Source organism: Klenkia terrae (assembly GCF_900491935.1).
GTDB lineage: Bacteria > Actinomycetota > Actinomycetes > Mycobacteriales > Geodermatophilaceae > Klenkia > Klenkia terrae.
Genome location: NZ_UEXK01000004.1, coordinates 3,377,181 through 3,433,058, shown reverse-complemented (window position 1 = coordinate 3,433,058; position 55,878 = coordinate 3,377,181). Strand labels below are relative to the sequence as shown.

General features: G+C 74.5%; 60 protein-coding genes, 1 tRNA gene and 1 pseudogene (2 of these 62 running past the window's edge). 29 read left to right on the top strand and 33 right to left on the bottom strand.

The window, feature by feature from the left end:
* From LFA75_RS17190 to LFA75_RS17150, 9 genes are all read right to left on the bottom strand, one after another.
* Positions 1–335 carry the beginning of a F0F1 ATP synthase subunit gamma gene (locus LFA75_RS17190; RefSeq protein WP_225234817.1) on the bottom strand. It extends 628 nt beyond the left edge of the window, so only the first 335 of its 963 coding nucleotides appear in the window; its start codon is at positions 333–335; its stop codon lies beyond the left edge, outside the window.
* A gap of 3 nt (positions 336–338) precedes the next feature.
* The gene (gene atpA, locus LFA75_RS17185; RefSeq protein WP_225234816.1) at positions 339–1,976 is read right to left on the bottom strand and encodes a F0F1 ATP synthase subunit alpha; all 1,638 of its coding nucleotides are present in this window, start codon (positions 1,974–1,976) and stop codon (positions 339–341) included.
* Positions 1,977–2,057: 81 nt separating this feature from the next.
* Complete coding sequence (locus tag LFA75_RS17180) at positions 2,058–2,891, bottom strand: F0F1 ATP synthase subunit delta (RefSeq protein ID WP_225234815.1); 834 nt, start codon at positions 2,889–2,891, stop codon at positions 2,058–2,060.
* Complete coding sequence (locus LFA75_RS17175) at positions 2,891–3,475, bottom strand: F0F1 ATP synthase subunit B (protein ID WP_225234814.1); 585 nt, start codon at positions 3,473–3,475, stop codon at positions 2,891–2,893. The genes LFA75_RS17180 and LFA75_RS17175 overlap by 1 nt, the downstream gene beginning before the upstream one ends.
* A 46-nt stretch (positions 3,476–3,521) precedes the next feature.
* Positions 3,522–3,749, bottom strand: coding sequence for an ATP synthase F0 subunit C (atpE, locus tag LFA75_RS17170; protein ID WP_055765746.1), 228 nt, complete (start codon positions 3,747–3,749; stop codon positions 3,522–3,524).
* Positions 3,750–3,831: 82 nt separating this feature from the next.
* The gene (gene atpB / locus LFA75_RS17165; protein WP_225234813.1) at positions 3,832–4,635 is read right to left on the bottom strand and encodes a F0F1 ATP synthase subunit A; all 804 of its coding nucleotides are present in this window, start codon (positions 4,633–4,635) and stop codon (positions 3,832–3,834) included.
* 26 nt (positions 4,636–4,661) lie between these two features.
* Entirely contained in the window at positions 4,662–5,045 is a 384-nt protein-coding gene (locus tag LFA75_RS17160; protein ID WP_225234812.1) for an AtpZ/AtpI family protein, read from the bottom strand.
* A gap of 14 nt (positions 5,046–5,059) precedes the next feature.
* A complete protein-coding gene (locus LFA75_RS17155) occupies positions 5,060–5,572 on the bottom strand; it encodes a hypothetical protein (protein ID WP_225234811.1) in 513 nt (170 codons plus the stop codon).
* Positions 5,569–6,051 (bottom strand): hypothetical protein, encoded by a 483-nt coding sequence (locus LFA75_RS17150; protein WP_225236128.1) that lies wholly within the window; start codon positions 6,049–6,051, stop codon positions 5,569–5,571. The genes LFA75_RS17155 and LFA75_RS17150 overlap by 4 nt, the downstream gene beginning before the upstream one ends.
* A 9-nt stretch (positions 6,052–6,060) precedes the next feature.
* Between LFA75_RS17150 and LFA75_RS24330 the strand changes: the two are divergent.
* Positions 6,061–6,366: pseudogene (locus tag LFA75_RS24330) on the top strand (IS982 family transposase); the annotation flags it as partial.
* A 19-nt stretch (positions 6,367–6,385) separates the two neighbouring features.
* Here the strand turns inward: LFA75_RS24330 and LFA75_RS17140 are convergent.
* Complete coding sequence (locus LFA75_RS17140; RefSeq protein ID WP_225234810.1) at positions 6,386–7,027, bottom strand: L-threonylcarbamoyladenylate synthase; 642 nt, start codon at positions 7,025–7,027, stop codon at positions 6,386–6,388.
* A 33-nt stretch (positions 7,028–7,060) separates the two neighbouring features.
* Between LFA75_RS17140 and LFA75_RS17135 the strand changes: the two genes are divergently transcribed.
* Complete coding sequence (locus LFA75_RS17135) at positions 7,061–7,834, top strand: endo alpha-1,4 polygalactosaminidase (protein ID WP_225234809.1); 774 nt, start codon at positions 7,061–7,063, stop codon at positions 7,832–7,834.
* Here the strand turns inward: LFA75_RS17135 and prmC are convergent.
* From prmC to argS, 10 genes are all read right to left on the bottom strand, one after another.
* Positions 7,810–8,652: a peptide chain release factor N(5)-glutamine methyltransferase gene (gene prmC / locus LFA75_RS17130; protein WP_225236082.1), complete on the bottom strand. Its 843-nt coding sequence runs from the start codon at positions 8,650–8,652 to the stop codon at positions 7,810–7,812. The genes LFA75_RS17135 and prmC overlap by 25 nt on opposite strands.
* A gap of 14 nt (positions 8,653–8,666) precedes the next feature.
* On the bottom strand, positions 8,667–9,737 hold the full coding sequence (gene prfA / locus LFA75_RS17125) for a peptide chain release factor 1 (RefSeq protein ID WP_225234808.1): 1,071 nt from the start codon (positions 9,735–9,737) through the stop codon (positions 8,667–8,669).
* An 87-nt stretch (positions 9,738–9,824) separates the two neighbouring features.
* Positions 9,825–10,049, bottom strand: a complete 225-nt coding sequence (gene rpmE, locus LFA75_RS17120; protein WP_225234807.1) for a 50S ribosomal protein L31 — start codon at positions 10,047–10,049, stop codon at positions 9,825–9,827.
* 149 nt (positions 10,050–10,198) lie between these two features.
* Positions 10,199–12,124: a transcription termination factor Rho gene (gene rho / locus LFA75_RS17115; protein WP_225234806.1), complete on the bottom strand. Its 1,926-nt coding sequence runs from the start codon at positions 12,122–12,124 to the stop codon at positions 10,199–10,201.
* Positions 12,121–12,273, bottom strand: coding sequence for a hypothetical protein (locus tag LFA75_RS17110; RefSeq protein ID WP_225234805.1), 153 nt, complete (start codon positions 12,271–12,273; stop codon positions 12,121–12,123). The genes rho and LFA75_RS17110 overlap by 4 nt, the downstream gene beginning before the upstream one ends.
* A 367-nt stretch (positions 12,274–12,640) precedes the next feature.
* On the bottom strand, positions 12,641–13,561 hold the full coding sequence (gene thrB / locus LFA75_RS17105) for a homoserine kinase (RefSeq protein WP_225234804.1): 921 nt from the start codon (positions 13,559–13,561) through the stop codon (positions 12,641–12,643).
* The gene (gene thrC, locus LFA75_RS17100) at positions 13,558–14,631 is read right to left on the bottom strand and encodes a threonine synthase (RefSeq protein ID WP_225234803.1); all 1,074 of its coding nucleotides are present in this window, start codon (positions 14,629–14,631) and stop codon (positions 13,558–13,560) included. The genes thrB and thrC overlap by 4 nt, the downstream gene beginning before the upstream one ends.
* Positions 14,628–15,944, bottom strand: coding sequence for a homoserine dehydrogenase (locus tag LFA75_RS17095; RefSeq protein ID WP_225234802.1), 1,317 nt, complete (start codon positions 15,942–15,944; stop codon positions 14,628–14,630). The genes thrC and LFA75_RS17095 overlap by 4 nt, the downstream gene beginning before the upstream one ends.
* A complete protein-coding gene (gene lysA, locus LFA75_RS17090) occupies positions 15,941–17,422 on the bottom strand; it encodes a diaminopimelate decarboxylase (RefSeq protein WP_225234801.1) in 1,482 nt (493 codons plus the stop codon). The genes LFA75_RS17095 and lysA overlap by 4 nt, the downstream gene beginning before the upstream one ends.
* On the bottom strand, positions 17,419–19,092 hold the full coding sequence (gene argS, locus LFA75_RS17085; protein WP_225234800.1) for an arginine--tRNA ligase: 1,674 nt from the start codon (positions 19,090–19,092) through the stop codon (positions 17,419–17,421). Before argS ends, lysA begins: the two co-directional genes overlap by 4 nt.
* Positions 19,093–19,274: 182 nt before the next feature.
* Between argS and LFA75_RS17080 the strand changes: the two genes are divergently transcribed.
* The 6 genes from LFA75_RS17080 (at position 19,275) to LFA75_RS17055 (ending at position 23,615) form a co-directional block, all read left to right on the top strand.
* The gene (locus LFA75_RS17080) at positions 19,275–20,147 is read left to right on the top strand and encodes a DUF3105 domain-containing protein (RefSeq protein WP_225234799.1); all 873 of its coding nucleotides are present in this window, start codon (positions 19,275–19,277) and stop codon (positions 20,145–20,147) included.
* A 58-nt stretch (positions 20,148–20,205) separates the two neighbouring features.
* Entirely contained in the window at positions 20,206–20,859 is a 654-nt protein-coding gene (locus tag LFA75_RS17075; RefSeq protein ID WP_225234798.1) for a DUF305 domain-containing protein, read from the top strand.
* Positions 20,860–20,901: 42 nt separating this feature from the next.
* Positions 20,902–20,976, top strand: a tRNA-Arg gene (locus LFA75_RS17070).
* 64 nt (positions 20,977–21,040) lie between these two features.
* On the top strand, positions 21,041–21,556 hold the full coding sequence (locus LFA75_RS17065) for an SRPBCC family protein (protein ID WP_225234797.1): 516 nt from the start codon (positions 21,041–21,043) through the stop codon (positions 21,554–21,556).
* Positions 21,553–22,749, top strand: a complete 1,197-nt coding sequence (locus tag LFA75_RS17060) for an MFS transporter (protein ID WP_225234796.1) — start codon at positions 21,553–21,555, stop codon at positions 22,747–22,749. Before LFA75_RS17065 ends, LFA75_RS17060 begins: the two co-directional genes overlap by 4 nt.
* A 77-nt stretch (positions 22,750–22,826) precedes the next feature.
* Positions 22,827–23,615, top strand: a complete 789-nt coding sequence (locus LFA75_RS17055; RefSeq protein ID WP_225234795.1) for a lysophospholipid acyltransferase family protein — start codon at positions 22,827–22,829, stop codon at positions 23,613–23,615.
* Here the strand turns inward: LFA75_RS17055 and LFA75_RS17050 are convergent.
* From LFA75_RS17050 to LFA75_RS17040, 3 genes are all read right to left on the bottom strand, one after another.
* Positions 23,587–25,227 (bottom strand): ABC-F family ATP-binding cassette domain-containing protein, encoded by a 1,641-nt coding sequence (locus tag LFA75_RS17050; RefSeq protein ID WP_225234794.1) that lies wholly within the window; start codon positions 25,225–25,227, stop codon positions 23,587–23,589. The two genes, LFA75_RS17055 and LFA75_RS17050, sit on opposite strands and share 29 nt — an antisense overlap.
* 150 nt (positions 25,228–25,377) lie before the next feature.
* A complete protein-coding gene (locus LFA75_RS17045) occupies positions 25,378–26,424 on the bottom strand; it encodes an adenylate/guanylate cyclase domain-containing protein (protein ID WP_225234793.1) in 1,047 nt (348 codons plus the stop codon).
* A gap of 57 nt (positions 26,425–26,481) precedes the next feature.
* A complete protein-coding gene (locus tag LFA75_RS17040) occupies positions 26,482–26,940 on the bottom strand; it encodes a universal stress protein (protein ID WP_225234792.1) in 459 nt (152 codons plus the stop codon).
* Positions 26,941–27,025: 85 nt separating this feature from the next.
* Between LFA75_RS17040 and LFA75_RS17035 the strand changes: the two genes are divergently transcribed.
* The 9 genes from LFA75_RS17035 (at position 27,026) to LFA75_RS16995 (ending at position 38,571) form a co-directional block, all read left to right on the top strand.
* The gene (locus LFA75_RS17035) at positions 27,026–28,039 is read left to right on the top strand and encodes an ABC transporter ATP-binding protein (RefSeq protein ID WP_225234791.1); all 1,014 of its coding nucleotides are present in this window, start codon (positions 27,026–27,028) and stop codon (positions 28,037–28,039) included.
* Entirely contained in the window at positions 28,036–28,785 is a 750-nt protein-coding gene (locus tag LFA75_RS17030; RefSeq protein ID WP_225234790.1) for an ABC transporter permease, read from the top strand. Before LFA75_RS17035 ends, LFA75_RS17030 begins: the two co-directional genes overlap by 4 nt.
* 63 nt (positions 28,786–28,848) lie before the next feature.
* Entirely contained in the window at positions 28,849–29,700 is an 852-nt protein-coding gene (locus LFA75_RS17025; RefSeq protein ID WP_225234789.1) for an ankyrin repeat domain-containing protein, read from the top strand.
* A 130-nt stretch (positions 29,701–29,830) separates the two neighbouring features.
* Entirely contained in the window at positions 29,831–33,652 is a 3,822-nt protein-coding gene (locus tag LFA75_RS17020; RefSeq protein WP_404820948.1) for a multifunctional oxoglutarate decarboxylase/oxoglutarate dehydrogenase thiamine pyrophosphate-binding subunit/dihydrolipoyllysine-residue succinyltransferase subunit, read from the top strand.
* 5 nt (positions 33,653–33,657) lie between these two features.
* On the top strand, positions 33,658–33,843 hold the full coding sequence (locus LFA75_RS17015; protein WP_225234787.1) for a DUF6104 family protein: 186 nt from the start codon (positions 33,658–33,660) through the stop codon (positions 33,841–33,843).
* 22 nt (positions 33,844–33,865) lie between these two features.
* Complete coding sequence (locus tag LFA75_RS17010; protein WP_225234786.1) at positions 33,866–35,041, top strand: multidrug effflux MFS transporter; 1,176 nt, start codon at positions 33,866–33,868, stop codon at positions 35,039–35,041.
* A gap of 11 nt (positions 35,042–35,052) precedes the next feature.
* Positions 35,053–36,384 (top strand): MFS transporter, encoded by a 1,332-nt coding sequence (locus tag LFA75_RS17005; protein WP_225234785.1) that lies wholly within the window; start codon positions 35,053–35,055, stop codon positions 36,382–36,384.
* The gene (locus LFA75_RS17000; RefSeq protein ID WP_225234784.1) at positions 36,381–37,820 is read left to right on the top strand and encodes a pyridoxal phosphate-dependent decarboxylase family protein; all 1,440 of its coding nucleotides are present in this window, start codon (positions 36,381–36,383) and stop codon (positions 37,818–37,820) included. The genes LFA75_RS17005 and LFA75_RS17000 overlap by 4 nt, the downstream gene beginning before the upstream one ends.
* A 46-nt stretch (positions 37,821–37,866) precedes the next feature.
* Complete coding sequence (locus tag LFA75_RS16995; RefSeq protein ID WP_225234783.1) at positions 37,867–38,571, top strand: metal-dependent hydrolase; 705 nt, start codon at positions 37,867–37,869, stop codon at positions 38,569–38,571.
* A 1-nt stretch (position 38,572) separates the two neighbouring features.
* On the opposite strand, the gene LFA75_RS16990 is transcribed toward LFA75_RS16995, so the two are convergent.
* Positions 38,573–39,748, bottom strand: a complete 1,176-nt coding sequence (locus tag LFA75_RS16990) for an NAD(P)-dependent malic enzyme (RefSeq protein ID WP_225234782.1) — start codon at positions 39,746–39,748, stop codon at positions 38,573–38,575.
* A 62-nt stretch (positions 39,749–39,810) separates the two neighbouring features.
* Positions 39,811–40,143, bottom strand: a complete 333-nt coding sequence (locus tag LFA75_RS16985) for a S26 family signal peptidase (protein ID WP_225234781.1) — start codon at positions 40,141–40,143, stop codon at positions 39,811–39,813.
* A gap of 86 nt (positions 40,144–40,229) precedes the next feature.
* On the opposite strand from LFA75_RS16985, the gene sodN reads away from it, so the two are divergent.
* The 6 genes from sodN (at position 40,230) to LFA75_RS16955 (ending at position 44,743) form a co-directional block, all read left to right on the top strand.
* Complete coding sequence (gene sodN / locus LFA75_RS16980; RefSeq protein WP_091242375.1) at positions 40,230–40,634, top strand: superoxide dismutase, Ni; 405 nt, start codon at positions 40,230–40,232, stop codon at positions 40,632–40,634.
* Between the two features lie 78 nt (positions 40,635–40,712).
* A complete protein-coding gene (locus tag LFA75_RS16975; RefSeq protein WP_225234780.1) occupies positions 40,713–41,945 on the top strand; it encodes a PP2C family protein-serine/threonine phosphatase in 1,233 nt (410 codons plus the stop codon).
* Between the two features lie 41 nt (positions 41,946–41,986).
* Entirely contained in the window at positions 41,987–42,679 is a 693-nt protein-coding gene (locus tag LFA75_RS16970; protein WP_225234779.1) for a phosphatidylserine decarboxylase, read from the top strand.
* Positions 42,676–43,482, top strand: coding sequence for a CDP-diacylglycerol--serine O-phosphatidyltransferase (gene pssA / locus LFA75_RS16965; RefSeq protein ID WP_225234778.1), 807 nt, complete (start codon positions 42,676–42,678; stop codon positions 43,480–43,482). Before LFA75_RS16970 ends, pssA begins: the two co-directional genes overlap by 4 nt.
* Entirely contained in the window at positions 43,479–43,967 is a 489-nt protein-coding gene (locus LFA75_RS16960; RefSeq protein WP_225234777.1) for a GNAT family N-acetyltransferase, read from the top strand. Before pssA ends, LFA75_RS16960 begins: the two co-directional genes overlap by 4 nt.
* Entirely contained in the window at positions 43,964–44,743 is a 780-nt protein-coding gene (locus LFA75_RS16955) for an HAD-IIA family hydrolase (RefSeq protein ID WP_225234776.1), read from the top strand. The genes LFA75_RS16960 and LFA75_RS16955 overlap by 4 nt, the downstream gene beginning before the upstream one ends.
* A 10-nt stretch (positions 44,744–44,753) precedes the next feature.
* On the opposite strand, the gene LFA75_RS16950 is transcribed toward LFA75_RS16955, so the two are convergent.
* A complete protein-coding gene (locus LFA75_RS16950) occupies positions 44,754–45,233 on the bottom strand; it encodes a hypothetical protein (protein ID WP_225234775.1) in 480 nt (159 codons plus the stop codon).
* Positions 45,234–45,282: 49 nt separating this feature from the next.
* On the opposite strand from LFA75_RS16950, the gene LFA75_RS16945 reads away from it, so the two are divergent.
* Both LFA75_RS16945 and LFA75_RS16940 read left to right on the top strand, forming a co-directional pair.
* Positions 45,283–46,257 carry a diacylglycerol/lipid kinase family protein gene (locus tag LFA75_RS16945; protein ID WP_225234774.1) on the top strand — a complete coding sequence of 325 codons (975 nt, stop codon included), beginning with the start codon at positions 45,283–45,285 and terminating at the stop codon, positions 46,255–46,257.
* Between the two features lie 196 nt (positions 46,258–46,453).
* Complete coding sequence (locus LFA75_RS16940; RefSeq protein ID WP_455428463.1) at positions 46,454–46,804, top strand: WhiB family transcriptional regulator; 351 nt, start codon at positions 46,454–46,456, stop codon at positions 46,802–46,804.
* A gap of 110 nt (positions 46,805–46,914) precedes the next feature.
* On the opposite strand, the gene LFA75_RS16935 is transcribed toward LFA75_RS16940, so the two are convergent.
* Genes LFA75_RS16935 through LFA75_RS16925 form a run of 3 tightly spaced genes read right to left on the bottom strand, consistent with a single transcriptional unit; the run spans position 46,915 to position 49,725 of the window.
* The gene (locus tag LFA75_RS16935) at positions 46,915–48,405 is read right to left on the bottom strand and encodes a sensor histidine kinase (protein WP_225234773.1); all 1,491 of its coding nucleotides are present in this window, start codon (positions 48,403–48,405) and stop codon (positions 46,915–46,917) included.
* A gap of 14 nt (positions 48,406–48,419) precedes the next feature.
* On the bottom strand, positions 48,420–48,641 hold the full coding sequence (locus LFA75_RS16930; protein WP_091242349.1) for a biotin/lipoyl-binding carrier protein: 222 nt from the start codon (positions 48,639–48,641) through the stop codon (positions 48,420–48,422).
* A 52-nt stretch (positions 48,642–48,693) separates the two neighbouring features.
* Complete coding sequence (locus LFA75_RS16925) at positions 48,694–49,725, bottom strand: biotin carboxylase N-terminal domain-containing protein (protein ID WP_225234772.1); 1,032 nt, start codon at positions 49,723–49,725, stop codon at positions 48,694–48,696.
* Positions 49,726–49,940: 215 nt separating this feature from the next.
* On the opposite strand from LFA75_RS16925, the gene LFA75_RS24160 reads away from it, so the two are divergent.
* Positions 49,941–50,015 carry a 50S ribosomal protein bL37 gene (locus LFA75_RS24160; protein ID WP_014742531.1) on the top strand — a complete coding sequence of 25 codons (75 nt, stop codon included), beginning with the start codon at positions 49,941–49,943 and terminating at the stop codon, positions 50,013–50,015.
* A 68-nt stretch (positions 50,016–50,083) separates the two neighbouring features.
* Here LFA75_RS24160 and rsrA read toward each other — a convergent pair whose 3' ends face one another.
* Positions 50,084–50,392: a mycothiol system anti-sigma-R factor gene (gene rsrA / locus LFA75_RS16920; RefSeq protein ID WP_225234771.1), complete on the bottom strand. Its 309-nt coding sequence runs from the start codon at positions 50,390–50,392 to the stop codon at positions 50,084–50,086.
* Positions 50,389–51,087, bottom strand: coding sequence for a sigma-70 family RNA polymerase sigma factor (locus LFA75_RS16915; RefSeq protein WP_318250019.1), 699 nt, complete (start codon positions 51,085–51,087; stop codon positions 50,389–50,391). Before LFA75_RS16915 ends, rsrA begins: the two co-directional genes overlap by 4 nt.
* A 209-nt stretch (positions 51,088–51,296) precedes the next feature.
* On the opposite strand from LFA75_RS16915, the gene ybaK reads away from it, so the two are divergent.
* The gene (ybaK, locus tag LFA75_RS16910) at positions 51,297–51,773 is read left to right on the top strand and encodes a Cys-tRNA(Pro) deacylase (protein ID WP_225234770.1); all 477 of its coding nucleotides are present in this window, start codon (positions 51,297–51,299) and stop codon (positions 51,771–51,773) included.
* A gap of 19 nt (positions 51,774–51,792) precedes the next feature.
* On the opposite strand, the gene LFA75_RS16905 is transcribed toward ybaK, so the two are convergent.
* Positions 51,793–53,331, bottom strand: coding sequence for a fused MFS/spermidine synthase (locus tag LFA75_RS16905; protein ID WP_225234769.1), 1,539 nt, complete (start codon positions 53,329–53,331; stop codon positions 51,793–51,795).
* A 1-nt stretch (position 53,332) separates the two neighbouring features.
* A complete protein-coding gene (locus LFA75_RS16900; RefSeq protein WP_225234768.1) occupies positions 53,333–54,079 on the bottom strand; it encodes an SOS response-associated peptidase in 747 nt (248 codons plus the stop codon).
* Between the two features lie 173 nt (positions 54,080–54,252).
* Between LFA75_RS16900 and LFA75_RS16895 the strand changes: the two genes are divergently transcribed.
* Together LFA75_RS16895 and aroA are read left to right on the top strand one after the other, a co-directional pair.
* Positions 54,253–55,707 (top strand): NAD-dependent succinate-semialdehyde dehydrogenase, encoded by a 1,455-nt coding sequence (locus LFA75_RS16895; protein WP_225234767.1) that lies wholly within the window; start codon positions 54,253–54,255, stop codon positions 55,705–55,707.
* A gap of 61 nt (positions 55,708–55,768) precedes the next feature.
* Positions 55,769–55,878: the 5' portion of a 3-phosphoshikimate 1-carboxyvinyltransferase gene (gene aroA / locus LFA75_RS16890; protein WP_225234766.1), read on the top strand. It continues 1,168 nt past the right edge of the window; the window shows 110 of its 1,278 coding nt (coding positions 1–110); the start codon lies at positions 55,769–55,771; its stop codon lies beyond the right edge, outside the window.

The window sequence follows — 55,878 nt, the reverse complement described above, 5'->3', positions numbered from 1 at the left end:
TTGCCCTCGCTGCGCAGCAGGCCGAGCAGCTCCTCGGTACGGCGCAGCACGTTGACGTTGTAGGAGCCGGCGAAGCCGCGGTCGGAGGTGATGACCAGCACCGCCACCCGACCCGGCTTCTCCCGCTCGGTGAGCAGCGGGTGGTCCAGGCTCGCCGAGGACGCCAACGCCGAGAGCACCTTGGTGATCTCCCGGGCGTAGGGCTTGGAGGCCTCGACCCGGTTCTGGGCGCGCACGATGCGGGCACCGGCGATCAGCTCCTGGGCCGAGAAGATCTTCTTCGTCGACCGGGTGGAGCGGATGCGGCGCCGCAGCGCGCGGAGGGAGGCAGCCACGGGTCAGGCCTTCTTCTTGACCTGGACGCGCTCCTGGCCGCGCTGCGACGCGTCCATCGCCTCGACCTCGGGCTCGTTCACCTGCAGCGACTCGCCGTCGCTGGTCGTGAACTGGCCGTAGAAGGCCTCCACCGCGGACTCGAGGTTCCCGACGGTGTCGTCCTCGAGCTTCTTGGAGTTGGCGATCGCGTCGAGCACCCCGGAGTCACCGCGGGACAGGAACTCGAGGAACTCGCCCTCGAAGCGGCGCACGTCGGGCACCGGGACGACGTCGAGCTTGCCCCGGGTGCCCAGCCACAGCGAGACGACCTCGCGCTCGAGGGAGAACGGCGCGTACTGGCCCTGCTTGAGCAGCTCGACCAGGCGCTGACCGCGGTCCAGGGTGGCGCGGGAGGAGGCGTCCAGGTCCGAGGAGAAGGAGGAGAAGGCCTCCAGCTCGCGGAACTGGGCCAGGTCCAGGCGCAGGCGACCGGCGACGGCCTTCATCGCCTTCGTCTGCGCCGAGCCGCCCACGCGGGACACCGAGATGCCCACGTTGATGGCCGGGCGGACACCGGAGTTGAACAGACCGGTCTCCAGGAAGATCTGGCCGTCGGTGATCGAGATGACGTTGGTCGGGATGTACGCCGAGACGTCGTTGCCCTTGGTCTCGATGATCGGCAGGCCGGTCTGCGACCCGCCGCCGAGCTCCTCCGACAGCTTCGCGCAGCGCTCCAGCAGGCGGGAGTGCAGGTAGAAGACGTCGCCGGGGTAGGCCTCGCGGCCCGGGGGACGACGCAGCAGCAGCGACACCGCGCGGTAGGCCTCGGCCTGCTTGGACAGGTCGTCGAACACGATCAGGGTGTGCTTGCCCTCGTACATCCAGTGCTGGCCGATGGCCGAGCCGGTGTAGGGGGCGATGTACTTGTAGCCGGCCGAGTCCGAGGCGGGCGAGGCGACGATGGTCGTGTACTCCATCGCGCCGGCGTCCTCCAGCGCGGCCTTGACCCCGGCGATGGTGGAGCCCTTCTGGCCCACCGCGACGTAGATGCAGCGGACCTGCTGCTGCGGGTCACCGGTCGCCCAGGCGGCCTTCTGGTTGATGATCGTGTCGATCGCGATCGCGGTCTTGCCGGTCTGGCGGTCGCCGATGATCAGCTGGCGCTGGCCGCGGCCGATCGGGGTCATGGCGTCGATGGCCTTGATCCCGGTGGCGAGGGGCTCGTGCACCGACTGGCGCTGGACCACCGAGGGGGCCTGCAGCTCCAGGGCGCGGCGCTCGGTGCTCTGGATGTCGCCGGCGCCGTCGATCGGCACGCCGAGGGGGTCCACGACGCGGCCGAGGAAGCCGTCGCCGACCGGCACCGAGAGCACCTGGCCGGTCCGGCGGACCGTCTGGCCCTCCTCGATCGCGGCGAAGTCACCCATGACCACGACGCCGACCTCGCGCACGTCGAGGTTCAGGGCCAGGCCACGCACGCCGCCCTCGAACTCCAGGAGCTCGTTGGTCATGACCGAGGGCAGGCCCTCGACACGGGCGATGCCGTCGCCGGCCTCGGTGACGGTGCCGACCTCCTCGCGGGAGACATCGGTGTCGTAGTCGGTGACGTAGTTCTGGATGGCACTGCGGATCTCGTCCGCGGAGATCGTGAGCTCGGCCATGGCCCGGGTGTCCTCTTCCCTGCTCAGGTGCTGTCTGGGGTGGTGCGGTCGGTGGTCGGCCTGCTCGGCCGACCGGGCGGCTCAGCCGGCGAAGCGCCGGCCGGCAGCTTCCAGCCGGTGCGCGATGCTGCCGTCGACGATCTCGTCGCCGACCCGGATGACCAGGCCGCCGATGATCGCCGGTTCGACCTGGACCTGCAGGCCGATGGTGCGCCCGTAGGTCCGCTCGAGGATGGCGGTCAGCCGCTGCTGCTGGGCGGCGTCCAGCTCGACCGCGCTGGTCACGTGCGCGACCGACTGGCCGCGCCGCGCCGAGGCCGCCTCGGAGATCCGCTCGACGGCGTTGGCCGCGTTGTGCACGTGCTGGCTGGTCAGCGCGTTGCGCACCAGCCGCTCGGTGATCGGCGAGACCTTGCCGGCCAGCAGCCGGTCCAGCAGCGCCGTCTTGCCCTGGCGGTCGGCAGCGGGGTCACCGAGCAGGCGGGCCAGTGCGGCGTCGCCGTCGATGATCCGGCCGAACCGGAAGAGCTCGTCCTCGACGGTGTCGAGCTCCCCGCGGGCCTGCGCCGCGTCCAGCGCGACGTCGGTGGCCAGCGTCTCGACCGCCTCGACCAGGTCCAGGGGACGCGACCAGCGCTGGCGGGCCACGGTCTGCACCACGTCCAGCGCGCCGTCGCCGATCTTGCCGCGCAGCAGCCGGTCCGCGAGGCCGGCCCGGTCGTCGGGCCGCACGGACGCATCGGCCAGTGCCCGCCGGAGCGAGACCTGACCGCTGAGCACGTGGGCGACCGAGAACAGGTCGTCGGCCAGCCCGAGCAACGCCTGGCCGTCGGCCCGGCTGCCCTGCTGCGACCCGGTCTGCAGACCCAGGCGCTCGCGCGAGGTGGCGAGCGCCTCCCGGCTGGCCGCCTGCATCAGCGGTTGCCCTCGGGCGTGTAGACCGTGCTGCCGCCGGTGCCGGTGGCCGGGGTGGACGACGACATGGCGTCCAGCTCGTCCATGAACCGGTCCACGGTGCCGCGTCGACGGGCGTCGTCCTCGAGGGACTCCCCCACGACCCGGCCGGCCAGCGTGACCGCCAGCGAGCCGATCTGCCCGCGCAGCTCGTTGACCACCTGCTGGCGGGAGGCAGCGAGCTGCTCCTCGCCGCGGGCGACGATGCGGGCGGACTCCTCCTGGGCCTGGGTGCGCAGCTCCTCGAGGATCTGCTGGCCCTCGGCCCGGGCGGCGTCGCGGATCTGCGCGGCCTCGGTGCGGGCCTCGGCGAGCTGGGCGCGGTACTGCTCCAGCGCGGCCTTGGCCTCGGCCTGGGCGGCCTCCGCCCGCTCGATGCCGCCCTCGATGGCGTTGCGTCGCTCCTGGAACGTCTTCTCGATGATCGGGAAGACGAACTTGATGACGACGAACGCCAGGATCGCGAACGTGATCAGCCCGACGATGATCTCGCCGACGGGCGGCAGCAACGGGTTGGGTTCGCCCTCAGCAGCGAAGAGATTCACCTGACGTCACCTCCAACGGGTCTCGTGGACGATCCCTGGGAAGGGATCAGGAACCGAAGATGAAGGGGACGACCAGGCCGATGAGCGCGAGCGCCTCGGACAGGGCGGCACCGAGGAAGGCGTAGGTACGGGTCAGACCGGCGGACTCGGGCTGGCGCGCGGTCGCCTGGATGTAGGCGGCCCACACGATGCCCACACCGATGCCGGGGCCGATGGCGGCGAGGCCGTAGCCCACCGAACCGATGCTGCCGGTGAGCTCTGCCAGAACGTCCATTGCGGGGTGTTCCTCCTGTGTCGGTCACCCGGGATGGTCCCGGGTGGCTGGCGGGGTGGTGCGTCTGTGGATCGAGCAGGCCTCAGTGGGCCTTCTCGACGGCTCCGTTGAGGTAGGTGGCGGTCAGCACGGTGAAGACGTAGGCCTGCAGCACGATCACCAGCACCTCGAAGAAGGTCATGAACAGTGCCATGAGGAAGCTGAACGGCGCGAAGATGACCGAGTAGTTCTCGTCGAACTTGCCCAGCAGGTAGACCGTGCCGAGCGAGAAGACGACGAGCAGCATGTGTCCGGCGAAGAGGTTCGCGAACAGACGCACGGCGAGCGTGAACGGCCGGATGATGAACATCTGCAGCAGCTCGATCGGGGTCACCAGCAGGAGGAACGGGATCGGCACCCCCGATGGGATCGCCACCTCCTTGAGGTAGCCGCCGAGGCCCTTGTTCTTGATCGAGACGACGTTGTAGAGGATGTAGACCAGGATCGCCAGCACCAACGGGTAGGCGAACTTGCTCATCGGCGAGATCTGGAAGAACGGGATGATGCTCATCGCGTTGTTCGCCAGGATGAAGAAGAACAGCGCACCCAGGAACGGCACGAAGGGCTTGTACCGCGGGCCGATGACGTCGCGACCCAGGTTGTCCCGGACGAGCGAGTAGCCGCTCTCCATCAACCACTGCGCCTTGCGGGGCACGATGGTCGGGTTGCGCGTGGCCAGCACCATGAAGAGCAGGATCGCCGCGGTGGCGATGAACGAGATGATCGTGATGCGGGTGATCGTGAAGTCGATGCCGAGCAGCGAGAACTCCGCCAGCGACGGCGGGTAGAACTCCTCGATGGTCGGCGACACGAAGCCGCCGCCAGAGTCGCTCTCGACTGCGAGCACGCTCGCGAGCGCGTGGGCGCTGGAGGTCACCGGTGTCCCTTCTGCGTCACTTCTTGCGCCCGTGGCCGGCTCCGTCGTCCGCCCGGGGTCCTGCGGTAGCTCGTGTAGCTCTTGGAGCTGATCTTGCTGTAGCTCGTGGTGCTGATCGACACGGGCTGGTCGGTGGCTCCGCCGTACTTCGTGACCACCAGGTAGATGGCCGAGGCGAGCCCGAGCAGCATGCCGATCACGACGAACACGCGGGTGTCCAGCCACCGGTCCAGCAGCCAGCCGGCGCCTCCCCAGACGATCAACCCGGACAGCAGGGTCCCGGTGATCCCCCACCCGATGTCGGCACCGCTGGGGTGCGCGTCGTCGGACGAGGAGGGGTGACGGCCGCGGCCACCGTTCTTCGTGGAGGCGATGTCCATCGATTCGGACACTATCAGCCGCCTGTGCGACCCTGACCGGGGTGTTCTACAGCTCGTGGCAGAACTGCCGGATCGGGTGATGCGGCCGGCGGTGCGGGCGGGGTCGTGTAGTACAGCTGGCGGGTCCACACCCACCGCGCCTGGACCCCGCTCCACACCAGTGCGCCGACCAGCACCGCCCAGGCGGTGGCCACCCGGTCCGGGGTTCCGTCGGCCGGCAGGGCCTGCAGCAGGGTGGCGAACCCGATCACCTTCACCACGAAGGCGCCCAGGGCCGCGGGCAGGGTGAAGGAGTCGTCGATCTTGCCGGCCCAGGCGATGGCGTAGCCGGACAGGCAGAAGAAGGCCGTGGTGATCGCGGCCCCGAGGACGACGCCGAGGGCGGCCGCCCACCCGGCGGTCAGGCCGACGACCGGCACGGCCACCGCCGCGAGACCTCCGGTGACGAGCGCGCCGACCCGCAGGAAGGACAGGTCCCAGGGCCCGGCCGCGCTGCGCGGTCCGCGGCGGACGGCGGGCTGGGTCATCGGGGTGCTCCGGTGGGGTCGGGGGCGCGGGTGGGCGTTCCTGCCCGTGACGGTACGGCGCCCACCTGACCGGACCGGGCGGGCCGCCGTCCCCACCGGCGACCGGCCCGGGCGACCCGGGTCTCCGAGGCGGCCACCGACGCCGCCGTCCGCTCGGCCCGCCGGGCCCGCGGGCTGAGGACGACGACGACCCCCACCACCAGCAGCGCCCCGATCACCACCAACACCTCGACGGTGCCGCCGGAGATGGACAGCGCGATGGCGCCGAAGCTCAGCAGCGCCGCCCAGAAGTACATGATCAGGACCGCACGCCGGTGCGAGTGCCCGATCGACAGCAGCCGGTGGTGCAGGTGCATCTTGTCCGGGCTGAACGGGGACTGGCCCTTGCGGGTGCGCCGCACGACCGCGAGCACCAGGTCGGTGAACGGGATGAAGAGCACCGCCAGCGGGACCAGGAGGGGCAGGGCCAGCGGGAGCACGCTGGCCGNAAGGGCTACATCTCCGCCGAACTGGACGACTACCTGCACGCCCGCGGCGCCGACCTACTGCGCCCCTCCTACCGCAACCGCCCACCACGCCCCGGCCAGCACCTGCTCAAACCGGTCCGACAACTGGTCGAATCGGTCTTCGACACCCTCAAAGGCCAGCTCGACCTGGAACTCCACGGCGGTCGCACCCTCACCGGTGTCACCGCACGCATCGCTCAACGACTGCTGGCCCTGACCGCCGCGATCTGGCACAACCGCGCCACCGGCCAACCAGTCACAAGATCACTGATCGCCTACGACCACTGATCCAATCGGACTTACTCATCTAGTCGGTGAGGGTGGGGACGACCTCGCGGAGCCGGTCGACCTCGACGGCCCCGACCCGCAGCACCCGGGGGTGGTCCCCGGTGCAGTCGACGATGGTGCTCGGTGCCCCCACCTCGCGCGGGCCGTCGTCCAGGACGACCGCGGCGTGCTCGCCGAGCTGGTAGTCCGCCTGCGCGGCCGAGGTGGCCGCGGGCCGGCCCGACCGGTTCGCGCTGGAGACCGCCAGCGGCCCGGTGCGCCGGAGCAGCTCGCGGGTGACGTCGTCGTCGGGCAGCCGGACGGCGACCGTGCCCTGCGACTCCCCCAGGTCCCACGACAGCGTCGGGGTGTGCTCGAGCACCAGGGTGAGCCCGCCGGGCCAGAACTCCCGGGCCAGTGCATGGGCGTCGGGCGGCACGACGGTGACCAGGCCGGCCAGCGTGGAGGCCTCGGCGATCAGCACCGGCACCGGCATGTTCCGGCCCCGGTTCTTGGCCGCCAGCAACCGGGCGACCGCCTCGGGGGTGAAGGCGTCGGCCGCCACCCCGTAGACCGTGTCGGTGGGGAGCAGGACCAGCTCGCCCCGGGAGAGCGCGGCAGCGGCGGCGGTGATGCCCGCGGCGCGCTGCTCGTCGTCGGTGCAGTCGTAGACGTCGGCCACGGCGGCCAGTCTCCCCCACCTAGTGTTCCGGTCGTGCGCGGGCTGCTGATGGTGGGTGTGCTGCTGCTGGCCGCCTGCAGCACGACCGACGGCGCGACCGACGGCGCGGCCACCCCCATGGGTCTGCGGGTGGACTACCAGCTGGGCGGCGCCTATCCCCCGGCCGACGACGTCACCGGGGTGGTCCGGGACCGCACCGATCCGCCGGCGCCTGGGCTGTGGTCGGCCTGCTACGTCAACGCCTTCCAGACCCAGCCCGGCACCGACGACGTCCCCGAGGACCTGCTCCTGCACGACGCGGCCGGAGCCCGGGTCGAGGACCCCGACTGGCCCGGGGAGTTCCTGCTGGACATCGGCAGCGCCGACCAGCGGGCCCGGGTGGCCGACCTGGTCGGCGGGTGGATCGACCGCTGCGCCGACGACGGCTTCGACGCCGTCGAGCCCGACAACCTGGACAGCTGGACCCGCTCGCAGGACCTGCTGGGCGAGGACGACGCCCGGTCCATGGCCGAGCTGCTCGTCGAGCGGGCGCACGACGCCGGGCTGGACATCGCGCAGAAGAACGCCGCCGACCTCGACGGGCGGGCGCTGGGCTTCGACTACGCCGTGACCGAGCAGTGCCAGGTCTACGACGAGTGCGCGGCCTACACGGACGCCTACGGCGACGCCGTCGTCGAGATCGAGTACACCGACGAGGCGTTCGCGGCGGCCTGCGACGCCCGCGGCGGCACGATCGCCGTCCAGCGCCGGGACCTGGACGTCTCGGTGCCCGGCACCGAGGGCTACGAGTCGCGCTTCTGCGACTGAGCGGTCGTGTAGCGGGGCCGGCCCGCGAGGTCGGGGTGGTCGGCCACGTCGGTGAACCCGCCGTGCGAGCGGACCAGCGCCGGCAGCGAGGTGCCCTGGGCGTCGGCGTGCTCGATCGCCAGCAGGCCGCCGGGGCGCAGCAGGCGGGCAGCGGTGTGCAGCAGGCCGCGGACGACGTCGAGCCCGTCGGGGCCGCCCCACAGCGCCAGCGGCGGGTCGTGGTCGGCGACCTCGCGCGGCAGGCGGGCGTCGTCGGGCACGTAGGGCGGGTTGGACACCACGACGTCGACGGTGCCGTCCAGGTGGCGCAGCAGCTGCGGGTCGGTCATGTCGCCGGCGAGGACGGTGACCGGGGTGTCCCCCGCCGCGGCCCGGGCGTCGGCGTTCAGCCGGGTCCAGGCGATCGCGTCGGCGTCCCGCTCGACCGCGGTGACCTGCGCGCCGGGGTGCTCGCCGGCGACCGCCAGCGCGATGGCGCCGGAGCCGGTCCCCAGGTCGACCACGACCGGCGTGGCCAGGTCCGCGACCCGGTCCAGCACCCAGCCGGCGATCTGCTCGGTCTCCGGCCGCGGCACGAACACCCCGGGCCCGACCGACAGCTCGAGGTGCCGGAAGGCCGCGCGCCCGGTCAGGTGCTGCAGGGGCACCCGGGCGACCCGTTGCTCCAGGAGGGACTCGAACCGGGCGGTGTCCGCGACGTCGTCCAGGGTGATCAACCGGGCGCGCGGCACCCCCAGCGCGTGGGCGAGCAGCAGCTCGGCGTCCACCCGCGGGGACTCGACGCCGGCCGCGGCCAGCCGGGCGGCGGCACCGGTCAGCAGCGTGCGGGGGTTCAGCTGCCGGCCTCGAGCAGCTCGGCGGTGTGCGCGGTCATCAGCGCGTCGATGACCGGGTCGAGCTCGCCGTCGAGGACGGCGTCCAGGTTGTGCGCCTTGAAGCCCACCCGGTGGTCGGAGATCCGGTTCTCCGGGTAGTTGTAGGTGCGCACCCGCTCGCTGCGGTCCACGGTGCGGACCTGCAGCCGCCGGGCGTCGCTGGCGGTGGCCGCGGCCTCCTCGCGGGCGGCGGCCAGCAGCCGGGAGCGCAGCACCCGCAGCGCGGACTCCCGGTTCTGCAGCTGGCTCTTCTCGTTCTGCGAGCTGACGACCGTGCCGGTGGGCAGGTGGGTGATCCGGACGGCGGAGTCGGTGGTGTTCACGCTCTGCCCGCCCGGCCCGGAGGACCGGAAGACGTCGATGCGCAGGTCGTTCGGGTCGACGGTGACGTCGACCTCCTCGGCCTCGGGCAGCACCAGGACGCCGACGGCGGAGGTGTGGATGCGGCCCTGGCTCTCGGTGACCGGCACCCGCTGCACCCGGTGCACGCCGCCCTCGAACTTCAGCCGCGACCAGATGCCCTCGTCGCCGCGGGCCTTCACCGCGACGGCGACGTCCTTGTAGCCACCGAGCTCGGCGTCGACGGCGTCGAGCACCTGGGTTGCCCACCCACGGCGCTCGGCGTAGCGCAGGTACATCCGGAGCAGGTCCCCGACGAACAGCGCGGACTCCGCGCCGCCCTCGCCGGCCTTGATCTCCAGGATGACGTCCTTGTCGTCGTCGGGGTCCTTGGGCAGCAGCTGCTCGCGCAGCCGGTCCTCCAGCCGCGTGACCTCCTCGGCCAGCGACGCGGCCTCCGCGGCGAACGCCGGGTCCTCGGCGGCCAGCTCGAGCGCGGCACCGCGGTCCTCGCGGGCGGCCTCGAGGGCGCGGGAGGTCTCCACCAGCGGGGCCAGCGACGCGTAGCGGCGGGCCAGGCGGCGGGCGCGGGCCTGGTCGGCGTGCACGCCGGGGTCGGCCAGCTCCAGCTCGAGGGAGGCGTGCTCGGCGAGCAGGTCGGCGAGACCGCCGTCCGGCGTCCCGTTCACGGTGCTCTCCTGCCCTCGGTGGTCACGACACGACGACGGCGCCCGCCCCGCCCCTCGTGGGGGGCGGTGCGGGCGCCGTCGGGAGTGCTACTTGCTGGCCGCGGTCTCGCGCTTGCCGAAGCGCTTCTCGAACCGGGCCACGCGGCCGCCGGTGTCCAGCACGCGCTGCTTGCCCGTGTAGAACGGGTGGCAGGCCGAGCACATCTCGACCGACAGCGTGCCGCCGGGGATGGTGCTGCGGGTGGTGAAGGAGTTGCCGCAACCGCAGGTCACAGCGGTCTCGTGGTAATCGGGGTGGATGTCGGGCTTCATGTCCCTCGCCCTCTCTGTGGTCTGGCAGGCCGAGGTGGATCGGCCGGTGCATTGGGGATGAACGTCGTCGGCGGGCTGGGTTGTTCCACGCCCGCCGGGGGCTCGGTCGGCAAGTCTCCCACATGCGCGGGGACCGGCCGACCGAGGCCCTAGTCGTCGCGGCCGGCGCCGAGCGTCGTCTTCTGGACCTGCATGAGGAACTCGATGTTGTTGCGGGTCTTCTTCAGCTGACCCAGCAGCAGCTCGATCGCCTGCTGCGGCTCCAGCGCGGCGAGCACCCGGCGGAGCTTGATGACGATGGCCTGCTCGTCCGGGCTCATCAGCAGCTCCTCCTTGCGGGTGCTGGAGGCGTTGACGTCCACGGCCGGGAAGACCCGCTTGTCCGCCAGCCGGCGGTCGAGCTTGATCTCGGCGTTCCCGGTGCCCTTGAACTCCTCGAAGATGACCGTGTCCATGGTGGACCCGGTCTCCACCAGCGCCGAGGCGATGATGGTCAGCGAACCGCCGTTCTCGATGTTGCGGGCGGCACCGAGGAAGCGCTTGGGCGGGTACAGCGCCGTGGAGTCCACGCCGCCGGACAGGATCCGCCCGCTGGCGGGGGCCGCCAGGTTGTAGGCGCGGCCCAGCCGGGTGATGGAGTCCAGCAGGACGACGACGTCGTGGCCCATCTCGACCAGCCGCTTGGCCCGCTCGATGGACAGCTCGGCGACGGTGGTGTGGTCGGTCGCCGGCCGGTCGAAGGTGGAGGCGATGACCTCGCCCTTCACCGACCGCTGCATGTCGGTGACCTCCTCGGGCCGCTCGTCGACCAGGACGACCATGAGGTGGCACTCGGGGTTGTTCGTGGTGATCGCGTTGGCGATCGCCTGCAGCACCATCGTCTTGCCGGCCTTGGGCGGCGACACGATCAGCGCCCGCTGGCCCTTGCCGATGGGCATGACCAGGTCGATCACCCGGGTGGTCAGCGTCGTCGAGTCGGTCTCCATCCGCAGGCGCTCCTGCGGGTAGAGCGGGACCAGCTTGGTGAACTCCGGCCGCGTCCGGGCCTGCTCGGGGTCCAGGCCGTTGACCGAGTCCAGCCGGACCAGCGCGTTGTACTTGTCCTTGCGCTCGCCCTCGCGGGGCTGGCGGACCGCACCGGTGATGGCGTCGCCGCGGCGCAGGCCGTAGCGGCGGACCTGGGACAGCGACACGTAGACGTCGTTGGGCCCGGTGAGGTACCCCGAGGTGCGGACGAAGGCGTAGTTGTCCAGCACGTCGAGGATGCCGGCGACGGGCAGCAGGACGTCGTCGTCGCTGACCGCCGGCTCGCCCTGGTCGTAGCGGTCGCGGCCGCTCCCGCCCTGGCCACCGGTGGTGCCGCCGCGGCGGTTGCGGTCGCGGTAGCGGCGGCCACGGCGCCGGCCGTTGCCGTCGAACTCGTCGTCGTCGTCCTCGGGCCCGGCGTCGCCGCGGGTGTCGGGGCGGTTGTCGGGCCGGTTGTCCGCGCGGCCGTCGGGGCGGTTGCCCGGTCGGTCACCGCGGTTGCGGCCGCCGTCGGGGCCCTGCTGGTTGCCCGACCGGTCACCGCGGGAATCGTTGCGGGGGTCGTTGCGGTCCGCGGACTCGCCCTGGTCGCGGTCGTCGTCCCGACCGCGGTTGCGGGTGCGGCCGCCACGGTCCTGGGTGTCGGCCTGGTCCCGGTCGTCGTCGCGCCCACGGTTGCGGGTCCGGCCGCCGCGGTCCTGGGAGTCGCCCTGGTCCCGGTCGTCGTCGCGACCCCGGTTGCGGCCACCGCGGTCCTGGGTATCGGCCTGCTCGCGGTCGTCGTCCCGACCGCGGTTGCGGGTCCGGCCACTGCGGTCCTGGGACTCGCCCTGGTCACGGTCGTCGTCGCGCGGGGCGGGTCGACCGCGGTCGGCGTCGCCCTGGGGGCGGCCGTCCTGCTGGGCGCGGCCGTCCTGCTGGGTGCGAGCGGTGTCGTCGCCGTCGGTGCGGCCGGCGCGCTCGGCACGGCTGCGGTCGCGGCTGCGCTGCGGTCGCTCCGGGCGGCCCTCGGCGGGGGTCTCGACGGGGCTCCCGTCGGTGGAGGTCACGGCGGACGGCGGCCCGGCGGGGGGGCGCGCAGGGGGGGGGGGGGGGCGCGCAGCTCCTCGACGTCGGGGGCCAGCGCGCGGTAGTGCACGGTGACGCCGAGCTCGGCGACCCGCTCCTGCAGGATCGACAGCAGCTCCTTGCGGCTCATCGCGNTTCGGCGGCCAGTCGTTGGAGCTCGGGCAGCAGCATCGCCGACAGCCCGTTGCCGCGACGGCGCCACCTCCGGCTCGGACGTCGCGACCAGAGAGGTGGTCTCGCTCACGTACAGGTCCTTCCCTGCGGTGACCTGCACCAACTGGCGCAGGAGGTGACCCGGTGCCCTCTCGGGTTCGCCGCGACGAGGCCGCGGCGGGACCGAGGAGGGGGAACGGGGCTGTGGGGACGAGGCGAAGGACGGCAGTCGCACGTCGTCGACGTCTCGCGATGAGGCACGCCCGAGGGCGGCTGTGCGGCCAGCCTAGACACCGGCCGGTGCAGCCCACGACACCGGCTGCCCCCGGTGCCTTCCCAGGCGATCAGGACGATACAGCACGGTCTCCGTACCGGATGCGCGCGCCGGCGGGCTCGACCGCCAGGTCCAGCACCTCCCACCCCTCGGGGACGACGGTGCGCACCAGGGCGGCGTCCTCGGGGCGGGCGTCCACGACCAGCACGCCCGGCCCGGCCCCGGAGACCACCGCGGCGTGCCCGGCGTCGCGCAGGTCGGCCACCAGCGCCGCCGTCCCCGGCATCGCCGAGGCCCGCTGCGGCTGGTGCAGCCGGTCCTCGGTCGCCTCCATCAGCAGGGTGGGCGCGGTGGTCAGCGCGTGCACCAGCAGCGCGGACCGGCCGGCGTTGAACGCGGCGTCGCCGTGCGGCACCAGGTCGGGCAGCAGGCCGCGGGCGACGTGGGTGGACAGCGTCGAGGTCGGCACGCACACCAGGGGGGTGACCTGCCGGTGGACCGTCAGCGACGTCGCCCGCACGCCGTCGGGGCCGGACCAGGACAGCGTCAGCCCGCCCAGCAGGCAGGCCGCGACGTTGTCGGGGTGGCCCTCGATCGCGTCGGCGAGGGCGAGCACCCGCTCGTCGTCGACGCCGACGACCGCCGGGCACAGCGCCCAGGCGGCGAGGATGCCGGCGATCACCGCGGCGGCCGAGGACCCCAGGCCGCGGCCCTGCGGGATGCCGTTGCGGGCGTGCAGGGCCAGGCCAGGCGGTGCCCAGCCGAGGTCGGCGCAGGCCGCCCGGAAGGCCCGCACCACGAGGTGGTCCTCGTCGCGGGGCAGGTCGGCCGCGCCGTACCCCTCGACGACGACCTCCAGGCCGTCGGCGACGGAGACCTCGAGCTCGTCGTAGAGGCTCAGCGCCAAGCCAGCGCTGTCGAAGGCCGGCCCGAGGTTGGCGCTGGTGGCCGGCACCCGGATGCGGACCGAGGGCCCCATCACGGTGCTCACAGGCCCAGCTGCCCGGCAGCGGCGGCGGCGTCCACCGGGATGGTCACCGGCGCGGGGGCGCCGGAGATGGCCCACTCGGGGTCCTTGAGGCCGTTGCCGGTCCCCGTGCACACGATCCGCTGCCCGGGTTCGAGCTCGCCGGCGGCGGCCACCTGCAGCAGGCCGGCCCCCGACGCGGCCGACGCCGGCTCGACGAACACCGCCTCGGTGCGGGCCAGCAGCCGGTAGGCGGCCAGGATCGCCCGGTCGGTGACGGCGTCGATCCGGCCGCCGGACTCGTCGCGGGCGGCCAGCGCCTTGGTCCAGGACGCGGGGTTGCCGATCCGGATCGCGGTCGCGATGGTGCTCGGGTTCTCGACCACGGCCCCGTTCACGATCGGGGCGGCGCCGGCGGCCTGGAACCCGAACATGCGGGGGCGGTGGGTCGCCGGGCCGGGGGTGTCGGAATCCATGGAGTACTCCCGGTAGCCCTGCCAGTAGGCGGTGATGTTGCCGGCGTTGCCGACCGGCAGGCAGTGGATGTCCGGGGCGTCGCCGAGCACGTCCACGATCTCGAACGACGCCGTCTTCTGCCCCTCGATGCGGTACTGGTTCACGCTGTTGACCAGGCTGACCGGGTAGTCGATGGCCAGCTTGGAGGCCAGCGCCAGGCAGTCGTCGAAGTTGCCCTCGACCTGCAGCAGCTTGGCCCCGTGCACCAGCGCCTGGGCCAGCTTGCCCGTGGCGATCTTGCCCTGCGGCACCAGGACGGCGCAGACCAGCCCGGCGCGGGCCGCGTAGGCCGCGGCGCTGGCCGAGGTGTTCCCGGTGGAGGCGCAGATGACCGCCTGCGCGCCCTCCTCGACGGCCTTGGTGATGGCCATCGTCATGCCGCGGTCCTTGAACGACCCGGTCGGGTTGGCGCCCTCGACCTTGAGGAACACCTCGCACCCGGTCCGGCGGGACAGCTCCGGCGCCGGCACCAGCGGGGTGGCGCCCTCCTGCAGCGTCACCACCGGGGTCGTGGCGCTCACCGGCAGGCGGTCGCGGTAGGCCTCGATCAGCCCCGGCCAGAACGGTGACGCGGTCATTGCAGTCCCTCCACGCGGAGCACGCTGGTCACGGCCCGGACGGCCGGCATCCCGCGCAGCCGGGAGATCGTGGCAGACAGGGCGGCGTCGGGGGCCCGGTGGGTGACGATGACCAGGGTCGCGGCCTCGCCGGCGCCGTCCTGGCGGACGGTCGAGATGCTCACGCCCTGCGCGGCGAACTCCTGGGCCACGGTGGCCAGCACGCCCGGCTTGTCCGCCACGTCGAGGCTGACGTGGTAGCGGGTCGGGGTGTCGGCCATGGGCGCGACCGGCAGCCCCGCGTAGCTCGTCGTCCCCGGTCCGGCGACCCCGGCGACCCGGTTGCGGGCCACCGCGACCAGGTCGCCCAGCACGGCCGACGCGGTCGGCTGCCCGCCGGCGCCCTGGCCGTAGAACATCAGCTGCCCGGCCGCCTCGGCCTCGACGAACACGGCGTTGAACGCCCCGCCGACGGCGGCCAGCGGGTGGCTGGTCGGGATCATCGCGGGGTGCACCCGGACGGCGATCGCGTCGCCGGACTCCCCCGCGACCTTCTCGCAGATCGCCAGCAGCTTGACCGTGCAGCCGATCTCGGCGGCCCGGGCCACGTCGGTCGAGGACACCGCCGAGATGCCCTCGCGGTAGACGTCGCTCGCCACCACCGGGGAGTGGAAGGCCAGCGAGGCGAGGATGGCGGCCTTGGCCGCGGCGTCGAAGCCGTCGACGTCGGCGGTCGGGTCGGCCTCGGCGTAGCCCAGCTCGGTGGCCTCGGCCAGCGCCTCGGCGAAGCCGGCACCGGTCTCGGCCATCCGGGACAGGATGTAGTTCGTCGTCCCGTTGACGATGCCGACCACCCGGGTGAGCTGGTCCCCGGCCAGGGACTCGCGCAGCGGGCGCAGCAGCGGGATGGCCCCGGCGACGGCGGCCTCGTAGTACAGGTCGACGCCGGCGTCGGCGGCCGCGGCGTGCAGCGCGACCCCGTCGTCGGCCAGCAGCGCCTTGTTGGCGCTGACCACGCTCTTGCCCGCGGCGAACGCGGCGAGCATCAGCTCGCGGGCGGGCTCGATGCCGCCGATGACCTCGACCACGAGGTCGACGTCGGGCCGGGTGACCAGGGCGTGGGCGTCGGTGGTCAGCAGCTCGGCGGGGACCTCGGGGTGCCGGTCCGGGCGCCGGACGGCGACCCCGGCGACCTCGACCGGGCGGCCGACCCGCGCGGTGATGTCGGCGGCCTGGTCGGCCAGCAGCCGGAGCACCGCCGACCCGACCGTGCCGCAGCCCAGCAGGGCCACCCGCAGCGGCTCCGGCGCGGGCGCGTCCACGGGCGGGGTCACCGCTGCACCCCCACCGAGGGCTGGGAGGGCGCGGGCACCGGCGGGGGGACGTCGGTGAGGACGGCGTCGAGGGCGAACACGTCGGACAGTGTCTGCCGTCGGACGACCACCGACGACACCCCGTCCCGCACGGCGACCACCGGCGGCTTGAGCAGGTAGTTGTAGTTCGAGGCCATCGACCAGCAGTAGGCACCCGTGGCGGCCACCGCGAGCAGGTCCCCGGGGACCACGTCCGAGGGCAGCCACAGGTCGCGGACCAGCACGTCCCCGCTCTCGCAGTGCTTGCCCACGACCCGGCACAGCGCCGGGGGCGCCGCGGAGACCCGGTTGGCCAGCACGCAGGTGTAGGAGGCGTCGTAGAGCGCGGTGCGGATGTTGTCGCTCATCCCGCCGTCCACCGAGACGTAGTTGCGCACCATCGGCGTGCCCGGGGAGCCCGAGGCGCCCAGCCGGACCGGCTTGATCGTGCCGATCTCGTAGAGCGTCACCGTGCCGGGGCCGGCGATCGCCCGGCCCGGCTCGACGGCCAGGCGGGGCACCGGCAGGTCCAGCTCGGCGCACTCGGCGGCGACCACCGACCGCAGCTTGACCGCCACGTCGTGCGCGGCGACCGGGTCGTCGTCGGGCAGGTAGGCGATGCCGAAGCCGCCCCCCAGGTTGAGCTCGGGGAGCACCACCCCGGTCGCGTCCCGGACGGCGCCCATCAGGCCCACGACCCGGTGCGCGGCGGCCTCGAAGCCCGCGGTGTCGAAGATCTGCGAGCCGATGTGGCTGTGCAGCCCGGCCAGCTCCAGCGCCGGCTCGGACACGCAGCGCACCGCAGCGGCCAGTGCGTCCCCGGTGGCCAGGGAGAACCCGAACTTCTGGTCCTCGTGGGCGGTGGCGATGAACTCGTGGGTGTGCGCCTCGATGCCGACCGTGGAGCGGATCAGCACCGGCACGGGTGCGCCGCCGGCGGCGACCCGGGCGGCGGCCAGCGGCACCAGGCGGTCGATCTCGTCGAAGGAGTCCAGCACCACGTGCCCGATGCCGGAGTCCACCGCCAGCGCCAGCTCGACCACGGACTTGTTGTTGCCGTGCAGCGCGATCCGGTGCGCCGGGAACCCGGCGGCCAGCGCGACGGCCAGCTCGTTGCCGCTGCAGGCGTCCAGGTGCAGCCCGTCCTCGGCGACCCAGCGGGCCACCTGGCCGCACAGGAACGCCTTGGAGGCGTAGTGCACGTCGGCGCCCTCGAAAGCAGCGGAGAAGTCCGCGGCCCGGCCGCGGAAGTCCGCCTCGTCCAGCACGAACAGCGGCGTGCCGTGGTCGCGGGCCAGCTCGGTCACCGGGCGGCCGCCCAGGTGCAGCTCGCCGTCGACCCGGGTGGCGCTGCGCGGCCAGACCTGGCCGTCGAGCTCGCCGAGCGACGCCGGCGGGGCACCGGCGGCCGAGGGCGGGGTCAGGTTGCCGTGCAGCGGACCTGCCGGGTGCGCCCTCACATCCGCTCCGGGGCGTGCACGCCGAGCACGGCCAGGCCGTTGCGCAGCACCTGCGCGGTGGCCGCGCACAGCCACAGCCGGGCGACGGTGGTCGGGGTGACCTCCTCGTCGCCGCGCGGCAGCACCCGGCACACGTCGTAGAACCGGTGGTAGGTGCCGGCCAGCTCCTCCAGGTAGCGGGCCACCCGGTGCGGGGCGCGCAGCTCGGCGGCCGCGGTGACCACCCGGGGGAACTCGGCGACCGCGCGCAGCAGGTCGACCTCCCGCGGGTGGGCCAGCTGGGTGGCGTCCACCGCCGCCGGGTCCCCGGCGTCCAGCCCGGTGGCGATGCCCAGGTCCGCCGCACCGCGCAGCAGCGAGGCGATCCGGGCGTGGGCGTACTGGACGTAGAAGACCGGGTTGTCGCTGGCGGCCCTGCTCCACAGGTCCAGGTCCAGGTCGATCTGCTGGTCGACCGAGGCCCGGGCCAGGGCGTACCGGGCGGCGTCGGCGCCGACGGCCTCCACCAGGTCGGCCAGCAGCACGAAGTTGCCCTTGCGCTTGCTCATCCGGACGGTCTCGCCGTCCTTGACCAGGTTGACCAGCTGGCCGAGCAGGATCTCCAGGTTCTGGTCGGGGTCGTCGCCGAGCGCGGCGACCAGCGCCTTGTACCGGCCGACGTAGCCGGCGTGGTCGGCGCCCAGCATGATCACCACCCGGTCGAACCCGCGGGAGCGCTTGTCCTGGTAGTAGGCGCAGTCGGCGGCGAAGTAGGTGTAGTCCCCGTCGCTCTTGACCAGCGGCCGGTCCTTGTCGTCGCCGAAGGTCGTGGTGCGCAGCCAGGTGGCGCCGTCGGCCTCGTAGACGTGGCCCCGCTCGCGCAGCGTGCCGATGGCCTTCTCCAGCGCCCCGCTGGCGTGCAGCGTGGCCTCGGAGAAGTAGGTGTCGAACACGACGCCGAAGTCGGCCAGGGAGGTCTTGATCTCGGCGAACATCAGCTCGACGCCGCGCACCCGGAACCGCTCCTGCTGCTGGTCCTCGGGCAGGTCCAGGACGCCGGGCTCCGCGGCCACGACCTGCGCACCGATGTCGGCGACGTAGTCACCGGCGTAGCCGTCCTCGGGCACCGGGCGGCCCGCCGCGGCGGCCATCAGGCTGCGGGCGAACCGGTCGATCTGGGACCCGGCGTCGTTGAAGTAGTACTCCCGGCTGACCTGAGCCCCGGTCGCGGTGAGCAGCCGGCCCAGCGCGTCGCCGACCGCCGCCCACCGGGTGGACCCCAGGGTCACCGGCCCGGTCGGGTTGGCCGACACGAACTCCAGGTTCACCTTCAACCCGGCGAACGCGTCGGTGCGGCCGTAGGCCTCCCCCGCCGTCACCGCGTCGACGGCGATCTGGCCCAGCGCGCCGGAGGTGAACGTCACGTTGAGGAACCCCGGACCGGCCACGTCGACCCGCTCGACACCGGGCTGCTCGCGCAGGTCGGCGGCCAGCAGCTCGGCCACCTCGCGGGGCGGCCGGCCGGCCTGCTTGGCCAGCTTGAGCGCCACGGTGGTGGCGTAGTCGCCGTGCTCGGGGTTGCGCGGGCGCTCCACCACGACGTCGTCGGGGACGGCGACCGCGAGGGTGCCGCGCTCGACGGCCGCGGCGACGACGGAGCGGACGAGGGAACTGAGCTGCTCGGGCGTCACCGGGTGATCGTAGAAGAGCGGAACCACCGACTTCGCCGCGCCGTTGACCAGCAGGCAGGACCGGTGTGCACCGTCACACGGGGCCGTCCGCACAGCTCCGCCATCTAGACTCCCCCGCCGGGACCGGCCCGCCGCCTCACGGTGCGCCGCGCGGTCCACCCCCGATCGAGACTGGAGAGGCCTTGCCCGAGGACCCGAAGCCCGACACGAACGCCGATCAGCCCGCTGGTGGCGCCTCGGCGGCCAAGCGCACGCCGGGCAAGGGCGCCGGTGGCCGGCAGGCCACCCCGGCCGGGAAGGGCCTGGGCGCCGCGGGCAAGGGCGCCGGCAACCGGCCCGGCGGCAAGGGCGGCCGGACCCGACCGCAGCAGGCCGTGGTCGCCAAGCCCAAGCCGTGGGGCCTGATCGCCGCCGCCGTCGCCGTCGTGGTCTTCGCCGGTGCCGTCATCGGCTACGCCGTCTACGCGGTGAACCGCAGCGAGGCCGACCGGATCACCGCGGCCGACCAGATCGACGGCGTGCAGGTCTTCGACTACGCCGCCGGCCAGCAGCACGTGACCACCCCGGTGGACTACACCGAGTCACCGCCGGTGGGCGGCCCGCACGACGGCGAGTGGGCCGACTGCACCGGCACCGTCTACGACCAGGACATCCGGCACGAGAACGCCGTCCACGGGATGGAGCACGGCGCGGTCTGGATCACCTACGACCCGGACGCGATCAACGACGACGACCTCACCACCTTGACCGACCTGGTCGAGGGCAACTCCGGCCTGTTGTTGTCCCCGTACGCCGGTCTGGGGTCGACGATCAGCCTGCAGTCGTGGAACCACCAGCTGGCCGTGGACTCAGCCACCGACCCGCGCGTCGAGCAGTACGTCGACTTCTTCGTCTTCGGGCAGGACGCCGAGGGCGAGGCCCTCTTCCCCGAGCCGGGGGCCAGCTGCGAGAACCCGGTGTTCATCTCCGACCCGCTGGTGGTCGGCGACGACAGCCGGTCGGCGGCGGCCAGCGTGCCGACCGACGCCGAGACCACCCCCACCGCTGCGGGCTGACCGCGGCGCCCCGGGCCCGTCCGCAGCGGGCCCGGGCACGAACCCTGAGGTGACCGAGATGATGTCCGACTCCGCGACCGGTGATACCCGCAAGCTGCTCAGCACCGTCCTCGTCGCGGTCATCGCCGTAGGCCTGCTCGTCGCGGGGGGCGGCCTCGCGGTGGCCCTGGGCCTCGGTCGCACCGATCCGCCCGCGGCGGGCAGCGTGGACGTCGGCTTCGCCCAGGACATGAGCCGGCACCACCTGCAGGCGGTCGAGATGGCCAACCTCGCGGGCACTCGCAGCCAGGACCCCGAGGTCCGGCAGCTCGCGTTCGACATCTCCGCCACGCAGACCAACCAGACCGGTCGCATGCAGGGCTGGCTGACCCTCTGGGGCCAGCCGGTGACCAATCGGGACACCATGGCCTGGATGGGCTCCTCCGAGCACGACGCCATGTCCGCCGGCGGCCTCATGCCCGGGATGGCCACCGAGGACGAGCTCACCGAGCTGCGGGCCGCCACCGGCACGGCCTTCGACGTGCTGTTCCTGCAGCTGATGATCCGGCACCACCAGGGCGGCCTGGAGATGGCGCAGCAGGGCGAGGCGCGCGCCGCCGAGGCCGTCGTCCGCGGCCTCGCCCGGTCGATCGCGACGACCCAGAGCGCGGAGAGCACGACGATGGCCGCGATGCTCGTCGCCCGCGGGGGGTCCCCCCTCCCGGCCCCCTGAGCCGTGCGATAACGTTCCCGTCGCTTCCCCAGCACCACACGAGCCCCCGTAGCTCAGGGGATAGAGCACTGCCCTCCGGAGGCAGGGGCGCAGGTTCGAATCCTGCCGGGGGCACCAGCGCACGGGCCGGATCCGCCAGGGTCCGGCCCTTCGTGCGTCTCGACCACCGACGGGGGACGACGTGGCACGCCGGCGCACGGTCAGCGACTCGGTGCTGGTGGCGGCCCCGCCCTCGGCGGTCTACGCGCTGGTCAGCGACCCGACCCGGACCCCGGAGTACAGCCCGGAGAACCGGGGCGCACGCACCGACCACGCCGGGGCCCTGCCGGTCGGGGCGGTGTTCACCGGCAGCAACGAGCGCCGCGGGTTCCGCTGGATCACCGAGGGCGGGGGGACCGCGGCCGACCCCGACCAGCGCTTCGCCTTCCGGGTGCGGGCCATCGGCGGCGCCCGCCGGCGGGTGCGCGCCGGCATCGCCGGGTGGGAGCACCTGCTCGAGCCCGCCGTGCTGCCCGACGGCACCCCGGGCACCCGGGTGACCCAGACCTGGACCGACGAGCGCACGATGCCCGACCCGGTCGCCCGGCTGTTCGACGCCGTCGCCACCCGGGGGCCGTTCGCGGACTTCCAGCGACGCAACCTGGCCACCAGCCTGCAGCGGCTCAGGGCCGTCGTCGAGGCGGACGTCGAGGCGTGAGCGCGCCCGCGCAGCCCCGGCCCCGCGCCTGGGTCCCGGTGGCGCTGGCCATGTTCGCCATCGGGTGGGGCGCCAACCAGTTCGTCAGCCTGCTGGTCGCCTACCGGCGCGACGAGGGGCTGTCGTCGGTCGACGTCTCGGCGCTGGTCGGGGTCTACGCGCTGGGGCTCATCCCGGCCCTGCTGCTGCTCGGCCCGGTGTCCGACGCCCGCGGGCGCGGTCCGGTGCTGCGGGCTGCCGCGGTGGTCTCGGTGCTGGCCACCGCCGTCCTGCTGCTGGACCAGCTCTGGGCGCTGTACGCCGGGCGGCTGCTCGCCGGGGTGGCCAGCGGGGCCGCCTTCGCCGCCGGCAGCGCCTGGGTGCGCGAGCTGTCGGGCCCCGCGTGGGACCCCACCACCGTGCCCGGCACCGGCGCCCGCCGGGCCGCCACCGCGCTGTCGGCCGGCTTCGGGCTGGGCCCGCTGGTCGCCGGGCTGGTCGCCCAGTGGGCCCCGCACCCGCTCACCGTCGCCTACCTGCCGCACCTCGTCCTCGGCCTCGCCGTCCTCGTGCCGCTGTGGCGGTCACCGGAGACCGTGCCGCGCAGCGACACCCGGGTGCCGCTGCGCACGGCGGTGCGGATCGCCTCGGTGCGCCAGCCGCGGTTCCGGCGGTTGGTCACCCCGGTCGCCCCGTGGGTGTTCACCGCGGCGACGGTGTCCCTCGCCGTCCTGCCGGGTCTGCTGGCCGACGGCGGCGGGGTGGCCGCCGAGTACGCCGTGGCGGTCAACGCCGTGGTGGCCGGGCTGACCCTGGGCACCGGCGTCCTGGTGCAGCCGCTGGCCCGCCGGCTGGCCGCCGCCGACACCCGCCCGGCCGCCCGGCTGGGCACCGCCGCCGTCGTCGCCGGGCTGGTGGTCGCCGTCGCGTACGCCGCCGCGCCGACGCCCTGGCTGCTGGTGCCCACCGCGCTGCTGCTGGGGGCCGGCTACGGCTGCTGCCTGGTGGCCGGTCTGCTGGAGACCCAGCGGGTGGCCGCCCCGCACGAGCTGGCCGGCCTGACCGGGGTGTTCTACGCGCTGACCTACCTCGGGTTCGCCGCCCCGCTGGTGCTGGCCGCGCTCACCGCCGTGGCGCCCTACCCGGTCCTGCTCGCCGTCCTGGCCGGTCTGGCCGCGCTGACCCTGGCCTGGACGACGGTCGACCGCACCTGAGGACCTTCCGCGGGTCGACGTGTCGCGGTGGGACGGCGGACACCCGACGGCCACCTGGGGACCCGACCGTGGTGCCCATGAGCACGCAGCCCTGCTCGACCGCCTGCCTCGCCGACGTCTCCCCCACCGCCCCCGCCGGGCTCCGGCGCCGGCGCTCGGCCGCGCTGGCCGCGGCGCTCGCCCGGGCGGCCACCCGCCCGCCGGCCGGCGACGGCCGCCGGCACGCCGTCTGCACCGCCGCCCGCCTGCTCACCGCCGCCGGCGTGCGGGTGGTCGTGGTGCAGCCGGCCACGCCCTGGCCGACCGGCCCGCGCCTGGTCGTGGCCAACCGGGTCTCCTGGGTCGACGACCTCGCCCTGCGCACCGCGGTCGCCGCGCTGCCGGCCGACGACGGCACCATCTGGCCGGGCCTGGCCACCCTGCGCGGCGACCAGGTCGAGACCGAGCTGCTCCGCGGGCGCAGCGTGCTCGTCCGGCCCGAGGCGACCACCACCTGCGGGACCGAGATCGGCCGGTTCGTGCCCGCGCGGTTCGCCCCCGCCCTGGCCGCCGGCGTGCCGGTCTGCCCGGTCGCCGTCCGCGCCCGGCAGGCGGGCCGGCCCACCACCGCCACCGCCCAGCTGGACGGCGAGACCTGGTGGCGCAGCGCGGCCCGGGTCGTCGGCACGACCGAGCTGGTGCTCGAGGTCCACCTGCTGCCGGCCATCGCCCCGCGGCACGGCACCGCCGCCGAGGTCGCGGCGCTGGCGGAGTACGCGGTGGCCCAGGTGCTCGAGGTCGACCCGCCGCGGCCGGTCAGCCACCCACGCCGACCCCGCACGCACGACGGTGCCGGGCTCAGCCCTCGGTCACCCGTCCGCCGCTGACCGCCAGCCGGCGGGTGACCGCGACGGCGTCGAGCATCCGCCGGTCGTGGGTGACCAGCAGCAGCGTGCCGGTGTAGTCGGCCAGCGCCTGCTCCAGCTGCTCGATGGCCGGCAGGTCCAGGTGGTTGGTGGGCTCGTCGAGGACCAGCACGTTCACCCCGCGGGCCTGCAGGAGGGCCAGCGCCGCGCGGGTCCGCTCCCCCGGGCTCAGCGACCCCGCCGGCCGCAGCACGTGGTCGGCCCGCAGGCCGAACTTCGCCAGCAGCGTCCGCACCTCGGCGTCGGGCAGGTCGGGCACCTCGGCACCGAAGGCCGCCGACAGCGGCAGGTCGCCCAGGAAGCTGCGCCGGGCCTGGTCCACCTCGCCCAGCCGCACCCCCGAGCCCAGCGACGACGAGCCCTCGTCGAGCTCGACCCGGCCCAGCAGCGCCGCCAGCAGCGTGGACTTCCCCGCCCCGTTGCCGCCGGTGATCGCCAGCCGGTCGCCCCAGTCGACCTGCAGGTCCACCGGACCCAGCTGGAACCCGCCCCGCCGGACGACGGCACCCCGCAGCACGGCGACCACCGAGCCCGCCCGCGGCGCGGCGGCGATCTCCATCCGCAGCTCCCACTCCTTGCGGGGCTCCTCCACCACCTCCAGCCGCTCGATCCGCCGCTGGGTCTGCTTGGCCTTCGCCGCCTGCTTCTCCGACGACGCCCGCTGCGCGGCCTTGATGTGCTTGTCGCCGTCCTTGCTCTTCTTGATCGAGTCCCGGACGCCCTTGGCCATCCAGTTCTTCTGCATCCGGGCCCGCGCCTCCAGCCCGGACTTGGTGTCGGCGAACTCCTCGTACTCCTCGCGGGCGTGCCGGCGGTCCACCTCGCGCTCGGTCAGGTACGCCTCGTAGCCCCCGTCGTGCACCCGCACCAGCTGCTGGGCCAGGTCCAGCTCGACCACCCGGGTCACCGTGCGCGAGAGGAACTCCCGGTCGTGGCTGACCACCACCACCCCGGTACGCAGGCCCTGCACGAAGGACTCCAGCTGGTCCAGCCCGGCCAGGTCCAGGTCGTTGGTCGGCTCGTCCAGCAGCAGGACGTCGTAGCGGGACAGCAGCAGCGCGGCCAACCCCACCCGGGCCGCCTGCCCGCCCGACAGCCCGGTCATCAGCGCGTCCTGCGCCACCCCCGGCGCCACCGTCGCCAGCACCTCGCCGGCCCGCTCCTCCAGGTCCGCCCCGCCCAGGGCCAACCAGCGCTCCAGGGCGTCGGCGTACCCGTCGTCCGGCGTGCCCGCGGTCAGCGCCTCCAGGGCGTCGTCCATCTCCTGCTGCGCCGGCGCGACACCGGTCCGCCGGGCCAGCGCCCCGAGCACCGTCTCGCCGTCCCGGCGCTCGTGCTCCTGCGGCAGGTAGCCCACCGTGGCCGAGGGCGGGGACAGGCTGATCCCGCCGTCCTCCGCCGGCAGCAGCCCGGCCAGCGTGCGCAGCAGCGTCGACTTGCCCGCCCCGTTCACCCCCACCAGTCCCACCACGTCCCCGGGGGCCACCACCAGGTCGAGGTCGGCGAACAGGACCTTGGCGCCGTGCCCGGCGGCCAGGCCACGGGCGACGAGGGTGGCGGACACGGTGTGCATTGTCGCGCTTCGCGCTCCCACCGCGTTCAGGTGCCGTTCCCGGCGACGGTGGAGCCGATCCGCCCCTCCTCGGGGAGGCCTCCGGCCGCCCGCTCGTCGGGGACTCGAGGGGGCGCGTCGCGTCGGTGTCTCGCCTGGTGGGTGGCTCGGTCAGGTGGTCCGGGGGTCGTGCGGGTGGTCCGGGTCCGGGGAACCGAGCACCTCGTCGGTGTAGTCGTCGAGGAAGTCCTCGAAGGGGCCGGTGTCCTCGCCGGGGACCGGGGTGCCGGGGCGGCGGCGGACCAGCCAGGGCTGCAGGTGGTCGTAGCCGCGGACCGACACCCGGCGCAGCGGGCGCACCCGGTAGGCCCGCACGCCCCGCAGCAGGCGGGCCAGGTCCTGGTCGACCAGCAGGGTGGACGGCCGGGCCAGCGACGTCAGGCGGCTGGCCAGGTTGACCACCGGGGAGTAGACGTCGCCCAGCCGGGTCAGCACCGGGCCGAACGCCGCACCCACCCGCAGCGGCGGCCGGTCGGCCGCGGCCCACTCCTCGGGCAGCCGCAGCCCGATCTCCACCGCGTCCACCGCCGTGGTGCAGGTGAACAGCACGCCGTCGCCCACCGTCTTCACCACCCGGCCGTGGTGCCGGGCCACCAGGTCGGCCGTCAGCCCCTCGAAGTCCTCGACCATCGCACCGAGCTCGCGGCCACCCATGCCGCGGCTGCGGGACGTGTAGCCGACCAGGTCGGCGAACCCGACGGCCAGCTCGCGCCGGTCGGTCGCCTCGTCCGGGCCGGCGGCCAGCAACCGCTCGGCGTTGGCCGACAGGTGCCGGCGCCACACGTAGTCCTGCACGTCGCGCATGAGCGGCAGCAGCATCTCCGCCGCCCGCACCGCGTCCACCGGCTCGCCCGGGTGCTCGCGCAGCAGCGCGGCCAGCATGTCGGTCTGCCAGTCGGCCAGCCGGGACAGCGACTGCCCCATCGCCCGGGCGATCGACGCCTCGGTGTCCAGGTCGACGAACCCGGAGTCGATCAGCGCGCCCAGCGCCCGCAGCGCCTCCACGTCGGCGTCGGTGAAGACCTCGTCGTCGTCGCCCACGTCGGCGAAGCCCAGGGCCCGCCACAGCCGCTGCGTGCGCGCCGGGTCGACCCCGGACCGCTGCGCGACCTCCAGCCGGGTCCAGCGGCGCGGGCCGCCCAGCAGCAGCCGGTCCATCGCCTCCCGGGCGTCCGGGACGCCGGCGGGGTCCGCGGGCAGGGCTCGACCCTCCGGTCAGTCCGTGGTGTGGACGACGAGCACGTCGACCGCCGAGCGGCGGGTGGCGTCGGCCGGGACCGACCCGAGCAGCCGCCCCTTGATCCCGGCCAGCCCGCGGTTGCCCACCACCAGCAGGTCGGCGGACTCCCGCTTGACCACGTCCAGCAGCGCCTCCACCGGCGACCCGACCACCGCGACGGTGCGGACGTCGCCGGCCCCGGCCGCCGACGCGCGCTCGTGCGCCGTGCGCACCGTCTCCTCGGCGGGCGAGGACCCCATCACCTGGTAGGCCTCGTCCTTGAGCACGTCCGCGGCGCCGCGGACGTCCCGGTCGTCGGGATCGGTCGGCAGGTAGGCGCAGGCGATCACCAGGGTGGCCCCGCAGGCCCCTGCGAGGGCGCCGGCCCGGGTCACCGCGCGCAGCGAGGACTCCGAGCCGTCGGTGCCGACGACGACGGTCCGATAGGCAGTCACGGAGCGGAACCTAGCGGACCGGACGACGGCCCGCGCGCCAGGTGTGTCCAGTGGTCACAGACGAATCCGTCCGGCCCGGGTGCGGTTGGATGGCAGCACGCCACGGGGGACCACCGAGGAGGCTTCCATCACGAGCAGCCCGCCAGCGGTCGGCAGCACCGTCGACGGACCGGTCGACGGTCGCGTCGAGGTCCGCGACCTGACCAAGACCTTCGGCTCGGTCACCGCCGTGGACTCCCTGAGCTTCACCGTGGAGCCCGGCCAGGTGACCGGTTTCCTGGGCCCGAACGGGGCCGGCAAGACCACCACCCTGCGGATGGCCCTGGGCCTGATCACCCCCGCCCGCGGGACGACGACGATCGGCGGCACGCCCTACGCCGCGCCCCCCCAGCCGACCCGCCAGGTCGGCGCCGTGCTGGAGACGGCCTTCCACCCCGGCCGCACAGGCCGCGACCACCTGCGGGTCTACTGCCGCGCCGCCGGTCTGCCGACCTCGCGGGCCGACGAGGTGCTGGCCCAGGTGGGCCTGGCCCCGGCCGGCAAGCGCAAGGCCGGCAACTACTCCCTGGGCATGCGCCAGCGGCTGGGCCTGGCCACGGCCCTGCTGGGCGACCCGCAGGTGCTGGTGCTCGACGAGCCGGCCAACGGGCTGGACCCCGAGGGCATCCAGTGGCTGCGCGGGTTCCTCCGGCACCTGGCCCACGACCAGGGCCGGACCGTCCTCATCTCCTCCCACCTGCTGGCCGAGGTGGAGCAGACCGCCGACCGGGTGGTGATCGTGGGGGCGGGCAAGCTGGTCCGCGAGGGCACGCTGGACGAGCTGCGCGGCGAGTCCGCGGGCACCGTCCTGGTCCGCACCCCCGCCGCCGAGCAGCTGACCGCCGCGCTCGCCGGCACCGGCGCCGTGGTCGAGGCGACCGGCCCGGGCGCGCTCACCGTCACCGGGCTGACCACCGACGAGGTCGGTGCACGGGCATTCACCGCCGGGGTCGAGCTGCACGAGCTGCGGTCGCACACCTCCGGCCTGGAAGAGGTCTACTTCCGGCTCACCGCCGGGGCCGAGCAGTACGCCGCCACGACCCCGGGGAGCGTCGCGTGAACCTCGTCCGCGCGGAGTGGACCAAGCTCCTCAGCACCAGGGTCGGCCTCTGGCTGCTGGTCGTCGCCTGCCTCATGGCCGGCGGCTTCACCGCCCTGTTCACCGGGCTGGCCGGCGCCGAGAACGGCCTGCCCCCGGTCGGCACCACCGAGTTCGCCGACGTCGTCGCGGGCATCCCCGCGCAGGTCGCGGTGATCGCCCTGGTCCTGGGCGTCATCGGGATGACCCAGGAGTACCGGCACCGCACCGCCACCCCGACCTTCCTGGTCAGCCCGCAGCGGGGGCGGGTGGTGGTGGCCAAGCTGCTGGCCTACGCCGTCGCCGGGCTGGTGGTCGCCGTCGCCGTCGTCGCGGTGACCGTCCTGGTCGCCACGGTCTACGGCAGCGCGCGGGGGGGCGCGCCGGACTGGAGCGGGGACGCCCCCGGCGTGCTGCTGCGCTCCGGGCTCGCGCTGGTCGTCTACGCCGTCATCGGGGTCGGGGTGGGCGCCCTGGTGCGCAACCAGGTGGGCGCCGTCGTGGGCGCGCTGGTCTACCTGTTCGTGGTCGAGCCGATCATCGCCAGCGTCCCCGCCACGGCCGACGCCTACGCCTACCTGCCCGGCGGCGCGCTCGCCGCGCTGACCTCCGGCGACGGACCGGGCGACCTGCTGGGGACCTGGCAGGGCGGGCTGCTCCTGCTCGGTTACGGTCTGGTCGCCGCCGTGCTGGGGACCGTCCTGGCCGTCCGCCGCGACGTGGTCTGACCCCTCCCGACGACCCGCCGCGACGCCCTGCAGACCCACCGACGAGCGAACGAGGTCCACGCGATGACCGATCGGACACCCTCCGGCCCGAGCACCGGCGAGCTGCGCGCCCTGCGGATGACCGGGCAGCGCCTGGCGGGGCTGGTCGAAGCCGGGGACGCCGCCGCCGTGCGCGCCGCGGTCGAGGCCCAGCCGCGCCTGCTGGGCAGCACCGTCGAGCGCGCCGACCAGGACGGCTGGACGCCGCTGCACGTCGCGGTCGCCGCCGGCCAGGGCGAGGTCGTGGAGCTGCTGCTGGCCGCCGGGGCCGACCTGGAGGCCACCACCGGGCACGGCCGCACCCCGCTGCACGTCGCGCTGGAGTTCGCCCCCGGCCTGGTCGACCAGCTGCTGGCCCGCGGTGCCGAGCCCGACGGCGCGGCCGCGGCCTACCTCGGCGACACCGCGCGGCTGACCGCCCGGCTGGACGCCGGGGAGTCCGCCGTCCACGACGACGCCGACACCTCGCTGCTCGGGTTCGCCGCCCTGGGCGGATCGGTCGAGGCGGTCCGCCTGCTGCTGGACCGCGGCGCCGACCCCGACGACGGCTCGCTGCGGGCGGCCGCCGGCGCCGGGCAGGTCGAGATCGTCTCCCTGCTGCTGGACGCCGGTGCCGTGGTCGACCGCCGGGACGCCGACACCGGGCACACCGCGCTGCACGCCGCGGTCGCCGCCGGGCCCGACGGCGGGCGGCTCGAGGTCGTCCGGGTGCTCCTGGCCGCCGGGGCGGACGTGGAGACCACCACCTCCGACGGCGCCAGCGCCCTGGACATCGCCCGGGTGGCCGCGGCCCGCGACCGCGCCGGCGGCGACGGCTCCCCCACCGGGCAGGACGCCCTGGTCGACCTCCTCGAGGGCGGCGGCACCGCCGGCTGACCCCTCGGCCGGCCCGAGGTGAGCCGCACCACGTCACACGCGTCACCTGGGCACGGCCCACCGCACCCCCGGCCGGTAGCATCGGCAACCGGTCCAACGACGTCCACAGACGAAGAAGGCACTCGACCCCGTGTCAAGCGTGAACTCATCCCAGCCCTCCCCCACCGCGTCCACCGCGGCCGGCGGATTCGGAACCAACGAGTGGCTGGTCGAGGAGATGTACCAGCAGTACCTCGCCGACCCCGGGAGCGTCGACCAGGCCTGGCACGACTTCTTCGACGACTACGCCCCCACCGGCCAGGCCGCCGAGCAGTCCGACGCCCCGGCCGAGCCCGCGGCGCGGCAGCCCGAGCAGCAGCCGGCCGCGAAGCCGGCCCAGGCCGACGCAGAGGCCTCGGCCACCCGGCCCAGCACCACCGGCACGCCGGCCGCCGCCCCGGCACCGGCTCCCCGGGCCACCCCGGTCGAGCCGAAGGCCACCGCCCCGGTGGTCGCCCAAGCCGCCGAGAAGGCCGCCGACCAGCGCCCCGCCGCGCCGTCCACGCCGAAGCCGGCCGCCAAGCCCGCGCCGAAGGCCGCTGCCGCCGACGCCACGTCCGGCCCGAAGCAGACCGTGCTGCGCGGTGCCGCCGCCAGCGTCGTGAAGAACATGAACGCCTCGCTGACGGTGCCCACGGCCACCAGCGTGCGGGCGGTGCCGGCCAAGATGCTGGTCGACAACCGCATCGTGATCAACAACCACCTGGCCCGCTCCCGCGGGGGCAAGGTGTCCTTCACCCACCTGATCGGCTACGCGCTGGTCCGGGCGCTGGACGACTTCCCCGAGATGAACGCGGCGTTCGCCGAGATCGACGGCAAGCCGAACCTGGTCCAGCCCGAGCACGTCAACTTCGGCCTGGCCATCGATCTGCCCAAGCCCGACGGCACCCGCTCGCTCGTGGTCGCCAACATCAAGGGCGCCGAGGAGATGGACTTCGCCGCCTTCTGGGGCGCCTACGAGGACGTCATCCGCCGGGCCCGCGGCGGCAAGCTGACCATGGACGACTTCACCGGGACGACGGTCAGCCTGACCAACCCCGGCACCGTCGGCACCAACCACTCCGTGCCCCGCCTGACCACCGGCCAGGGCACAATCGTCGGCGTCGGCGCGATGGACTACCCGGCCGAGTTCCAGGGGATGAGCCCCGAGACGCTCACCGACCTGGCGGTCGCCAAGACCATCACGCTCACCTCGACCTACGACCACCGGATCATCCAGGGCGCCCAGTCCGGGGACTTCCTGCGCCGGCTGCACGGGCTGCTGCTGGGCGAGGACGGGTTCTACGACGGCATCTTCGCCTCGCTGCGGATCCCCTACGAGCCGGTCCGCTGGGTCCCCGACGTCACCGTCCGCCACGAGGGCCAGATCGACAAGGGCGCCCGGGTCGTCGAGCTGATCGAGGCCTACCGGCGCAACGGCCACCTGATGGCCGACACCGACCCGCTCGAGTTCAAGGTCCGCACCCACCCCGACCTGGACATCACCCAGCACGGCCTCACGCTGTGGGACCTCGACCGGCAGTTCCCGGTCGGCGGCTTCGCCGGCGAGAAGGTCATGCCGCTGCGCGACGTCCTGGGCGTGCTCCGCAACTCCTACTGCCGCACGGTCGGCGTCGAGTACATGCACATCACCGACCCCGAGGAGCGCGAGTGGCTCCAGAAGCGCATCGAGGTCAAGCACGACGCCCCGAACCGGGACAAGCAGAAGCACGTCCTGGGCCGGCTCAACGCCGCCGAGGCCTTCGAGACCTTCCTGCAGACCAAGTACGTCGGGCAGAAGCGGTTCTCCCTCGAGGGCGGTGAGTCCGTCATCCCGCTGCTGGACGAGGTGCTGCTGGCCTCCACCGAGTACGAGCTCGACGAGGTCGCCATCGGCATGCCGCACCGCGGCCGGCTGAACGTGCTGGCCAACGTGCTGCACAAGCCCTACTCGAAGATCTTCGGGGAGTTCGAGGGCAACATCGACCCGGGCACCGTGCAGGGCTCCGGCGACGTGAAGTACCACCTCGGCGCCACCGGCCACTTCCAGCACCCCTCGCGGGACGCCGGGATCACCGTGTCGCTGACGTCGAACCCCAGCCACCTGGAGGCGGTCAACCCCGTCCTCGAGGGCATCGTGCGGGCCAAGCAGGACATGATCGACAAGGGCGAGCACGGCTTCACCGTCCTGCCGGTGCTGCTGCACGGCGACAGCGCGTTCGCGGGCCAGGGCGTGGTCGCCGAGACCCTCAACCTGTCCCAGCTGCGCGGCTACCGCACCGGCGGCACCGTGCACGTGGTGGTGAACAACCAGGTCGGGTTCACCACGAGCCCGGCCGCGGCCCGCTCCAGCCTCTACTCCACCGACGTCGCGCGGATGATCGGGGCACCGGTCTTCCACGTCAACGGCGACGACCCCGAGGCCTGCGTGCGGGTGGCCCGGCTGGCCGTGGACTACCGCCAGGCCTTCCGCAAGGACGTCGTGGTCGACCTGGTCTGCTACCGCCGCCGGGGCCACAACGAGGGCGACGACCCCTCGATGACCCAGCCGCTGATGTACGACATCATCGACCGCAAGCGCTCGGTCCGGAAGCTGTACACCGAGGCGCTGGTCGGTCGCGGCGACATCACCCTGGCCGAGGCCGAGGAGGCGCTCAAGGACTACCGCGGGCAGCTGGAGCGGGCGTTCTCGGAGACCCACGACGCGCAGGACTCCTCCAAGCAGGTCCGCCCGGTGGACCAGCGGCCCTCGGAGTCGGCCAAGACCGCCATCACCCCCGAGGTGCTCAAGGCCATCGGCGACGCGCACGTCTCGCTCCCGGAGGACTTCACCGTCCACCCGAAGCTGCAGAAGATGCTCGAGCGCCGGGCCGCGATGGTCAGCGAGGGCGGCGTCGACTGGGCGATGGGCGAGCTGCTGGCCTTCGGGTCGCTGCTCATGCAGGGCGTCCCGGTCCGGCTGGCCGGCCAGGACTCCCGCCGCGGCACCTTCGTGCAGCGCCACTCGGTCCTGATCGACCGGGAGGACGCCAAGGAGTACACGCCGATCGCGAACCTCTCGGAGGACCAGGCGAAGTTCTTCGTCTACGACTCCCTGCTCAGCGAGTACGCCGCGCTCGGCTTCGAGTACGGCTACTCGGTGGCCCGCAAGGACGCCCTGGTGCTGTGGGAGGCGCAGTTCGGCGACTTCGTCGACGGCGCGCAGCTGATCATCGACGAGTTCATCTCCTCCGGCGAGGCCAAGTGGGGCCAGCGCTCCGGCGTCGTGCTGCTGCTGCCGCACGGCCTGGAGGGCCAGGGTCCCGACCACTCCAGCGGTCGGCCCGAGCGCTTCCTGCAGATGTGCGCCGAGAACAACATGACCGTCGCCAACTGCTCGACCCCGGCGAACTACTTCCACCTGCTCCGCCGCCAGGCGCTGTCGGACACCCACCGCCCGCTGGTCGTCTTCACCCCCAAGTCGCTGCTGCGCGCCAAGGCCGCGGTCAGCGCGGTGCAGGACTTCACCGAGGAGCGGTTCCGCCCCGTCCTGGCCGACCCGGGTGTCGGCGGGGACCCGCTGGACGGCGGCGCCGTGCGCCGGGTGCTGCTGTGCAGCGGCAAGGTCTCCTACGACCTGCTGGCCGCCCGCGAGGCCCAGGGCATCGACGACGTCGCCGTGCTCCGGGTGGAGCAGCTGTACCCGCTGCCCGCCGGTGAGCTGGTGGAGGCCCTGGACCGCTACCCGAACGCCACCGAGGTGTTCTGGGTCCAGGAGGAGCCGGCCAACATGGGTGCCTGGCAATTCATGGCGATCAACCTGCCCGCCGAGCTGCCGGCCGGGAAGACGCTGTCGGCGGTCAGCCGCAAGGCCTCGGCCAGCCCCGCGGTGGGGTCGGCCAAGATCCACGAGGCCGAGCAGAAGGACCTGGTCACCCGCGCCTTCGCGCAGTAGTCGGCATGTACTTCACCGACCGCGGCATCGAGGAGCTGGTCACCCGCCGGGGCGAGGAGGAGGTCTCCCTCGCCTGGCTGGGTGACCAGCTGCAGGCCTTCGTCGACCAGCACCCCGACTTCGAGGTGCCGGTCGAGCGGCTGGCCACCTGGCTGGCCCGTGGCGGCACGGACGACCCCGACGAGGACTGACCAGCGCCTCAGCAGCAGCACGATGGTGCTGCTGGGGGCGCTGTCGGCGTTCGGTCCGCTGTCGATGGACCTCTACCTGCCGGCGCTGCCCTCGCTGGAGGCGGAGTTCGGGGCCGGGCAGGGCGCGGTCCAGCTCACCCTGACGTCGGTCGCGGTCGGCCTGGCGGTCGGGCAGCTGGTGGCCGGCCCGCTGTCGGACCGGTTCGGCCGCAAGGTGCCGGTGCTGGTCGGCGTCGGCGCGTACGCCCTGGCCTCGGTGCTGTGCGCGCTGGCGCCCTCGGTGTGGCTGCTGGTGGGCATCCGGCTGCTGCAGGGACTGGCCGGGGCGGCCGGCATCGTGCTGGCCCGGGCCGTCGTCCGGGACCGGACCGAGGGCACCGAGGCGGCCCGGGCCTTCGCCCTGCTGGCCTCCATCGGCGGTGCCGCACCCGTGCTCGCCCCGGTGCTGGGCGGCCAGCTGCTGCGGGTCACCGACTGGCGCGGGGTCTTCGGCGTGCTGGCGCTCATCGGGCTGGTGCTGCTGGTCGCCGCGCGCTGGCTGCCCGAGACGCTGCCGGCGGAGCGCCGGGTCCGCGGTGGCGCCCGCGCGACGGTCCGAGCCACCCGCGAGCTGGTCGGCCGCCGAGCGTTCCGCACCGCCGTGCTCGCCCAGGGCCTGGGGTTCGCGGCGCTGTTCACCTACATCTCCACGTCCTCGTTCGTGCTGCAGACCGGCTACGGGCTCACCCCGGTGCAGTTCAGCCTGGTGTTCGCGGTCAACGGCGCCGGCATCGTCGCGGCCGGCCAGCTGTCCCGGGTCCTGGTCGCCCGGCTCGGCCCGCGCACCCTGCTGGTCGGCGGCCTGGCCGCCCAGGTCGCCGGCGGCGTCGGGCTGGTGGTCACCGCCCTGGCCGACGGCGGCCTGCCGGTGCTGCTCCCGGTGCTCTTCGTCGTGGTCGCCGCCACCGGGCTGGTGCTACCCAACGCCACGGCGCTGGCCATGGCCGACGCGGCTAGGGCCGCCGGCACCGCCTCGGCGCTGGTCGGGGTGGGCCAGTTCGCCGTCGCCGGGGCGATCGCGCCGCTGGCCGGGCTGGGCACGGCCGGCGCGCTGCTGCCGATGGCGGTGGTGATGGCCGGGGCGTCGGCCCTCGGGCTGGTCGCCGGTCTGCGCGTGCCGCGCGCCGCGCGGACCCCGCCGGGGCCGGTCCCCGACTAGCGTCCAGCCGCGTGGCCGGCCTCCCCCTCACGTCGGCGCCGTCGCTGGGCCGCGGCACCCACCTGGGCTACGCGCTCGGCTCGGTCGGCACCGCCGCCTTCGGCACGGTGCCGGGTCTGCTGCTGCTGTACTACCTCACCGACGTCCGCGGGGTGGGTGCGGGCGTCGCCGGGCTGGTGGTGTTCGCCCCCAAGGCGTGGGACGTCCTGCTCAACCCGTGGGTCGGCGCCCGCTCGGACTCGACGACGCACCGCTGGGGTCCCCGCCGGCCGTGGATGCTGGCCGGCGGGCTCGCCCTGCCGCCGTTGTTCGTGCTGGTGTTCGCCGGCCCCGGGGGCCCGACCTGGCTGGCCGCCACCTGGGTCGCCGTGGCGTTCCTGCTCGCGGCCACCGCGTACGGGCTGTTCCAGGTGCCCTACGTCGCCCAGCCCGCCGAGATCACGCTGGACCCCGGTGAGCGGTCCACCCTGGTCTCCTGGCGGGTGGCCGCGCTGGCCCTGGGGATCCTGCTCGCCGGGGCCGGCGCCCCCGCCGTGCTCGACCTGGCCGGCGGCGGCCGGGCCGGGTACCTGGCCATGGCCGGGTTCGTGGCGGTGCTGCTCGCCGTCGGGATGCTGGGCGCCGTCGTGGGCACCCGGTCGGCCCGCACGCTCACCCGGGTGCACAGCGAGGGCCGGCTGCGCGACACGCTCCGGGTGGCCGCCCGGGTCCGGCCGTTCCGGCTGCTGCTGGCCGCCTTCGTCGTCCAGGCACTGGGGATCGGCGTGATGCTGGCCGGCGTGCCGTACTACGCGCGGCAGGTGCTGGGCGACCCGGCCGCCGGCACGCTGCTGTTCGCCGCGCTCGTCGGGCCGGCGATCGTGGTCATGCCGCTGTGGCTGCGGCTGGGCCGCCGGGTGGGCAAGCGCACCGGGCTGCTGGCCGCCGGCACGGTCTTCGCCGTCGGCGCGGCCGGGCTGTCCCTCGGTGCACCCGGCCGGACCGCGCTGGTGCTGGGCCTCGTCGTGGTCGTCGGCATCGGCTACGCCGGCCTGCAGATGTTCCCGCTGGCGATGCTGCCCGACGTGGTCGCCGCCGACGAGGCCGCCTCGGGCCGCCGCCGGGCCGGGGTGTTCACCGGCGTCTGGACGGCGGCAGAGACCCTCGGGCTGGCCGTCGGGCCCGGTCTGCTCGGCGGGCTGCTCGCGCTGGCCGGCTACCGCTCGTCGGTCGGGGACGCCGTCGTCACCCAGACCGCGGCCGCCGACACCACGGTGCTGCTGGGCTTCAGCCTGCTGCCGGCCGCCCTCGTGCTCGCCTCGCTGCCGCTGATCGCCCGCTACCGCTTGGAGCCCGCCCCGTGACCCCCCGCACCCCCCGAGACGTCCTCGCCGAGCTCACCGCGCTGACCGCCGGGGACGTGCCCACCCACGGCGGCGCCACGATGGCCTACGTCTACGACTCGGGGCTGGCCGAGGTCGACGGCCTGGCCGCGGCCGCGCAGGCGGCGTTCCAGTGGACGAACGCCCTGGACCCCACGGCGTTCCCGAGCGTCGCCCGGGTCGAGGACGACCTGGTGGCCGCCGGGCTCGGGCTGCTGGGCGGCGGGCCGGCCGCGGTCGGCACGGTGACCTCCGGCGGCACCGAGAGCTGCCTGCTCGCCGTCCTCGCCGCCCGGACGCGCTGGCGGGCCGCCCACCCCGGCGACGACCGCCGTCCGCAGCTCCTGCTGCCGGTCACGGCGCACGCGGCCTTCCGCAAGGCCGCGCACCTGTTCGACCTGGCGGTCGTGGACGTCGGGGTCGACCCGGTCACCTGCCGGGTGCGGCCCGGGGACGTCGAGCAGCTGCTGTCCACCCGCACCGCGCTGGTGGTGGTCTCCGCGCCGTCCTACCCGCACGGCGTGCTGGACCCGGTGGCCGAGGTGGCGGCGCTGGCCCGGGCGGCGGGGGTGCCCTGCCACGTCGACGCCTGCATCGGCGGCTGGCTGCTGCCCTTCCTCGACCCCGCACCCTTCGACCTGTCGGTGCCCGGCGTGACCAGCCTGTCGGTGGACCTGCACAAGTACGGCTACGCCCCCAAGGGCGTCTCCCTGCTGCTCACCGTCGACCCGGAGTTCCGGGTCGGCCACTGGTTCGCCACGGCCGGCTGGCCCGGCTACCCGGTGGTCAACCCGACGCTGGCCGGCACCCGCCCGGCCGGGCCGATGGCCGCGGCCTGGGCCGTGCACCGCTGGCTGGGCACCGAGGGCTACCGACGGCTGGCCCGGGAAGCCCGGACGGCGACCGAGCAGCTGGTGGCCGGGCTGGCCACCGTCCCCGGGGTGCGGGTGGTCGGGGAGCCGGCCACGACGCTGGTCGCGCTGGCCGGCGAGGACGGGCTGGACGTGCTGCACCTGGCCGACGAGATGACCGCCCGTGGTTGGCTGCTGCAGCCCCAGCCGCCCTTCGACCAGCCCGACGGCACCCGGCTGCCGGCCACGCTGCACCTGACCGTCACCGCCGCGACCGCCGACCGGGTGCCCGCCCTGCTCGCCGACCTGGCCGACGCCGCGCGGGCCGCGGTGCAGCTGCCGCCCCCGGTGCCCGACCCCGGCCTGGTCGCGGCCGCCGAGGGGCTGGACCCGGCCGCCCTCACCGTCGCCGACGTGGACGGGCTGCTGGCCTTCGCCGGGCTGGACGGCGGTCCGCTGCCGGCCCGGATGGCCCCGGTGCACGCCCTGGTCGCGGCGCTCCCCCGCCCGGTGGCCGAGCGGCTGCTCACCGGCGTCCTGGACCGGGTCTACCGCCCCACCCGCTGAGCGCGCCCTCCCGGCCTCGGCGGGGTCCGGGCGTCACCATGGGTGGGTGCTCGGTCACTCCCACGCCCTGTCCGGGCTCGCCGTCGGCGCCGCGACGCTGTCAGTGGCACCGCTGACGGGCACCGTCGCCCAGCTCGGCTGGGTCGCCGCGGTCGGCGGGATGGCGATGCTGCCCGACCTCGACCAGCGCGGCTCGACCATCTCCCGCATGTGGGGACCGCTGACCGAGGTGCCCTCGGGGCTGGTCGGCAAGCTCACCGGCGGTCACCGGCACGGCACCCACGACGCCCTCCTCGCCCCGCTGGCCGCCGGCGGACTGGCGCTCGCCGCCGCGCAGGCGACGTGGGCCTCCCTGCTGCTGCTCGCGCTGGCCATCGGCCTGGCGCTGCGTGCCCTGCACGTCGTCGTGCCGGGGCGGTTCGAGGAGACCGTGATCGGCAACCTGGTGCTGTCCTGGGGCGGGGCCTGGCTGCTGCTGGCGCACAGCCCCTCGCCGACCTGGCTGCCGTGGGCGGTGGCCCTGGGCGTGCTGGTGCACATCGCCGGGGACTTCCTGACCTGCGGCGGCGTCCCGGTCCCGCTGGTCTGGCTGGCGCGGCCGCGCGCGACGGTGGCGTTCTCCCCGATGCGGACCGGGGGCTTCACCGAGAAGGTGGTGCTCGTCCCGGCGTTCGTCGTCGCCACGCTGGTGCTGCTGTGGCTGAACCTGCCGGCGGCGGCGGTCCTCGAGGGACTCACCGCCGCCGGGTAGGTCAGCCGCGGACGACGCCCTCGGCGCGGGCCGCGGCGGCCACCGCGGCGGCCACGGCCTCGGCCACCCGCCGGTCCAGCGGCGAAGGCACGATGTAGTCCGCCCGGACGTCGTCGCCGACCACGTCGGCGATGGCGGTCGCGGCCGCGAGCTTCATGCCCTCGGTGATGCCGGTGGCGCCGGCGTCGATGGCCCCGCGGAAGACACCGGGGAACGCCAGCACGTTGTTGATCTGGTTGGCCAGGTCGCTGCGCCCGGTGGCCACCACCGCGGCGTACCGGGCGGCCATCTCCGGGTCCACCTCGGGCGTGGGGTTGGCCAGGGAGAACACGATGCAGCCCGGCGCCATCGCCGCGATCGCCGACTCCGGCACCGACCCGCCCGACAGCCCCAGGTAGACGTCGGCGCCGGCGAGGGCCTCGACCATCGTGCCGGTGCGCCCGGTGGGGTTGGTGTGCTCGACCAGCCACTGCTTGGTCTCGGTGAGGCCCTCGCGGCCGGCGTGCAGCAGACCCTGCGAGTCCGCGACGGCGATCTCGCCGATGCCGGCCTCGAGCAGGATCTTGGTGCACGCCACCCCCGCGGCGCCCGCCCCGGAGACCACGACCCGCAGGTCCGACAGCGGTCGGCCGACCACCTTCGCCGCGTTGCGCAGCGCAGCCAGGACGACGATCGCCGTGCCGTGCTGGTCGTCGTGCATGACCGGGATGGACAGCCGCTCCTTCAGCCGGGCCTCGACCTCGAAGCAGCGCGGCGCGCTGATGTCCTCCAGGTTGATCCCGCCGAAGGACGGCGCGATGGCCAGCACGGTGTCCACGATCGCGTCGACGTCGGTGGTCGACAGCACGATCGGCACGGAGTCCAGGTCGGCGAACTCGCGGAACAGGCAGGCCTTGCCCTCCATGACCGGCAGCGCGGCGGCCGGGCCGATGTCGCCCAGGCCGAGCACCGCGGTGCCGTCGGACACCACGGCCACCACCCGCGGGGCCCAGGTGAAGCGGCGGGCGAGCTCGGGCTCGGCGGCGATGGCGCTGGACACCCGGGCCACACCCGGGGTGTAGGTCAGGGCGAGGTCCTCGATCGACGTGATCGCACCCTTGGTGCGCACCGAGAGCTTGCCGCCCTCGTGCACCGCGAAGGCGGGGTCGTCGGTGAACCGGTCGGTCGAGCCGGGCATGACACTCTCCGTTGAGCTCATGGGACCGGGAGCGTAGAGCAGCGACCCAGGTCACAGACCGGTCAGCGACGCGCGGCGGGCAGCCGCCCCGGCCGCGGGCCCATGCGGGCCAGCACGCGACCCACCACGACCGCCGGCCCGAACGCCCGGCTGTCGTCGGTCACCAGCTCGTTGTCGCCCTCGACCCACCACCCGCCGGGCACCTCGCGGACGCACCGCTTGACCACCAGCAGGCCGGGCCGGGAGGGAAACCTCGCGAGCACCACCTGCCCGGGCCGGGCGGTGGTCGCCCGGGCGGCCAGCAGCCGGTCCCCGTGCCGCACGGTCGGCGACATCGAGGGTCCGGTCACCCGCACCAGGGCCCACCGGGTGGCCAGTGGCGGGACGTCGGTCACCACCGGCCTCCGCTCGACGTGTCCGCGATGATCTGCGCGAGTAGGGTCCCAGACGACCCATCCCACGAGCTACGGAGGAACACCCCATGCGGCTGTTCAGCCTGTTCTCCGCCGTGGAGGCCACCGCGCACTGCGACCTCCCCTGCGGCGTGTACGACCCCGCCCAGGCACGCATCGAGGCCGAGTCGGTCAAGGCCCTGCAGGAGAAGTACCAGGGCAGCGACGACGAGGTGTTCAAGACGCGCGCGCTCATCATCAAGGAGCAGCGGGCCGACCTGGTCAAGCACCACCTGTGGGTGCTGTGGACCGACTACTTCAAGCCCCCGCACTTCGAGAAGTACCCGCAGCTGCACGAGCTGTTCAACAAGGCCACCAAGCAGGCCGGTGCCTCCGGTGCCAAGCAGTCCGTGGACCCCGCCGAGGGCCAGAAGCTGCTGGACTACATCGCCGAGATCGACACGATCTTCTGGGAGACCAAGGCCGCGGCCTGATCCCTGCACGACCGATGCCGGGTCGCCCCACGGGGCGGCCCGGCATCGCCCTTCTCTCCCCCCGGACCAGGTGGCCCAGTGAGCTCACGTCTTGACCTGCGCGCCCTGCTGGAGCGGGTCGAGGCGGCTGCCCCGGTGGACGCCGTCATGGTGGTGGCCGCCGAGCTGTCCGCCGCGCTGGGCGCCCGGGCCGTCTCCTTCCTGATCGCCGACTTCTCCGGGCACGCCCTGGTCCGGCTGGGCACGGTCACGCCCGCCGGCACCGCGACCCGCAGGTCGGGCACGGACAGCGCCGACACCGTCCCCCTGGAGGGCAGCGACTACGGCGAGGTGCTGCGCACCCAACGGGCCGCGGTCGTCGACCTCGACACCGGCAGCCGCGTGCTGGTCCCGGTCACCGACCGCGGCGACGCGCTCGGCGTGCTCGAGCTGGTGCTGCCCGTCGAGCCCGACACCCAGGTGCTCGCCGACGTCGCGGCCGCCGGTCATGCGCTGGCCTACGTGCTGATCGCCAACCGGCGGCACACCGACCTGTTCGAGTGGGGCCAGCGGACGACGCCGTTCTCCCTGGCCGCGGAGATCCAGCGCCGGCTGCTGCCCGCCTCCTTCACCTGCGAGGCCGGGCAGTTCACCGTGTCGGGCTGGCTGGAACCGGCCGCGACCGTGGGCGGCGACACCTTCGACTGGTCGCTGGACCGGCACCAGCTGCGGGTGTCGATCACCGACGCCGTGGGCCACGACGTCGCGGCGTCCCTGCTGGCGACCCTGCTGGTGGGCAGCCTGCGCAACGAGCGCCGGGCGGGTTCGGACCTCCGCACCCAGGCCCGGGTCGCCAGCGAGTCGGTCGAGCGGCACCTGCCGCCGGGGCAGTTCGTCACCGGCCAGGTGCTGGAGGTGGACCTGGCGACGGGCATCGCCCGGATCGTGAACGCCGGGCACCCCCTGCCGCTGCGGCTGCGCGACGGCGTCGTGGAGGAGGTCGAGCTGCTGGTCGACCTCCCCTTCGGGGTCGAGCCCGATCGGGGGTACCGCGTGCAGGAGGTCCAGCTGCTGCCCGGGGACCGCCTCGTCCTCCTCACCGACGGCATGCTCGAGCGCGAGGCCGAGGCCGTCGACATCGGCACCGTGCTGTCCGGCACCGCGGCGATGCACCCCCGGCAGCTGGTGCACGCCCTGGGCGCCGCCGTGGTCGCGTCCTCGGACACCGAGCTCGGCGACGACGCCACCGTGGTCTGCCTGGACTGGTACGGCGGCCAGTCACGCCTCCGGGAGAGCGACAACGGCGCCAGCGCCGGTCACGCCTCCCGGTGAGGCGGACCGCCGGGCCGCGGTCCCGGTAGCCTCGGACCTCGATGCGCATCGACCGGGCCGGCTGGCCCTTCATCACCGTCCCGCTCGCCCCGGCGGTCGCCCTGGGGGTGCTGGGTCGGGTGACCGGTGCGCGCGGCGCGCGGCTGGCGGCCTGGCCACTGGTCGGCCTGTCCGCCTACATGGCGCTGTTCTTCCGGGACCCGCAGCGCAGCTGCGACACCGCCCCCGTCGGCGGGGACGACGTGGTCTCCCCCGCCGACGGCATGGTGATGGTCGCCGGCCCCGCGCAGGAGGGCGTCGCCCCCGAACCGGCCCCCGAGGGCGGCTGGCAGCAGGTCAGCATCTTCCTGTCGGTGGTCGACGTGCACGTGAACCGGTCGCCCTACCGCGGCACGGTCACCAGCAGCAGCTACACCCCCGGCAGCTTCCTGGCCGCCTACCGGGCCGAGAGCGCGCACCGCAACGAGCGCAGCGAGATCTGGCTGGCCGACGGGGACCGCACCGTGGTCTTCCGGCAGCTCGTCGGCGTGCTCGCCCGCCGGATCGTCACCCGCACCGGCCCGGGCGCGCAGCTGGCCACCGGCGAGCGGATGGGCCTGATGAAGTTCGGCTCGCGGATGGACGTCTTCCTGCCCGCCGATGCCGTGCTGGCGGTCACCAAGGGCCAGCGGGTCCGGGGCGGCGAGACGGTCATCGCCCGCTGGGGCACCTCGAGCGACGGCGGGAGACCGTGACCCGCGAGGGCACGCGGCGGACGCAGACGGTCGAGTTCGTCCGCAGCTCCTCCCGCCGGGGCCGCAGCCGGGCCCGCTCGTGGCTGCCCAGCCTGTTCACGCTGGGCAACATGCTGTGCGGGTTCGCCGCGATCCTGGTGGCCTTCCGCGGCCAGTACGGCCTGGCCTGCGTGCTGATCGGCGCCTCGGTGGTCCTGGACATCGCCGACGGCGCGGTCGCCCGGATGGTCGGCGCCGTCTCCCCCTTCGGCCTGCAGTTCGACTCCCTCGCCGACCTGGTGTCCTTCGGCCTGGCGCCCTCGCTGCTGACCTTCGCGCTGTTCTCCGCCGGCCGCGACGGCTTCGACCCCCTGGGGTGGATCGCCTGCTTCGTGTGGGTGGCCTGCGCGGCGATCCGGCTCGCCCGGTTCAACACCACGGTCGACCCGACCGCGGACAAGCGGTTCTTCGTCGGCCTGCCGAGCCCCGGCGCGGCCGGGGTGGTGATGGCCAGCGTGTTCGCCTTCTCCGACGTCCTGGAGGGCCGCGACCGGCTGTGGGTGCTGCTGGTCGTGCTCGTCCCCGGGCTGCTGATGATCTCCACGATCCGCTGGCGGTCGTTCCGGTCGCTGGTCAGCCCGAAGAGCCGGCGCCCCTACGGTCTGGTCACCGCCGCCGTGCTGATCGCCGTCGGTCTGGCCACGGTCCCGGTGCTGACCTTCTGCGTGGTGGCCTACGGCTACCTCCTCTCCCCCCTGCTGGTGCCGGTGGTGTCCCCGCTGGGGCGGCTGGTGCCGGCCCGGGTCAAGGAGCTGCTGTCGTGACGGTGCGACCGGTCGGGCCGGGCGACGTCGACGCCGTCGTCGCCCTGGTCCGCGAGCTCGCCGAGTACGAGCGCAGCCTGGACGAGGCGCGGATGACCTCGGCCCAGCTGCACACCGCCCTGTTCGGCGACTCCCCGGCGCTGTTCGGCCACGTCGCGGTGGACGACGAGGGCGCCGTCGTCGGGCTCGCGCTGTGGTTCCTGAGCTTCTCCACCTGGCGCGGCACGCACGGGGTGCACCTGGAGGACCTCTACGTCTCCCCCGCCCAGCGCGGCACCGGCCTGGGCCGCGAGCTGCTGCGCACGCTGGCCGCCCTGTGCGTGGACCGCGGCTACGCCCGGCTGGAGTGGTCGGTGCTGGACTGGAACACCCCCGCCGTGGAGTTCTACCGCGCCGCCGGCGCCCGCCCGCAGGAGGGCTGGTCGGTCTTCCGGCTGACCGACACCGCACTGACCGAGTTCGCCCGGGAGAGGACGACGACGTGAGCGAGCGCAGGCCGAGCGAGTGCTGGCTGACCGACATGGACGGCGTCCTGGTGCACGAGGGCCTGGCCCTGCCCGGTGCGGCGGACTTCCTGCAGCGGCTGGTCGACCGGGAGCGGCGCTTCCTGGTGCTCACCAACAACTCGATCTTCACCCCGCGCGACCTCGCCGCCCGGCTGCAGCGCTCGGGCCTGCACGTGCCCGAGGGAGCCATCTGGACCTCGGCGCTGGCCACCGCGGACTTCCTGGCCGCCCAGCTGCCCGGCGGGTCGGCCTACGTCGTCGGCGAGGCCGGGCTGACCACCGCGCTGCACGAGGCCGGCTACACCATCACCGACACCGAGCCGGACTACGTGGTGCTCGGCGAGACCCGCACCTACAGCTTCGAGGCGATCACCCGGGCCATCCGGCTGGTCGAGGCCGGGGCGCGCTTCATCGCCACGAACCCCGACGTCACCGGCCCCTCGCCCGAGGGCTCGCTGCCGGCCACCGGGTCGGTCGCCGCGCTGATCACCAAGGCCACCGGTGCCGAGCCCTACTTCGTCGGCAAGCCCAACCCGATGATGTTCCGCTCGGCCCTCAACCGGATCGACGGGCACTCGGAGTCCACCACGATGATCGGCGACCGGATGGACACCGACATCGTCGCGGGCATCGAGGCCGGCCTGGAGACCGTGCTGGTGCTGACCGGCTCCACCCGGGCCGAGGACGTGTCCCGCTTCCCCTTCCGGCCCAGCCGGGTCGTCGACTCCATCGCCGACGTCATCGACCTGGTCTGAGGAAGGACCCTCAGCGGTCGGAGTACGCCAGCCGGGCCTCGGGGGTGGCCAGGAACCAGCACACGCCGGCCACGCAGGCCAGCACCGGCAGGCCCAGCAGCGGGCGGTCGGCCTCGAACGCGGTCACGTAGCCCAGCGCGCCCAGCAGCACCTGCAGCACGACCACCGGCCCGCGCGCCCAGCCGGCCACCCGGCGCAGCCCGCCGGCGCACGCGGCCAGCGCCCCGGCACCCAGCAGCACGTAGACCACCTCGGCCAGCGCCCGGCCGACGCTGTCGGGGTCGCCGGTCAGCGTCAGCCAGAGCACGACGCCGGCCACCACGAGCGTCGCGGCGGCCTCCAGGCCCACCAGCAGCGCCGCCAGGCGCACCGCGCGGGGTGCGGCGTCCGCCGGCGCCCGGGCCGGCCGGGGGGCGGACTCGCGGGCGGTGCCGCCCAGCAGCCGCTCGGTCCACCGCCGGCCACCGGGGTCCTGCCCACCTGCTGCCACGGCCCGAGGCTACGCGGGGCGCCCCGCCCCGCTGGCTACTGTCGGGGTCATGCGCGCGCTCCTGGTGACCAACCCGGCGGCGACGACCACCACCGCGAAGGTCCGCGACGTGCTGGTCCGGGCGTTGTCCAGCGACCTCAAGGTCGACGTCGCCGAGACCACCCACCGGGGCCACGCCCACGAGCTGGGGGCGCAGGCCACCGCGGACGGCGTGGACGTCGTGGTCACCCTCGGCGGCGACGGGACCGTCAACGAGACGGTCAACGGCATGCTCGCCGACGGCCCCGGCGCACACGTGCCCACCCTCGCTGTCGTCCCGGGCGGGTCGACCAACGTCGTCGCCCGGGCGCTGGGCCGTTCCCGGGACCCGGTGGAGGCCACCGCGGAGATCCTGGAGTCGCTGCGGGCCGGTCGGACCCGCCGGATCTCCCTGGGGACGGCGAGCGCGCAGGTCGCCACCGAGACCGACATCGCGTGGGGACCGGGGTGGACCGCGCCGCGGTGGTTCGTCTTCTCCGCCGGCCTCGGGTTCGACGCCGACGTGATCCGCCGGGTCGAGGAGCAGCGGGCCCGCGGGCGGCGCTCCACCGGCAGCCTGTACGTGCGCGCCGGCACCCGGGCCTTCCTGCTGGGGCCCGACCGCCGCCGCCCCTCGATGACGCTGCGGGTCCCGGGCCAGCCGCCGGTGGCCGACCTCTTCCTCTGCCTGGTCGCCAACGTCAACCCGTGGACCTACCTCGGCGCCCGCCCCATCGCGCCGAGCCCCGAGGCCGGCTTCGACACCGGGCTGGCGGCGTTCGCGATGGGCCGGGTCGGTGCGGTGTCGATGCTGGGCACGCTGCGCACCGCGATGTCCGACCGCCCGCACGCCGCGGGCCGGCGGGTGCACCGGCGGCACGACCTGGCCGAGCTGGAGGTGACGTCCAGCCGCCCGCAGGAGTGGCAGCTCGACGGTGACCACCTCGGCCCGGCGACGGCCCTGCGGGTGCGCGGCGTCCCCGACGCCCTGGACGTCGTCGTCTGATCCGCACGGCAGCCCGCGGTCAGGCTGCTGACAGCTGCGCGGGGTACCCGGTGGCCCGCCGGGGTGGCGGACCTGGTAGTGGCGTGGTGAGGTTGCTCATACGGAGGGATGGCGAGCGGCTGAACTGCTTGACAGCTCCCCGTCGCGTGAAACGATCGACCACGAACGCAACCCGCTGGTAACACCAGCGTGCGATGTGCCGCCGACGGCGATCCAGCCGTCGTCGGCCGACCAGGACCGGCTCGCGCCGGCACCGGGGTCCGGGCACACCGTAGACGACACCGAGGAGCACACCGACATGGACTGGCGCCACCGCGCCCTCTGCCGGGACGAGGACCCCGAGCTCTTCTTCCCGATCGGGACGACGGGCCCTGCGGTCACCCAGATCGAGCAGGCCAAGGCTGTGTGCCACCGCTGTCCGGTGGTGCAGTCCTGCCTCGAGTGGGCACTCACCTCCGGCCAGGACTCCGGCGTCTGGGGTGGGCTCTCCGAGGACGAGCGCCGCGCCCTCAAGCGCCGAACCCAGCGCGCCCGCGTCCGCACCTGACCCGACGCGCCCCCGCACCGACCCCGGAGCCGGTCACCACGACGTGGTGACCGGCTCCGTGTGCGTCCGGGGCAGGTACGTCTCCAGCAGGCGCGGCTGCAGCGGGTGCGTCAGCGGCGGGCGCGGCCGGCACCGGGCAGCTCGAGGACCACGAGGGTGCCCGGGCCCTCCGGCGGCGCGCTGATCGCCAGCCGTCCGTGCAGCTCGCTGGTGACCAACGTCGACACGATCTGCAGGCCGAGCCCCCGGCTGGCCGTGGCGTCGAACCCCGGGGGCAGGCCGCGCCCGTCGTCGGCGATCCGGACCACCAGGTCGTGGCCGTCGCGCTCGGCGACCAGCTCGATGCTGCCGGCGGGGCCGTCGACGAAGGCGTGCTCGACCGCGTTGTGCAGCAGCTCGGTCACCGCCAGCACCAGCGGGGTGGCGTTGACCGCGGGCAGCTCGCCGAACCGGCCGGTCCGCCGGATCACCGCCGAGGGACCCACCGACGCCACGTCGCCCAGCATGGGCAGCACCTGGTCGAGCACCTCGTCGACGTCGACGACGTCCTCCCGGCTGCCGGCCAGGGTCTCGTGCACCACCGCGATCGACGCCACCCGGCGGACCGCCTCCAGCAGTGCGTCGCGCGCCGCGGGCTCGGCCACCCGGCGGGCCTGCAGGCGCAGCAGCGCCGCGACGGTCTGCAGGTTGTTCTTCACCCGGTGGTGGATCTCCCGGATGGTCGCGTCCTTGGTCATCAGCGCCCGGTCGCGGCGCCGGACGTCGGTGACGTCCCGGACCAGCACGAGCGCGCCGTGCTCGCCGCCGGGGGCCTGCAGGGGCAGCGCGCGCACCAGCATCGTGGCGGCCTGGCCCTCGACGTCCAGCGGGTCGGGGAACCGGCCGGCCACGGCGGCGGCGATGTGCGCGGCGACCACCTCGCCCGCCACCCGGTCGGTCGCCGTCCGGCGGGTCAGCTCGGCCAGGTCGGCCCCGACGACGTCCCCGGTCAGGCCCATCCGCCGGTAGGCCGACAGCGCGTTGGGGCTGGCGTAGACCGCCCGGCCCGCGCCGTCCAGCCGGACCAGGCCGTCGCCCACCCGGGGGCTCATCTCGGCGTCCTCGAGCATGCGGGGCGGGAAGGTGCCCGCGGAGACCATCTGGCCGAGCTCGGCCGCGATGTCCAGGTAGGTCAGCTCCAGCTCCGACGGCGGCCGGCTGGCCGAGATCCGGGTGTCCCGGGCGAGCACCGCGACCACCGCGCCCTCGTGCCGCACGGGCAGCACCTCCCGGCGGCGGGGAGCGGACCCCGACCCGTCGGGCTCCTCGACCACCGGCCGGCCGCCCTGGTGCACCTCGACGAAGGAGGCCGCGGCCTCGCCCTGGACCTCGATGCCGACCAGGTCCTCGGGCTGGGTGGTCGGCGCGGTCAGCGGGCGGACCTGGGCCACGCACCACCACGCGCCGCCGGCCAGCGGCACCCAGAGGGTGAGGTCGGCGAAGGACAGGTCGGCGAGCAGCTGCCAGTCGGCCACCAGCCGGCGTGCGTGGTCGGCCTGGGAGGGGCTGACCGCCGGTGCGCGGGAGAGCCGGTCGGACAGGCTGCTGCGCGGCGGCGTCACCTGCGGCCCCGGGCTCAGGCGGTGACGGTGGCGATGAGGTCGCCCTCCTGGAGGACCTCGCCCTCCACCACGTGCAGCTCGGTGACGGTGCCCGCCCGCTCGGTCAGCACCGGGATCTCCATCTTCATGGACTCCAGGATCACCAGCGTGTCACCGGCCGCGACCTCGGCGCCGGGGGCGACCAGCACCTTCCAGACGCTGGAGACCATCTCGGCGTGGATCTCCTCGACCGCCACCGGCGGACCTCCTCGTGCAGCGTGCGGATGTCGGCACCATCCAACCACCCGGTCAGTCCGCCGCCAGGTGGTGCAGGACCTGGCACACCGCCGCCCCGTCGTGCGGCACGCCGGTCTCGGGCAGCCCGGTGAGGACGTCGGCCACCCGGCCCGCCGCGGTCCGGGTGTCCGGTCCGCCGGCGCTCACCGTGGCCAGCAGGGCGTCGTACCAGCCGTCCACCCGGTCCCCCGGGGCGTAGCCGCCCACCGCCACCACCTCGGCGTCGACCGGGCCGGGCAGGTCGGGCAGCCGGCCGGTCACCCGCCCGGCCACCCCGGGCGGCAGCGTGGCCCGCAGCTGGGCGACCACGGCCGGCCGCGGCGGGGTGCTGGCCCCGGGCCGCAGCCGACCGGTCGCGCAGCGCAGCGCGAGGTCGACGGCGTCCACGCCGTGCGCCCGCTCCAGGACCGCGAGGTCCAGGGAGAAGCCCGCGGCCACCTCGGCCAGCGCGCCGTCGGGGTCGATGCCCACCGTGACCAGGCCCCGCCAGCCCACCTCGGCCAGCCGCCGGGCCGCGCGCGGCAGGTCGGGGGCACCGGCGGCCGGCCAGCCCACCGGCGTCCAGGACACCCGGGCGGTGCCGGCGTCCCGGTCGCGGCGGACGGGGGTCACGTACCGCAGGCCCTCGGCGGTGACGACGGCCAGGAAGCCCTGCTCGCTGGCCGGCTCGGCGCCGTCCCCGCCCAGCCGCTCGAGGACGGCGGCGGACGGGCCGACCCAGGTCAGCCCGGCGGCGACCACGGCCGACGCCAGCTCGACGTTGCCGGCCAGCGCCGGCGGGACGGGCAGCACCGCGTCCACCCCGCTGCGGCGGGCGGCCTCCACCAGCCGCGGGACCGACAGGTAGGACTCCGCCGCCGGCGCGGGCCCCAGCCACACGGCGTCGTCGGCCAGCCGCACGTGCCGGGCGTCGCGCTCGCTGGCCGAGTGCACGGCCACCGTCTTGACCCCGAGCGCCTCCGCGGCCCGGATGACGGCGCACGCCATCGGCCCCCGCCCCGCCACCAGGACGCTCCCGATGCCCGTCCCGCCGGTGTCCGCCACAGCGCGCCCCCTCGTCCTGCGTCGACCTGCCCGCCGGGGGACGGATCCCCCGTGCTCCCCCGGTCCATGCCCCGACCTGGGTCCCGCACACCCTGGACCACTGCTCGTCGGTGCGCCGTCCGGCGCGCGGGCCGGCAGCCCGACCAGGGCTCGTGAGACCCTGGACGGCCGGAGCCCGAGGACCTCGGGACCCCCGTGAGGAGAGGAGGGCAGCGATGTCCAAGCGTGGACGCAAGCGGCGCGCCCGCAAGAAGAGCGGCGCCAACCACGGCAAGCGGCCCAACGCCTAGGTGCGGTCGCAGAGAGGGCCCGGACGACGACGTCGTCCGGGCCCTCTGTCGTGCGGGGTGCGCTGGTGCTACCGCTCCGTGGTGCGGTCGACCGTGACCTGCTCGACGGTGACCGTGGTGCCGTTCTCCTCGAACGACACCTGGGTCAGCTGCATCTTGATCCGGTCCTTGAGCCCCATCGGCGTGGGGTCACCGCCGCAGCGGTTGCGCACCAGGGCCTTGAACTCCTGCTCGATGCCGAACTCGCGCAGGCACGGCGAGCAGTCCTCGAGGTGCTCGGCGATGACCGCACGCCGGGCGTCGCCGGTCTCGTGGTCCAGGAACTCGAAGACGTGGGTGAGCACGTCGTCGCAGCTGGTGATCTCGCTGTCGCTCACGATGCCGATCCCTCCTCGAACGCTCCCGCCCGGGCGAACCCGCGCTCGCGGGCGTAGCCGGCCAGCAGCTTCTGCAGGCCGCGCCGTCCGCGGTGCAGCCGGGACATCACCGTGCCGATGGGCGTGCCCATGATCTCGGCGATCTCCTTGTAGGCGAACCCCTCGACGTCGGCCAGGTAGACGGCCAGCCGGAAGTCCTCCGGCAGCTGCTGGAGGGCGTCCTTGATGTCGGTGTCGGGGAGGTGGTCCAGCGCCTCCATCTCCGCCGACCGCAGACCGCTGGAGCTGTGCTCCTCGGCGGCGAACAGCTGCCAGTCCTGCACCTGGTCGGTGGGGTACTGCTGCGGCTGCCGCTGCTTCTTGCGGTAGTTGTTGATGTAGGTGTTGGTCAGGATCCGGTACAGCCAGGCCTTGAGGTTCGTGCCCTCGGCGAACTGGTGGAACGCGGAGTAGGCCTTCACGAAGGTCTCCTGCACCAGGTCCTCGGCGTCGGCCGGGTTGCGGGTCATCCGCAGGGCCGCCGGGTACAGCTGGTCCAGGAAGGGCAGGGCGTCGCGCTCGAAGCGGGCGTCGCGCTGGGTCCGGGTCTCGGTCTGCTCGCTGCGGCTGCCGTCGGCCCGCGCCTCGGGGGTCTCGGCCACCACCGGCACCGCGGGCACCGCCGCGGTCGTGTCTTCCGTGCTCTCGTCGGGCACCGGCCGTCCTCTCTGCGGCGCCCGCAGACGGGACACCACGTCGGACGATCCTAGCCGGGCGGCCACCGGTCGGCCGGGCGGTCGACGGGTGACGACGACGTCCGGGGACGTCGCGGGCCGTCGGGCCCGGGTCGGTGCGGAGGAGCTGGTCACGCCCTCTACAAGACCCTCGCCCGCTGCGGCATTCCCCCTCCCTAGGGTGTCCGGTCATGGCGGCGACCCCTGCGGTGCGGGTGCTGGTCCAGGCCCGGGTGGCCCACGTCCTGCACACCTACGACCCCGACGACCACCCCGACGGCATCGGTTTCGGGGAGGCGGCGGTCGCGGCGCTGGGGTCGGACCCGGCGCAGGTCTTCAAGACCCTGGTCGCCCGGGTGGACGGCGCGCTGACCGTGGCGGTGGTCCCGGTCGCCGGCCAGCTGGACCTCAAGGCGCTGGCCGCCGCGGTGGGCGGCCGGAAGGCGGCGATGGCCGACCCGGCCGACGCCGAGCGCAGCAGCGGCTACGTCCGCGGGGGCATCAGCCCGCTGGGCCAGCGCAGGGCGCTGCCCACCGTCGTGGACTCCTCCGCGCTGGGGTTCGCCACCGTGCTGGTCAGCGGCGGCCGGCGGGGGCTGCAGGTCGAGCTGTCCCCCGCCGACCTGGTGGCGCTGACCCGGGCGACCACCGCCGACGTCGGCCGCTGAGCCGGTCGGCCGTGGGCCGTCAGCCGTAGGGCGTCAGCAGCTGGTCGACCGGGGCGAAGTCGTCGGTGAGCACCGGGGCGTCGCCGACGAAGGCGGCCAGGTCCGCGCCGGTGACCACCTGCCAGGGCAGCGCCCGCCCGGCCAGCGCCGCCGCGATCGCCTCGGTGTCCAACGGGCTCCGCGAGGCCACCGCGACCACGTTGCCGCCGTCCTGCCCGGCCACGACCGGTGCCCGGGCGAGCAGGGCGACGTGCGGGAAGACCTCGGCCATCGTGGCCAGCTCGGCCCGCAGGAAGGACAGCGGGCCGTGGTCGATGAGGTTCACCGCGTAGACGCCGTCGTCGGCCAGGGCGGTGTCGACCAGCTGCAGGGCCTCGACGGTGGTCAGCTGCCAGGGCACGGCGAGCCCGCCGAAGGCGTCGCCGACGACCAGGTCCCGGGTGCCGGGCGGCTCCTGGGTCAGCCCGGTCCGGGCGTCGCCGACGTCGACCCGCAGCTGCGCCGAGGTCTCCAGGCCCAGCTCGTCCCGGTCGACGGCCAGCACGCCGGCGTCGACCTCCAGGACCCGGCTGGTGGTGCCGGGCCGGACCTCGGCCAGGTAGCGGGGCAGGGTCAGCCCTCCCCCGCCGATGTGCAGCGCGGACAGCGCCTCACCCGGCCGGCCCAGGGTGTCGGTGACCGACGCGACCGCGCGGACGTAGCCGAACTCCAGGTGGGTGGGGTCGTCGAGGTCGACGTAGGAGTGCCGCAGGGTGTCCAGGACGAGGGTCCGGCCGCCGTCGCGGTAGGGGTCGGCCACCACCCGGGCGCAGTGGTACGTCGTCTCGACCTGGCACGGCTGCGGGGCCACCACGGCCAGCCCGGTGCCGGCCAGCGTGGCCACCAGCAGCGCGCCGGGCAGCCGGGCGGCGACGGCGCTGCGCCGCAGCACCACCCACAGGCCCACCCCGGTCGCCACCACCACCAGGCCGGTGCCGACCAGGATCACGCTGGTCGGCAGGACCGCCACCAGGACGAACCCGGTGCCGAAGGTGGCCGCGATGCCGCCCAGCGTGCCGATGCCCGACAGCCGCCCGACCACCGTGCCGGTCTCGCGCAGGCTGCCCAGCTGCAGGGCGACCACCATCGGCGGCACCGCCGACAGCAGCGCGGCCGGGAGCACGACGGCGACCGCGGCCAGCAGCAGCACGTTCCCGGCCGCGGCCCCGGACAGCAGCGCGCCGGCGAACCGGACCACCGGCACGACCGCGACCACGAGAGCTCCGCCGGCGACCAGCAGCGGGGCCAGCAGCCCGCGGGGGTCCCGCCGGTCGGCGACCGCTCCCCCGGCCCAGGCCCCCACCGCGATGGCGGCGAGGGCGAACCCGATCACCGCGGTGTTGGTCTGCAGGGTGATGCCCACGTAGGGCGCGATCAGCCGCAGCCCGGCGATCTCGAGCACGAGCACCGCGCCCGACGCCAGGAACGTGACGGCAGCCGCGACCCAGCCCGGCAGCGCGCGGGAGCCGGGCACGACGACGTCCGCGCCGGGGTCCCCGGCGCCGGCTGCGGCGGTCACCTCAGAACAGCGCCGGCTGGTCGGCGGGCTCGGCCACCGACTCCTGGCGGGCGGTGAGCTGCTCGCCGCCGTTGGCCACGTTGCCCACGGCGGGGCCCACCGGGCGGATCTCCAGGCCCTCGACCACCTCGGGCGGGGTCGGTGCGGCCAGGGTCTCGACGTCCTCCCGGTCCAGGTCCAGCCAGTCGGCCCAGCGGTCGCGCGGCAGCACCAGCGGCATCCGGTCGTGGATGTCGGCCAGCGCCCCGACGGCCGGGGCGGTGACCACGGTGCAGCTGTAGAGCCGGTCGTCCCCCCGGCCCCAGACCTCCCAGAGCCCGGCGAGGGCCAGCTCCGAGCCGTCCTGCGGGGTCACGTACCAGGGCTGCTTGCCCGGCGCGTGCGGCTTCGGGGACCACTCGTACCAGCCGTCGGCGGGCACCAGGCAGCGCCGCGAGCGGGCGGCCTTGCTGAACGCCGGCTTGCTGGTCAGCGACTCGACCCGGGCGTTGAGCATCCGGTTGCCCACCGAGACGTCCTTGGCCCAGGAGGGCACCAGGCCCCAGCGGACCACCCGGAGCTCGCGGTGGCTGGCCCCGGTGGGCGCGCCCTCGGCGTCCCGCTCGCGGGCCTGCCGGACGACGTAGACGTCCTTGGTCGGCGCGACGTTGTAGTCCGCGGCCGGCGGCGGCTGGCCCGGGGCCGGGACCGCCTCGAACTCCGCCGCCAGGTCCTCCGGACGGCGGCTGGATGCATAGCGCCCGCACACGGTGGCCTCCCCTGCTCCGCACTGCTCCGACGACTCGACCCGACTGTAGGGCCGGGGTCCGACACCGACGACCTGCCGCTGTGGACAGCGGGATCCGGTGGACGACGTCGGAGTGCCGTCGGCCCGGGCGGGTAGGACAGACCCGACCCACCAGCGACGAGAGGCACGACGACGTGACGAGCACGCAGGACAGCGCGAAGACCGACAGCGGCACCACCGACCGGGCCTACGCCACGGTCAACCCCTTCACCGGCGAGACCGAGCGCGAGTTCGACTCCCTGCCCAGCGACCAGGTGACCGCCGTGGTCGACCGAGCCCACACCGCGTACCTGGACTGGCGCGGGCGCTCGGTGGCCGAGCGGGCCGCGGTGGTCGGCCGGGCCGCGGACCTGATGCTCGAGCGCACCGACGCGTTCGCCGCCCTGATCACCAAGGAGATGGGCAAGCGCATCCAGGAGGCCGCCGGGGAGGTGCAGCTGGCCGCCAGCATCCTGCGCTACTACGCCGACAAGGCCGAGCAGTTCCTGGCCCCGCGCACCATCGAGGTGATGAAGGGCGAGGCCGTCGTCGTCAACGAGCCGACCGGCGTGCTGTTCGCCATCGAGCCGTGGAACTACCCGCTGTACCAGGTGGTCCGGGTGGCCGGCCCGAACCTGACGCTGGGCAACACCATCGTCCTCAAGCACGCCGAGCTCAACCCGCAGTGCGCCCTGGCCCTGGAGGAGCTCTTCCGCGACGCCGGGGCACCCGAGGGCGTCTACACCAACGTCTTCCTCAAGATCTCCGACACCGAGCAGGTGATCAGCCACCCGGCCGTGCAGGGCGTGACCCTGACCGGCAGCGAGAAGGCCGGGTCATCGGTCGCCTCGCTGGCCGGCAAGCACCTGAAGAAGTCGGTGCTGGAGCTCGGCGGCAGCGACCCGTTCGTCGTCCTGGACAGCCCCGACCTGGCCCGCACGGTCAAGGCCGCCACGATGGGCCGGATGGCCAACACCGGCCAGGCCTGCATCGCCGCCAAGCGGATCATCGTGGTCGAGGACGTGTACGACGACTTCGTGGCCGGCATGCAGCAGGCCTTCGGCTCGTTCACCCCCGGCGACCCCGCGGACCCGGCCACCACGCTGGGCCCGCTGTCGACCGAGAAGGCCGCGCAGGACCTGCACGCCCAGATCCAGGACGCGGTGGACAAGGGCGCCACCGTGCTGGCCGGCGGTGGCCGCCCCGACCGCCCCGGTGCGTTCGTCGAGGCCACGCTGCTGGCCGACGTCACCCCGGACATGCGGGCCTACTCCGAGGAGCTCTTCGGCCCGGCCGCGGTGCTCTACAAGGTCGCCGACGCCGACGAGGCCGTGCGGCTGGCCAACGACAGCAGCTACGGGCTGTCCGCGGTGGTCTACAGCGGTGACGCCGACAAGGCCCGCGAGGTGGCCGACCGGCTGGAGTCCGGGATGGTCTGGATCAACCAGCCGTCCGGGTCCTCGCCCGAGCTGCCCTTCGGCGGCGTGAAGCGCTCGGGCTACGGCCGTGAGCTCTCCGAGCTGGGCATGTTCGAGTTCGCCAACCGGCGTCTGGTGCGCACGATGCCCGCGGCCAAGGCCAGCGCGCCCGCGGCCCCGGTCGTCGGGTGACCCCCGGGCAGGGGACGGCGGCCGGGCGCCACCGGTGCGGGTGCAGGGCAGGATGACCGGCATGGACAGCTGGTCGACGCCCCTCGCCCCCCCGACGGTCGACGTCGTCGTCTCCCTGCCCGGCTCCAAGTCGATCACCGCCCGGGCCCTGGTCCTGGCCGCGGTCGCCGA

Excerpts from the sequence above, each read along its gene's own strand:
- LFA75_RS17025 (WP_225234789.1), top strand. The coding sequence starts at position 28,849 with ATGACCGATCGGACACCCTCCGGCCCGAGCACCGGCGAGCTGCGCGCC.
- atpA (WP_225234816.1), bottom strand. The coding sequence starts at position 1,976 with ATGGCCGAGCTCACGATCTCCGCGGACGAGATCCGCAGTGCCATCCAG.
- LFA75_RS17055 (WP_225234795.1), top strand. The coding sequence starts at position 22,827 with ATGAGCACGCAGCCCTGCTCGACCGCCTGCCTCGCCGACGTCTCCCCC.
- thrC (WP_225234803.1), bottom strand. The coding sequence starts at position 14,631 with ATGACCGCGTCACCGTTCTGGCCGGGGCTGATCGAGGCCTACCGCGAC.
- LFA75_RS17045 (WP_225234793.1), bottom strand. The coding sequence starts at position 26,424 with ATGGACCGGCTGCTGCTGGGCGGCCCGCGCCGCTGGACCCGGCTGGAG.
- LFA75_RS17075 (WP_225234798.1), top strand. The coding sequence starts at position 20,206 with ATGATGTCCGACTCCGCGACCGGTGATACCCGCAAGCTGCTCAGCACC.
- sodN (WP_091242375.1), top strand. The coding sequence starts at position 40,230 with ATGCGGCTGTTCAGCCTGTTCTCCGCCGTGGAGGCCACCGCGCACTGC.
- atpE (WP_055765746.1), bottom strand. The coding sequence starts at position 3,749 with ATGGACGTTCTGGCAGAGCTCACCGGCAGCATCGGTTCGGTGGGCTAC.
- LFA75_RS17015 (WP_225234787.1), top strand. The coding sequence starts at position 33,658 with ATGTACTTCACCGACCGCGGCATCGAGGAGCTGGTCACCCGCCGGGGC.
- LFA75_RS17180 (WP_225234815.1), bottom strand. The coding sequence starts at position 2,891 with ATGCAGGCGGCCAGCCGGGAGGCGCTCGCCACCTCGCGCGAGCGCCTG.
- LFA75_RS17110 (WP_225234805.1), bottom strand. The coding sequence starts at position 12,273 with ATGAGCCGCAAGGAGCTGCTGTCGATCCTGCAGGAGCGGGTCGCCGAG.
- LFA75_RS16990 (WP_225234782.1), bottom strand. The coding sequence starts at position 39,748 with ATGCCCGGCTCGACCGACCGGTTCACCGACGACCCCGCCTTCGCGGTG.
- LFA75_RS17155 (WP_225234811.1), bottom strand. The coding sequence starts at position 5,572 with ATGACCCAGCCCGCCGTCCGCCGCGGACCGCGCAGCGCGGCCGGGCCC.
- ybaK (WP_225234770.1), top strand. The coding sequence starts at position 51,297 with ATGGCGGCGACCCCTGCGGTGCGGGTGCTGGTCCAGGCCCGGGTGGCC.
- LFA75_RS16970 (WP_225234779.1), top strand. The coding sequence starts at position 41,987 with ATGCGCATCGACCGGGCCGGCTGGCCCTTCATCACCGTCCCGCTCGCC.
- LFA75_RS17160 (WP_225234812.1), bottom strand. The coding sequence starts at position 5,045 with ATGGACATCGCCTCCACGAAGAACGGTGGCCGCGGCCGTCACCCCTCC.
- rpmE (WP_225234807.1), bottom strand. The coding sequence starts at position 10,049 with ATGAAGCCCGACATCCACCCCGATTACCACGAGACCGCTGTGACCTGC.
- LFA75_RS17010 (WP_225234786.1), top strand. The coding sequence starts at position 33,866 with ATGGTGCTGCTGGGGGCGCTGTCGGCGTTCGGTCCGCTGTCGATGGAC.
- LFA75_RS17050 (WP_225234794.1), bottom strand. The coding sequence starts at position 25,227 with ATGCACACCGTGTCCGCCACCCTCGTCGCCCGTGGCCTGGCCGCCGGG.
- LFA75_RS16945 (WP_225234774.1), top strand. The coding sequence starts at position 45,283 with ATGCGCGCGCTCCTGGTGACCAACCCGGCGGCGACGACCACCACCGCG.